Here is a 55,867-nt window from a genome sequence, read left to right as displayed (position 1 = left end):
GCAGGCCCTGCTCTCCGGCACGCTGCCGCGCGCTCTCGCGCCGCACCGGATCTTCCTGGCCGGCCGTCTTTCCCTCGCCGCTGCTGACCGCCACGCGGACCTCCGGCTTTCTCTCATCCCATGGCCTGATCTGGGGGTTCGTAAAGGGCGACCACGGGTTTCACTTGCACCGTAGGACCGTGACCATGCTCAGTCAACGATCCGGCTCGGCGCGTCGTGAAGCGTAAATGCACTGAAATACCTACCCCGCCCTGCCGAAGTCCTCGGGAGTGATCGTGTCAAGGAACTCCCTGAACTTCTCCACCTCGTCCTCCTGGTCGTCAGGGATGATCACACCGGCCTCCTGGACCACCTCTTCGCTGGCGAAGATGCGCGCGCCGGTGCGCAGCGCCAGGGCGATCGAGTCGGAGGGCCGGGCGCTGACCTCCACGCCGTTGGAGAACACCAGGTCGGCGAAGAAGATGCCGTCACGCAGGGCCACGATGTTGACCGCGCGCAGCCCGACGCCGAGCGCGCTCAGCACGTCCCTGAACAAGTCGTGGGTGAGCGGCCGGGGCGGCGGCTCCTCGGCCTGCGCCAGGGCGATCGCGGTCGCCTCGGTCATGCCGATCCAGATCGGAAGGAACCGTTCCCCGTGTGCCTCCTTGAGCAAGACGATCGGCTGATTTGTGGGCATCTCAACTCGAACGCCCACGACCTCCATCTGCAACACGGGCTGCTCCGTATTCGACCGGCCGGTCGCCCGGCACAGCTGTTGACTGGGTCGTTTCTGCTACACGCTTGTGCATTTCAACGTAACACCCGGCAGGCCTGGAATGTGCCCCGGCCTTCCAGCTCTGTGCCCTCAGCGGCCCAGGACAGACCTGACGCCGACGCGGACCAGGGAGGCGTGCAGGTCGAGCAGGAGCGTGGACAACTCCCTGGCAGCCTCGTCGGCCTCGCCGATGGCGCCGGGCGCGCGGCGCTTGAGTATGGGCGCGACGGTCTGCTCGACCAGCCCGCACTCCCGCTCGGCGGCGACCTTGACCGCGCGCAGGTGGCGGGCGTGCAGGCCGAAACGGGCCAGGGCGCCGACGCTGCGCGCGATCTTCAGCGCCTCCTCGTCGTAGCGCCTGGCCACGGGGGTGAGCAGGCCGTAGTCCTCCAGCTCGGCGAGGGTCTCCTCGTCGATGCCGGCCGCCTCCAGCAACTGGGCCCGGTCGTACCGGATCTCCTGGGTCTGCTGCACCGCGCGCGGACGGCCGAAGCTCTCGGCCATCTTGTCCTTGATCACCCGCAGCGGCAGGTAGTGGTCGCGCTGCTCGGTCAGGATGAAGCGCAACTGCTCGACGTGGAGATGGGTGAACTTGCGGTAGCCCGAGGGGCTGCGCTCGGGCTCGATCAGCCCCTCGCCCTCCAAGAAGCGGATCTTGGACACGGTGACGTCGGGGAACTCGCCCTGCAGCAGGGCGAGCACCTCCCCGATGCTCATGTGCGAGCGTGCCGCCTGTGAGCTCATGCGCCGGCGTTGACCCTCATCAGGAAGACGAGGCGGAACTTGCCGATCTGCACCTCGTCTCCGGAGTGCAGGGGGACCTCCTCGATGCGCTCCCGGTTGACGTAGGTGCCGTTGAGGCTGCCCACGTCGCGTACGGAGAACTGGCCACCGCGGTGGCGGTAGAACTCGACGTGGCGGCGGGAGACGGTGATGTCGTCGAGGAAGATGTCGCTCTCCGGGTGGCGCCCGGTCGTGGTGAGGTCTTTGTCCAGCCGGAACCGGCTGCCCTGGTTGGGCCCTCTGGTCACCGTGAGCAACGCCGTGCCGGGCGGGAGCTGTTCGACCAGCGCCCGTTCGGCCAGGAGCATGTCGCCTGTCTCAGCCTCGTACGCCTCGATTCCCGCGACCGAGATCGTCGACGTGGTGTCCCCGGAGACCTCGGGTCTGGTCAGCGGTGACCCACAGCGGGAACAGAAACGGGCATCCTCGGGGTTGGCGTGCCCGCACTGCGTGCAGTAGACGCTCGGCATCGATCGGCTCGGCCTCCTACCGCGAAGACGCGGCGACGGTGCTGGGGACGCGCCTGCCTTCGCTCTTCAAGTTTGCGAATGCCGCAACTTACGCTGATCAGCGGCAAAGGTCAAGGCGGGGCGCTGGACTGCGGTTCGGACGCTGACAAAGTTACCGCCGCCCCCACCCCGTGGTCCATGCCGCCGCGCGTTTCTACATTACGATCTTGCGGCACTCCGCGCGCACATCTCGGGCGACGGCTTTTCCGCTACTCTACGTGATCAGACGGCTGCCCGCTCGACCACGCGGGCCCACCGTTCGAGCAGCGCCTGTGCGCCGTCCATGTCGGGGGCCTCGGCCCACAGGTCGGTGACCGGCTCGGCGGCGGCGGGCAGGATCAGCACCCACGACCCGTCGTCGCGGGCGACCCGCACGCCGTCGGTGGTGTCCACGCGCCAGCCGTCGGGCTCGGCCTCGGCGGCCTCGATGACCGAGCGCATGACCGCGCCCTTGGCCGCCCACTGGGTCGGCACGCTCCGTCGCAGCAGCTTGACCTCGGGGATCCTGGCGTCGATCTGGCTGAGCGACAGCCGGGTGCGGGCCACCAGCCCCAGCAGGCGCATGAACGCGGCCAGGCCGTCGATGGCCGGGCTGAACTCCGGCACGACGAACCCGCCGCGCCCGTCGGCCGCGAAGATCATGTCGGGGCCCTGGGCGGCGGAGGTCAGGGCGTCGAGCGCGGTCGAGGTCCACTGCACCTGCACGCCGTGGAAGCGGCAGACCTGCTCGGCGACCCGCGTGGTGGTGACCGGCAGGGCCACCCGGCCGCCCCGGCGCTCGGCCGCCACCAGGTCCAGCACGACCAGCAGGGCGCGTTCCTCGCTGATGAGCTGGCCGGTCTCGTCCACCAGCGCGATGCGTTCGCCGACCGGGTCGAAGCGCACGCCGAACGCCGCCCGCGAGGAGCTGACCAGCTCCGACAGGCGTTGCAGGTCGCGGCGGCGCTCGGCCAGCGTCTCGGTGGGCGAGACGTCGTCCAGCCGGGCGTTGACGGTGAGCACCTCGACGCCGGCGCGGCTGAGCAGCGTGGGCATCACCAGGGAGGAGGTGCCGCCGGCGCAGTCGACCACGACCTTCATGTCCTTGACGCCGGTGACGCCGATGGCCCGCATCAGCTCGTGCGTGTAACCCTCGACGGCCCTGGCCGGGTAGTGCAGCTCGGCGATCTCGCCGGGGAAGGCGCGCCGGTACTCCTGGCGGGAGAAGACGCGCTCCAGCTTGCGCTGGGCGGCCGGGGGCAGGTCGGCGCCACGGTCGTCCATGATGACGATGTCGACGCTCTGCGGGTCGCCGGGCGTGGTGCGCAGGGCGATGCCGCCGGCGGCCGACTCGCGGGCGGTGTGGAAGCGGGCCACGGGCAGCGGCGCCGCCTCCAGGTCCAGGACGTTGATCGCGGCGGCGGTCAGGGCGCCGATGACGGCCCGCTTGAGCGCCCTGGCGGCCAGGGAGCAGTCGCGGGAGGTGACGACGTAGGCGCCCTTGCGCAGGGTGGTGGCGTACGCGCCGGCCAGGCGGACGCACAGCTCGGCGGTGATCTCGACGTTGACCAGGCCGCTGACCCCGCGCGGGCCGAACAGGTTGCGCTGTCCGCGCGACTCCCAGATGACGCTGGTGTTGACGACCGCGCCGGCCTCGATGGTCTTGAACGGGTAGACCTTGACGCCGCTGGAGACGTACGCCTCGGCCTCGATGACGCATTCGTCGCCGATGACGGCGTTCTCCTCGACGCGGGCGCCGCCCATGACGTCGGTGCTCTTGCCGATCACGCAGCCGCGCAGGTGGGCGCCGGGACCGAGGTAGACGTTGTCGTGGACGACCGCGCGGTGCAGGAAGGCGCCCTCGCGCACGACCGCGTTGTTGCCGAGCACCGTGTACTCGCGCAGTTCGGCGCCCGCCTCCACCTTGGCGTAGTCGCCGATCAGCAGCGGGCCCTTCAGGACGGCGTCGGGGTCGACCGTGGCCGAGTCGGCCACCCAGACGCCCGGGGAGAGCTCGAAGCCGCCGATGTCGAGACGGACCCGGCCGGACAGCGCGTCGGCCTGGGCCTTGAGGTAGCTGGCGTGGGTGCCGACGTCCTCCCAATAGCCGGCGGCGACGTAGCCGTAGATGGGGGCGCCGCGTTCCAGGAGGGCGGGGAAGACGTCTGAGGACCAGTCGACCGGTTCGCCGTCGGCCACGGCGTCGAGTATCTCGGGTTCCATGACGTAGATGCCGGTGTTGACGGTGTCGGAGAAGACCTGGCCCCAGGTGGGCTTCTCCAGGAAGCGCTGAACGCGTCCGCTCTCGTCGAGGATGATGATCCCGAATTCGAGCGGGTTGGGAACGCGTTTCAGACCGATGGTGACAAGAGCCGAATTTTCGCGATGAAAACGGATCATGTCGGATAAGTCGATATCCGTGAGGGCGTCGCCGGAGATGACCAGGAAGCGGTCGTCGCGCAGGCGGGCGGCGGCGTTCTTGACGCTGCCCGCGGTGCCGAGCGGCAGGTCCTCGGTGGCGTACTGGAGGTTCATGCCCAGCTCGTCGCCGTCGCCGAAGTAGTTGCGCACGAGGGCGGCCAGGAACTGCAGGGTGACGACCGTCTCGGTGATGCCGTGCCGTTTGAGCAGGCGCAGGACGTGTTCCATGATCGGGCGGTTGGCCACCGGGAGCAGAGGTTTGGGCTGGTTGGCGGTCATCGGACGCAGCCGAGTCCCCTCCCCGCCCGCCATGACGACCGCCTTCACCCGATCACTCCTTCGTGGTCGCGGTTACGAGTTGGCGCACCTGCACCACATACAGGATCCCTGCCCACCAATACAGGCCCGTGCCCCAGATCGCGAAGGCCCACCCGGCAATTCGCGCTATATCGGCATACCACCCGGTGTGGGAGGCGAGGAAGAGCAGCGGGAAGGCGTACATGAGGTTGAACATGGCGGCCTTGCCCAGAAAATGCACCTGAAGTGCCTTATATCCGTGTTTGCGAAGTACGGGGAACGAACAGGCGACGAAGAGCTCCCGCGCCACGATGACGGCCACCAGCCACCACGGGATGACCTCGCGCAGCAGCAGCGCCAGGATCGTGGCGAAGACGTACAGCTTGTCGGCGGCCGGGTCGATCACCCGGCCGAGCTTGCTGGTCTGGTTGAACGCGCGAGCGATCTTGCCGTCGAGCCAGTCGGTGAACCCGGCCACGATGAGGATGGCGATGGCCCACCCGTCCGCCCTGGGGCCCAGAACCAACCAGAGGAACACGGGCACGCCGAGCAGGCGCAGGAAGCTCAGCAGGTTGGGAACCGTCCAGATCCGGTCCTCGGCGGAAGTTTCGCTCACGCAGAGACCCTACTGCGTGGAACTCCGGCACAGACGCCCCACCAGCGACCATTCCCCGCTCGCACTCCCCCGGCTGGACGCGGGGCCGATGGGGGTTGGTGGCGTTTCGCGGCATGTGGGGGCGGGAAAGGGCTGGATGATCGATCCCCCCGCGCTGCCTGCCTGCCTTGGGGGGATCGGATGTGGCCCTGGGAGTCCGGCGTGCTGCGGGACGCGCCGGAGATCGCCTTGTTCCTCTGCCTGGCCCTCGGGTTCGCCCTGGGCCGGCTCAGGTTCCGCGGGGTGGCCCTCGGCGGCGCGGCCGGGACGCTGGCCGCCGCCCTCGCCGTCGGGCTGCTGACCGGCGGCGTCGAGGTCCACCAGCAGGTGCGCGTGATCGCCTTCTCGATCTTCGCCTTCACCCTCGGCTACACCCTCGGGCCCGCCTTCTTCGCCGCGTTCTCCGGGCGCAACCTGCGGTTCCTGTGGTTCACGGTCGTCGAGGTCGTCGGGGCGCTGGCGGTCGCGGCGCTGGTGGCGGACGCGCTCGGGCTGGACCCGGGCACCACGGCCGGGCTGGTCGCCGGGGCGGCGGCCGGGCCGGTGGCCCTGGGCACGGCGGCCGACGCCCTGCAGGCCGCCGGGATCGCGCAACAGTCGCTCGGGCCCGCGTACGTCCTGTCCTATCTCCTCGCCCTGGTCACCATCGCGCTGCTGACCGTCAGGGCCGCGCCCGCGGCGCTCCGGTTCGACCCCGGGGAGGAGGCCGCGGCGCTGTGGCGGCGGCTGGACGGCGCGGAGGAGACGCCGCCGCCGGCCGTGCTGGGCCGGGCCCACCAGGTCACCACCGGCGAGGGCAGGACGGTCGGGCAGGCGGAGATCGCGATGGGCACCCGGGTCTCGGTGGAGCGGCTGCGCAGGAACGGCCGGCCGATCCCGTTCGGCCCCGGCACGCTGCTGCAGCGGGACGACGAGGTCGTGGTGGTCGGCGTGCGGCAGGACGTCGTCAACGCCGCCGCGGTGGTCGGGCCCGAGGTGCCCGGCGGGCGGGAGCTCGACCTGAACCTGGAGGTGGCCGACGTCATGCTCGGGGGCCGGCCGCCGGCGACCGTGCGCGACCTGCGCGCCGGGCTGCCCGGCCAGGGGGTGCAGGACCTGCACGTGTGCGAGGTGACGCGGGTGGGGTGCCGGTTGCCGGTCAGGCCCGGGACGGAGCTGTGCGCCGGTGACGTGGTGCGGGTGACCGGGATGAAGCGGGACGTGGACCGGGCGGCGTCCTGGCTCGGGGCGCGGGCGGACGCCGGGCGGCGGGCCGACGTCGTCTACCTGGCCGCCGGGCTCGTGGCGGGGCTGGTGGCGGGCCTGGCGGGCGGCCTGACGGCGTCGCTCGGGTGCCTGGCGGCCGGGCTGGTGTTCGGCCGGGCACGGGCGGGACGGGCCGGCTTCGGGCAGTACGACGCGGGCGCCGCCCGGGTGGTGGGCGAGGTGGCGCTCGGCGTGTTCGTGGCGGCGCTCGGGCTGTCGGCCGGGCCGGCGGCGGTGGAGCTGGTGGGGCGGCACGCCTGGCAGGTGACCCTGGGCGCGGTCGCCACGGCCGCCGTGCCGGTGGTGATCTCGCTGGCCATGGGGGCCAAGCTGATGATGTTGCCGCCGCCGCTGGTGCTGGGCGCGGTGACCGGGCAGCACGGCCTGACGACCGTCCTCGGCGGGGTGCGCGGCATGTCGGGGAACGGGACGCCGCTGCTGGCCTACACGGTGGTGCACGCGTTGTCGGGAGCCGTGCTGGCCCTGCTGGGCCCCGCCGCGGTGGCCCTGGCCCGGTGGCTGGGCGCCTGAGCGCCACCGGCTCCTCGGGGCGGTCAGGTGCGCAGGAAGGCGTGGGTGTGGCCCACCGGCTCGAAGCCGAGGCGGGCGTAGAACTCGCGCGGCCAGTCGGCGGCGTCGGCGACCAGGAACGTCAGCTCGCTGCCGGCCGTGGCGGCCAGCAGCGCGGTCAGCAGGGCGCGGGCGAAGCCCTGGCCGCGGTGGCGCTCCAGGGTGTAGACGTTCTCGATCTGGGCGACGCCTTCGTGCACGTAGAGGTCGGCGTGGGCGGCGATCTGTCCGCCGGGGGCGCGTACGGCGTGGAACTCGACCCGGTCCGCGCCGGACGCGCGGGCCACGGCGCGGGCGGCGAGCCCGTCGACCACGCCCTGCGACGCCTGCGGCAGCGAGGCGCGCCACTCCTCGCGCAGCACGGGCAGCAGCTCCTCCAGCGTGAGCCGCTCGGTGGCGGCGGCCGCTGAGGGGCGGGCGCCGCGGAAGGCCATGACGACGTTCGTCTCGTGGCCGTAGCCGGCGGCGGCGAAGGCGGGCCGGAACTCCTGGCCCAGCCGGTCGTCGTCGACGCACACCAGCCGGTGGCCGAGCCCGGCGAGCCGTTCCTCGGCCGCCGCGAGCACCGGCCCCGGGCCGCCGCTCCAGACGACGAGCTTGTTGTCGTCGTGCGACATCGGGTAGCGCTCGTCGAGCACCGCGAACCCGCCGGGGACCGGCGCCACGACGGGCGCCTTGCGACGGGCGAAGGCGTGCACGAAGGAAAGGGCCCGGGCCAGCTCGTCAGCCACCGCGCGCGGCTCGCAGGAAGGCCCTGATCAGGGCGGAGTCCTTGACGCCCGGCGCGGTCTCGACGCCGCTGGACACGTCGACCCCCCACGGGCCGGCGGCCTCGACGGCCTCGGCCACGTTGGCCGGGTCGAGCCCGCCGGCCAGCATCCACCGGCCGGACGGGCGGCCGCGCACCGCCGCCCAGTCCCAGGGCTCCCCCGAGCCGGGACGCGGGGCGTCGACGATGAGCAGGTCTTCGTCGTAGGCGCCGCACCGCAGGTCGGCGGCGGCGTCGACGGCCCGCACGAGCGGCCGGCCGAGGTCTTTCAGCGCGGTGAAGTCGGCGTGGGGGTGGTGGCCGTGCAGCTGCACGGCGCGCACGCCCGAGGCCAGCGCGGCGGCCCTGACCTCCTCGGGGGTCTCGCCCCGGAAGACGCCCACGGTGAGCACGTGGGGCGGGATCGGCGCGGCCAGCTCGGCCGCCCGCTCGGGCGTGACCCTGCGCGGGCTCCGGGTGAGCACGAACCCGATGGCGTCGGCACCTGCCTCGACGGCGGCCTCGACGTGCTCGGGCTCGCTCAACCCGCAGATCTTCACATACACATCTCTGACCTTAGCGGCGCCGCGACGCCGACGGCGACCACGACCAGATCAGCAGCGCGCCGATGAGGCCGAACAGCAGCACCCCGTTGGGCAGGTGGGCGCCCAGCCAGAGCCAGGTGACGTGCTGGAGGCCGCCGACGACGAACAGCGCGACGCTGGCCCACACCGGCCAGCCGGCGCCGCGGCCGGGCCGCCAGACCAGGATCGCCAGCACGATCTGCACGAGCGCCACCAGGTGGACGACCATGCCCGCCATGACGTGCGTCTCGGCCACCGGCCCGCCGCCCGCCGAGACGGCCTGCCCGGCGAACGAGGCGGCCACGAGCAGCGCGGCGGCCTGGGCGATGATGGCGACGCGCAGGCTGTAGAGCAGCCCCGCCGACACCTGCCGCGTCGTGCCGGGACGCGGCATGACCTGTGTCTCCCCCATGATGTGGATCCTTTCTGCGAACGAAGGACCCATATCGTGTCGAGGACGGCCGCATACGGTCGTCAGCCTGCGGGATGACCTCCCGATCCCCCACGTGGCGGACGGACCGGGCGGAAGGCGGCGTCCACGAGACCGGAGCGGTGGGCGACCACGGCGGCCTGGATGCGGTTGCGCAGGCCGAGCTTGTCCATGGCGGCGGCGATGTGCGTCTTGACGGTGGTGACGCCGACGTGCAGTTCCTCGGCGATCTCGGCGTTGGACAGGCCGGTGCCGACCAGCGCCAGCACCTCCAGCTCGCGCTCGGTCAGCCCGGACGGCGGCGGCGTGGCGGCCTGCTCCTCGGCGGCCAGGAACCGTTCCACGACCCGGCGCAGCACCGAGGGGGCCAGCAGCTGCTCCCCCGCGGCGGCCCTGCGCACGGCGTCGACCATGCGTTCCGGCTCGTCGTCCTTGACCAGGAAGCCGACGGCGCCGGCGCGCAGGGCGGCGTGCACGTCGGCGTCCTCGGCGAACGTGGTGAGCACGACCACGCGGGCTCCGGGGCGGGCCGCCAGCACCCGCCTGGTCGCCTCCAGGCCGTCGACGCGGGGCATGCGCAGGTCCATGAGGATGACGTCGGGCACGTGGCGTTCGGCCAGGCGGACGGCCTCGGCGCCGTCCTCGGCCTCGCCCACGACCTCCATGTCCCCCGCGGCCTGCAGCAACATGCGCACGCCCGCGCGGACCAGCGCCTGGTCGTCGGCCACCAGCACGCGGATCACGCGGCGCTCCTGGCGGGCAGGCTGGCCAGCAGCAGCCAGCCGCCGTCGCCGTCGGGGCCGGCGCTGAGGGTGCCCCCGAGGGCGCGCACCCGCTCGCGCATGCCGGCCAGGCCACGGCCGGAGGAGGGCAGCCGCTCGATGACGGTGGGCGGGCGGCCGTTGCGGATCTCGATGGACAACCCTTCCTCTGCGGGGGCCACGGTGACGCGGACCCGGGTGCCGGGTCCGGCGTGTTTGAGCACGTTGGTGAGGCCTTCCTGGACGATGCGCGCGGCGGAGGCGCGGGCGATGAGCGGGGCGCGGTCGCTGGCCGGGTCGAGGTCGAGGTGGACGACGAGGCCGGCGGCGGCCATGCGTTCGGCGGACTCGCGGACCACGTCGGCCGGGTTGGCCAGCAGGTCGGGGCCGCGGTCGGGGTCGCGCAGCAGGTCGAGCAGGTCGCGCAGGTCCTGCAGCACCTGGTGGCCGGTCTCGCGGATGTCGGACAGCGCGTCGGCGACCGGCCCGTCGGGCGCGGTGTAGCGGGCGGCGCTGGCGCGCAGCACCATGGCGCCGACGTGGTGGGCCACGATGTCGTGCACGTCGCGGGCGATGCGCTCGCGCTCGGCGAGCTGGTCGGCGCGTACCTGGGCGACCGCGAGCCGGGCCGACTCCTCGGCGCGCAGGCGTTCGGCGGCGGCGGCGGCCCGGCGCATGCCGAGGTAGCGGCCGATCGCGATGGGCGTGGCCACCAGCGTCATCAGCACGCCGACGCGGAGCGGGGTGATCTCGGTGCCGTCGCCGACGACGGCGATGGCGGCCAGCAGGCAGCCGGTGAGGTACGCGGCCCCCGTCCAGGCCCAGGAGGCGACGCGCATGGAGAACACGCCGATCGCGATGAGCGTGAGGATCAGGCAGGTGTTGACGGAGTCGTTGAGGTAGGTGTCGGCGGCGATCAGCAGCACGCCCTGCAGCAGCAGGACCAGGCCGGGCAGGCGCCGGGCGACGCCGAGCGACAGCCCGCCGACCACGGCCAGCAGGCCGATCACCCACACCGGCAGCGCGCCGCTGTGCCAGGAGGTCCAGGTGCTGAGCACGGTGATGGCCACGCCGCCGGCGGCCAGCAGCGCGTCCGGCGTGACGTCGCGCTCCTCCAGCCGCTCGGCCGAGCTGCGCAGGTAGGCCCCCAGGACGGTGGGGAAGACGGGCAGCAGCACCGAGTACATCCAGGTGTTGCCGGTCATCGCGATGCCGGGGTCGGCGATGTTGACCGCCGTGGCCAGCACGGTGGCGCCCACGCCGACCAGGGCGGCCCGCCCCGGGACGCGGAAGCCGACCACGCCGAGCGCGACGCAGATGAGGATCTGCGCGGTGTTGGAGGTGTAGGAGCCGAGCTGGTCGCTGAGCACGAGGAAGGCGGCCAGGTAGAGGGTGACGACCAGCGGCCGCCGCCGGACGAACCCCATGGGCAGGCCCACCAGAAGGGCCATGGGGATGTTCATCGACGCCGGCAGGTACGCGGTGTCGCCCGCGTGGGCCGTCGTCAACAGGTCCAGCCCCACGCCAGATGCCGCGAGCAGGACATCGAGCGGCACACCACGCCAACGCATGGGCTCACGCTATCCACCCTCGACCGATACCTGATCCTCCGCGCGGAGGACCCCGTCTCCTCCTACTGGCCGCAGGTTCGTCCAGAGGAGGGAGCGCAGAGGGTGATCTTCCCGATACGTTCGGGGCCATGTCCAACGACACCGCAATGTTCCTCGGCCAGTTCCTGCGCGCCCCCGCCGTGATCGGCGCCGTCGCCCCGAGTTCGCGCCGGCTGGCCGCGGCCGTCTGCGCGCCGGTCCCGGAGCGCGGCGAGCCGACCGTGGTGGAGCTCGGGCCGGGCACGGGCCCGTTCACGGCGGAGATCCAGCAGCGGCTGGCCGGGCGCGGCCACCATCTGGCCGTCGAGGTGAACGAGCGGCTCGCGGTGCTGCTCGCCGCGCGGTTCCCCGCCGTGGACGTGGCGCACGCGGACGCGGCGCGCCTGGGCGAGCTGCTGGCCGGGCGCGGGCTGAGCCACGCCGACGTCGTGGTGAGCGGCCTGCCGTGGGCGGCCTTCCCCACGGGGCTGCAGCACGAGCTGCTGGACGCGGTGACGCAGGTGATGAGCCCCGGCGCGGCCTTCACCACCTTCTCCTACATCCACGCCATCCCGCTCAGCTCGGCCCGGCGGTTCCGGGCGCTGCTGGCCGAGCGGTTCGAGGAGGTCGTGCCCGGACGTACGGTGTGGCGCAACACGCCTCCGGCGTTCGTCTTCCACGCCCGCAGACCTCGACCCTGAACAGAACGAGATTCTACGATGGCGTGATGGATTTCACCCTTCCCGAGAGCGCCCAGGCCGTCCAGCGCGGCGTCGCCGAGATCTGCGCCCGCTACGACCTCGACTACTGGCAGCGGTGCGAGAGCGACAAGCGCTGGCCGGAGGAGGTCTGGGCCGACCTGGCCAAGGGCGGCTGGCTGGGCCTGGCCGTGCCGGAGGAGTACGGCGGGGGCGGGCAGGGGCTGCTGGAGCTGGCCGTGGCCACCGAGACGCTGGCGAGCTCGGGCGCGGCGGGCGGCTCGGCCTTCACGTACGTGCTCACCCCCGGCTTCGGCGCGCTCACCCTGGCCCGGCACGGCACCGCCGAGCAGCGGGCCGAGCTGCTGCCCAGGCTGGCCACGGGCGAGGTCGAGACGTGCTTCGCCCTGACCGAGCCGGACGCCGGCTCCAACTCGCTGGCGATCACCACCTCGGCCCGCCGCGACGGCGGCGACTACGTGCTCAACGGCCAGAAGATCTGGATCACCGGCGTGCAGCGCGCCACCTGGATGCTGCTGGTGACCAGGACGGTCCCGGCGGCCGAGGCCAGGCCGCGCACCCATGGGCTGACCGTGTTCCTGGTGAACGTGCCCGAGGCGGTCGCCGCCGGGCAGCTGTCCTTCCGGCCGATCCCCAAGATGGGCGCCAACACCACGCCGTCCAACATGGTGTTCGTCGACGACCTGCGGGTGCCCGCCACCAGTGTGGTCGGCGAGGTGGACGGCGGCGCGGCCGTGCTGTGGGACATCCTCAACCCCGAGCGGGTGCTGCTGGCCGCCTCCGCGCTGGGCGGCGCCGAGGTGGCGCTGCGGGTGGCGGTCGGCTACGCCAAGGAGCGCGAGGTGTTCGGCCGCCCGATCGGCGCCAACCAGGCCATCGCGTTCCCGCTGGCGCAGGTCAAGGCCAAGATCGAGCTGGCGCGGCTGATGCTCTACAAGGCGGCCTGGTCCTTCGACCGGCAGCTGCCGTGCGGCACCGAGGCCAACATCGCCAAGCTGACCGCCTCCCAGGCCGCGTGGGAGGCGGCCGACGCCGCGTTCCAGACGCACGGCGGTATGGCGTACTCGCTGGAGTACCCGGTGGCCAGGTTGCTGGCCGACGCCCGTATCGGAAGGGTGGCACCCGTGACCGAGGAGCTTCTGCTCAACTACCTCGCGACCCAGGTGCTCGGGTTGCCCCGGAGTTTCTGACGGCCCTCAGGCCCTGCCCGTCGCCTTGCGGATCACGTCACGGGCCCTGTCCATGATCGCGGCGGGCGGGCCCGCCAGCAGGTTCTTCGGCGCGGTCTCGACGCCGGCGTGCGGATGCGTGGGCGCGATCGCCTCGGCGGCCTTGACCCCGATCGCCATCGCGTGCAGCTCCTTGTCGCCGGCGGCCTGCCTCAGTCTGGGGAACTCCTCGCGTTCCTCGGCCTCGGCGTGCTCGACGACGGCCTTGCGCAGCGTGGCCAGGTTGGCCGCGAACTGCGGGTCGTCGACGCCCGCCCGCTCCATCAGGGTGAGCATGTCCTTGGCCGCGTTCTCCTCGGCCAGTCGCTCGTCCACCAGGTCGTCACCGTTGTCGACATGGCGGCGCGCGTACGGGTGGACGATCTCCTCCTCTGCTGTCTCGTGGACGGCCAGCAGGCGCACCAGCTTCTGGAAAGCCGCTGCTTTGTCCTCGGGGGCAGCGTTCTCGACCTCCGTGAACTGGCTCTTGATCTGCTCGTGCTGGCGCACCAGCAGGTCGACCACATCGTTGTCCGTCATGAGGGTGCGCCTACCCCGGGCCTGGACAAGCACACGCGCCCGGCTCAACCGAAAGCGGGGGGCCGCTTCTCGCGCACCGCGCGCACGCCCTCGACCACGTCGGGGCCGGTGAAGCCGAGGAACTCCATCGCCAGCGAGGCGTCGAAGGACGGGCCGGCCAGGCGCAGCCAGTTGTTGAGCGAGTACTTGGTCAGCCGGATCGCCTCCTGGGAGCCCTGGGCGAGCCGGACCGCGATCTCCATCGCCTTGTCGTGCACCTGGTCGTCGTCGACGCACAGGCTGACCAGGCCCATGCGCTCGGCCTGCTCGCCGGTGACGGGCTCGCACAGCAGCAGGTGGTACTTGGCCTTGGCCATGCCGCACAGCAGCGGCCAGATGATCGCGGCGTGGTCGCCGGCGGCGACGCCGAGCCGGGTGTGGCCGTCGATGATGCGCGCGGTGCGGCCGGCGACCGAGATGTCGGCCAGCAGCGCCACCGCGAGCCCGGCGCCCACGGCCGGGCCCTGGACGGCCGAGACGATCGGCTTGGAGCAGTTGAGCACGTTGTAGACGATGTCGCGGGCCTCGGCGAACACCCGCATCCGGGTGGCGTGGTCGCGGGTCATCTCCTCGATCATCGACAGGTCGCCGCCGGCCGAGAACGCCGTGCCCTCGCCCCTGACCACGATCGCCCGGACGGAGTCGTCGCGGTCGGCCTCGCGCCAGATCTCGCTCAGCTCGCGGTGGCCGGTCATGTCGACGGCGTTGAGCCTGCCGGGCTCGCTGATCGTGACCCGCAGCACCCCCTCGGCCGGGGTGTCGAGCTTGAGCTTGGTGTAGGTCACAGGTGCTCCCGCAGGCGGTCGGCGATGTACTGCCTGGCCTCGGCCGCCTGGTCGAACAGGCCGGGCAGGCCGAAGAAGCCGTGGATCGCGCCGTCGAACCTGCGCGCCTCCACCGGCACGCCTGCGTCGGCCAGGCGGCGGGCGTAGTGTTCGCCCTCGTCCCTGAGCACGTCGCACTCGGCGGTGAGGACGGTGGCCGGCGGCAGGCCGGTCAGGTCGGCGATGCGCAGCGGGCTCAGCAGCGGGTCGGCAGGGTCGGCGCCGGGCGCGTAACGCTCGGCGAACCAGGCCATCTCGGCGGCGTCGAGCCCGAAGCCCTTGGCGTAGGCGTGGTAGCTGGGGGTGTCCATGGCGGTGTCGAGCACCGGGTAGACCAGCGCCTGGTGGGCCAGCCGGATGCCGGACCCGGCGGCCCGCCAGGCGGCGACGGCGGCCAGGTTGCCGCCCGCGCTGTCGCCGACGACGGCCACGCTGCCGTTGCTCTGGTAGAAGGCGGGCCTGGCGAAGACGTCGCGCACGACGGTCCAGGCGTCGTCGGCGGCGGCCGGGAAGGGGTGTTCCGGGGCCAGCCGGTAGTCGGCCGAGACGACCACGGCGCCGGTGCGCAGGGCCAGGTCGCGGCCGAGCGCGTCGTTGCGCCTGACGCTGCCGAAGACCCAGCCGCCGCCGTGGAAGTAGACCACGACGGGCAGCAGGCCGTCGCCGGGGTCGGCGCGGTAGATGCGGATCGGCACGTCGCCGGCGACCTCGTCGCGGACGAACGGGAGTTTGGTCAGCGGCCCCCGCTGGGCCGCGAAGCCGTCGTGCGCGCGCATCTCCTGGATCGTGGCCAGGTCGAGCGTGGCCAGGTCGGCGTTGAGGTCCGACGGGTAGAGGGCGACGTAGTCCCGCGCCTGGGGGTGCAGCGGCATGAGCGCAGCCTAGCGGGCCGCCTCGACGAACGCATCGAAGAGCCGATTGTCCCCGCCGCGTTCCGGATGCCACTGGACGCCGACGCAGAACCGGTGGCCCTGGAGCTCGACGCCCTCGACGATCTGGTCGTCGGCCCAGGCCACCGCGAGCAGGCCGCTGCCCAGGCGGCGCACGGACTGGTGGTGCGGCGCGACCGCCTCGACGTGGTCGCCGACGGCCTTGCCGAGCCTGCTCGACACGCTCACCTGGATGTCGTGCACCGCGCCCGGCTCGCCGTGCCGCTCGTGGCCGAGCACCTCGGGCAGCCACGGGATCAGCGTGCCGCCCTGGGCGACGTTGAGGACGTGCAGGCCGCGGGCGATCGCCAGGATCGGCAGGCCGGCCCGGACGGCGGCCCTGGCCAGGGCCAGCTCGTACCGGTCGCGGTGGGCCTGCGGCTCGGGCGCGCGCTCGTCGTGCTCGCCGCCGTAGGCCGCGGCGCCGAGACCGACGCCGCCGGCCAGCAGGACGCCGGACAGGCCGCCGACGTGGTCGCCGGCGACGTGGGGGTCGAGCGGCGGCAGCAGCACCGGCGCGCCGCCGGCCCGCTCGATCGCCTTGGCGTAGGACGGCGGTGACAGCACGGCCTCGCGCACCCAGTCGCCCCAGCGGGCGGCCTCCAGGTAGGCGGTGATGCCGATGAGCGGTCGGGACATGCGGATCTCCTGGGGCGGGTCAGGGCAGGCGGGAGGCCGTCCCGGTGGTCGGCCGGGTCTCGCCGGGCCGGCACCGGTACGTGGTCCCGAGCCGGCGGCCGGGCCACCGGCAGGCGTCCGTGGTCGCGGCCGACACGAAGGTGCGCGCGCCTTCCCAGGCCACCCGCCCGGGGTGGAGGACTGCCATGGCGGGATGCTACGCCTCAGCCGCCCCGCGGGAAACACCGGAAACCGAAAGACGAAAATCACTTTTATTCGTTTTCTCCGCCGGAAAACCCCATATCGCAATTGGGGTGAATCGGTTGTGACGCATCAGAGGTGGTGTAAGACTCATTTCCGAGCGCGCCGGATGTGCCGGGGCACGCAGCGCGTTCACGACCCGGAGCCGTCAGGAGGTGGCCGACGCGGCCGGAATCGATTTTCCGGTCCAATGGGGTGGGGTTGAGTTCATGTCGTTGAATCCGCGACTGGTGAAGGAGAGCTTCTCACTCGTCGAGCCCGTGGCCGACAAGGCGACCGCGTACTTCTACGGGCGGCTGTTCGCCGCGAGCCCGCACCTGCGGGGCATGTTCCCGCCCGCGATGGACGTCCAGCGCGACCGGCTGTTCGGCGCGCTGACCCGGATCGTGTGGAGCCTGGACAGCCCTGACGGCCTGGCCGCCTACCTCGGCCAGCTCGGCAGGGACCATCGCAAGTACGGGGTGCTCGCCGAGCACTACACGGCCGTCGGCACCGCCCTGCTGGCCACGATCCGGCGCTTCGCCGCCGAGGTGTGGAACGACGAGATCGAGGCGGCGTGGGTGTCGGCGTACACGGCGGCGGCCAACATGATGATCGAGTCGGCCGAGTCGCAGGCGGGCGTCTCGCCGGCCTGGTGGCCGGCCGAGGTCGTCGACCACGAGCTGCGCCGTCCCGACATCGCGGTGGTCACGCTGCGGCCCGCGCGGCGGCTGCCGTACACGGCGGGCCAGTACGTCACCGTCCAGACCGCGCGCTGGCCGCGGGTGTGGCGCGCGTTCTCCATCGCCAACGCGCCGCGCCCGGACGACACGGTCAGGCTGCACGTGCGCTCGGTGCCGGGCGGCTGGGTGTCCACCGCCCTGACCAGGCACACCAGGATCGGCGACACGGTCATGCTCGGCCCGCCGATGGGCACGATGACGCCGCGCGAGCACAGCGCCCGCGACCTGCTGTGCGTGGCCGGCGGCACGGGGCTGGCCCCGCTGAAGGCGATCGTCGAGCACGTCATCGCCTCGGGCCGCCGGCCGCGGATCCACCTGCTGCACGGCGCGCGCACCGCGGACGAGCTGTACGACCTGCCCGACCTGCTGGCGATGCAGGCGTCCTTCCCCTGGCTGCAGGTGCTGCCGGTGGTCTCCGGCGACCCGTCCTACGCCGGGATGCGCGGCCACCTGCCCGAGGTGACCGGGCGCTTCCACTCCTGGTGCGAGCACGACGTGTACGTCTGCGGCCCGAGCGGCATGGTGGACGGCACCGTGCGCCGCCTGCAGGCCGACGGCGTGCCGCTGTCGCGCATCCACCGCGACGTCGTCCCCGGGGAACGCTAGGACGCCGGCCCAGGTGGACGTCCCCGGTGAACGTCCCCGGTGAACGTCCCCGGTGGACGTCAGGAGGCCGCCGGGGCGCGGCGGAAGGCCGCGGCGGTCTCCTCGTCGGCCGGCCAGAACGTCTCGATGGCCAGCTCCGAGACGGTCACGTCCATCGGCGTGCCGAAGGTGGCGATGGTGGTGAACATCGACAACACGCGGTCGCCGTCGGCGATGCGCAGCGGCAGCAGGATGTCGCCCGGTCCCGGCACGTGGGCCACGTTCAGGTTGACGCCGGGGTAGGTGTAGGCGGCCAGCTCGTCGTGCAGCTCGGCCAGGCGGCCGTCGGCCGACGCCTCGGCCTGCCTGCGGAGCTGGTGCAGCAGGTAGGCGCGGACCTCGGCCAGGTTCAGCAGCCTGCCGCCCATCGCGTCGGGGTGCAGCGACAGCCGCATCACATTGACCGGCTCGGCCAGCAGCTCGGCGGGCACGCCGGCCATGAACATGGCGGCCGCCGAGTTGGCCGCCACCAGGTTCCACGCCGCGTCCACGACCAGCGCCGGGTACGGCTCGTGCCCGGCCAGGATCTTGTCCAGCGCCTGGCGGACGACGGCCATCTCCGGGGCGCGCACCTCGCGCTCGGGGAAGACCGGCGCGAACCCGGCGGCGACCAGCAGCCGGTTGCGGTGGCGCAGCGGCACGTCGAGCTCCTCGGCCAGCCGCATCACCATCTCGCGGCTGGGCCGGGCGCGGCCGGTCTCCAGGAAGCTGACGTGCCGGGAGGAGACGTCGGCCTCGATGGCCAGGTCGAGCTGGCTCACCCGGCGCCGCTGCCGCCACGAACGCAACAAATCACCAAAAGTCTCTTCTTGTATCGCTAGTGCTCCCATGTCAGGAAATCTAGCGGGGAGAGGGAAGCATCACGACTACCTGCCGGGTAATGGCGGTCCCGTCCGGGCTGTCCACGGGCGGCCGTGCGGCCGGGGTGCGGACGGCGTGCGGCAAATCTCCCAGTCCTCGGCACCGCCGCCGCCCGCGTGGCACGATGGCGGGAAGCGAACATGGGAGCGATGCTATGAGTGACGCAGTCCTCGCGATCGGCACCCGCAAGGGCCTGTTCCTCGCCCGTTCGGCGGGCGGCGGCCCGTTCGAGATCGAGCCGATCCGGTTCTCCACGGTCGCGGTGCCCTCGGTGGCCATCGACACCCGGGGAGGCACCCCCCGCTTGCTGGCCGGCATCGAGTACGGCCATTTCGGTCCGTCCGTGATGTACTCCGATGATCTCGGCGAGTCCTGGGGCGAGGCGCCCCAACCGCCCATCGCCTTCCCCGACAAGACCGACGCGACGCTGGCCCGGGTGTGGCAGCTCACGCCCTCGCCGTCGGAGCCGGGCGTGGTGTGGGCCGGCGTGGAGCCGGCCGCGCTGTTCCGCTCGGAGGACAACGGCGTCACCTACCGGCTGGTCGAGGGCCTGTGGGACCATCCCCACCGGCCGCGCTGGCAGCCGGGCGGCGGCGGGCTGTGCCTGCACACGATCGTCCCCCACCCCACCGACCCCGAGGTCATGGGCATCGCGGTCTCGGCGGCCGGCTTCTACCGCACCCGCGACGGCGGCATGTCGTGGGAGGCCGCCAACCAGGGCATCCGGGCGCCGTTCCTGCCCGAAGGGCAGCAGTATCCCGAGTTCGGGCAGTGCGTGCACAAGGTCTGCCTCGACCCCGCCCGTCCCGACCGGCTCTACCTGCAGCACCACTTCGGCGTCTACCGCAGCGACGACTTCGGCGGCAGCTGGCACGACATCGGCTCCGCGCTGCCCTCCGACTTCGGCTTCCCCATCGTGGTCCACCCCACCCGCCCCGACACGATCTTCGTGCTGCCACTGACGGCCGACGTCGACCGCACCCCGGTCGGCCACCGCTACCGGGTCTGCCGCAGCCAGGACGCCGGCGCGACGTGGCAGGAGCTGGGCGAGGGCCTGCCCGAGGGGCCGGTGCACGCCACCGTGCTGCGCGACGCGATGACCGCCTCCCCCGCCGGACTGTTCTTCGGCACCCGCGACGGCGAGGTCCACTGCTCCCGCGACGACGGCGAGAGCTGGTCGCAGGTCGCCCGCCACCTGCCCGACGTGCTGAGCGTGCGCGCGGCGGTGCTCTGACCGATGGCCAGGTCATTCACCAAGCCCGTGACGATGGTCGTGTTCGTGCTGCCCAGCTCGCTGCGGCGGTGGGTGAGCGGGCGCACCGAGGTCAAGGTGTTCGCGGTCGGCGCCGACCGCGACTCCCCGCCCACGCTCGGCTCGGCGCTCGACATGCTGCGGCGCACCCATCCGCTGCTGGAGGAGCGGCTGCGCGACGACTACGGCCGCATCCGCCGGCACATCAGCATGATCGTGTGCGGGGAGAACGCCCGCGGGCTCGGCGACCTCGACTGCGCCCTGCCACCGGGCGCCGAGGTCTACGTGCTGCCCGCGCTCGCCTGACGCCTCAGACCTTGCGCCAGCCCGGTACCCAGGCCCCGTCCTCGACGACGTAGTCGCCGAACAGGGCGGGCGCCTCCTTGCGCATGAGCTCGCCGATGCGCTGGAACAGCAGGCGGATCTCCTCCTCCGCGCCGACGGCGGTGCGGGCCTCGATCGTGTGCCGCAGCGTGCGCACGTTGGCCGTCCAGACCAGGCCGGTGGCCAGGCCCTCGGGGGCGAACCTGCGCATGAACGACGTGCGGTGCTTCTTCTCCGAGAACGGCACGCCCTCCTCGTCGAGCCCGAAGTGCCCGGCCATCCAGAGCTGGAACTGCTCCAGCTGCTCCAGCACGGCCGTGGCCCGCTTCATCAGCTCGGGGTCCTGCTGGGCCCACTCGGGGAACCAGAACGGCAGCTCGTCGAGCCGGACGAAGCGCAGCGACTCCTGGGAGATGGCCACGCCGGGCCGGTGGCGCACCAGCTCGTGCGTCAGGACGCGGCTGACGTTGTGCAGCACGAAGCTGAAGCTGACGTGCTCGAGGACCGAGCCGTGCGCGCTGGCCAGGATGTTGCGCAGGTAGTCGTCCTGGTTCTCCCTGATGCGCACCACGTTGGGGTTGAGGCCCGGCTCGAAGGAGCGGTAGCAGAGGCGGCCGGCGAACTCGGCGAGGTTCTGGGCGTCGAGGTCGCCGCGGTCGAGCCGCTCCAGCCAGCTCTCGCCGCCGACCTCGCCCAGATAACGGGCGAGCTCGTCGTAGTCAAGCTCAGGACGGGCGACGATGAAGACCTCGGGTTCGACACTGCGCATAAGGGAGCCCCCCGCTCGGGTTCTGTGGTTTGTGACGGGCTCAAGCAAACCAGCTCGCGGGGCTGCGCGCGACTCGGCGCCCGCCGTCCCCCTCCGGAGGGTACGGCGGGCGCCGGGCGGACGCCCTTGGCAGGTCAGCAGCGGTGCGCGGGCCTGTCGCGGGTCACGAGGTCGGTGTCGCCGGCGGTCCCGTCCACCCACAGGACGCGGCCCGCCGCGCCGGCGGCGAACAGCGCCTGCTCCCCGCGGTTGCAGGAGTAGCGCTCAAGGGCCCCGCCGGCGACCGGAACCTGGTAGATCTTGGTCAGGTTCGCGTTCTCCAGCGTGGTCCCGTCCGGCTGCACGCCGACCGTCACCCGCGACTCGCTCGCGTCGAGCCAGGTGGCGTACGGCGCCTGCGGCCCGTCCGGCACGACCGGCGTCTGGCCGGTGCCGTCCAGCGCGGCCCGCATGACGCCCATCCGGCCGTCGCGGTCGGCGTCGTAGAGCCAGACGACGTGCCCGGCGGTCAGCGCCGGCTGGATCGACATCGACGGGATCGCGCCGGCCGGCGGCACCTCGGGCAGCACGACCTCCTTGCCGGTGGCCAGGTCGTGCACGACGGGCGTGCTGTGACCGGCGCCGGAGACGAAACTCACCCGGACGTAGACGAGCCGGCCGCCGGTGACCGAGGGCATGTACCCGGCCACGCCCTTGTCGGCGGTCAGGTTGACCGGCGCGGCGTTCCCGCGCTTGAGCCACAGCTCGACCTCACCGGTCGCGGGGTCCTCGCCGGACCAGGCCACGGCGTCGCCCGAGACGGCGACGGCGTAGACGTAGCCGGTGGTCTCGTGCAGCACGGTGGACGGCGCCGAGGCGTCGAGCGGCCGGGAGCGGACCTGGAGGCGGCCCGCCTCGGCGTCGAGGGAGACCCACACCGCGCGCCTGCCGTCGGTGGCGGGCGTCCAGTCCCAGCGCCCGTCGTCGGACACGGTGGTCGCGGGGCCGCCGCTCACGCGTCCGGTCCGGATGACGGTGGGACCGTTCGCGTCGGGGGTGCTGTCGGTGACCGCGTACCGGTCGCCGGCCAGGGCGGGCGGGTCGATGGCGTCGGTGAGGCCGTCCAGGACGACGCGGCTGTCGGTGCGGATCAGCCGCTCCCAGCCGGGCCTGATGCCGTGCCGCTCGAAGGCCAGCGTGATCGCCAGCCGGTCGCGCGGGGACAGCCGGGCGGCGCGGGCGGCCGACTCGACGGCGCGGCGGCCGTCGGCGAAGTCGTCGAGCGGGGTCATGTACTCCGTCAGCGCCTTGTAGACGACCTTGTCGAAGCCGGCGCCGAGCTTCTCCCTGACGTCCCACAGGGCGCCGGAGAAGATCGTGGAGTTGAGGTGCACGCCGCCGGAGTCGAGGGCGGCGGTGACGCCGAGGTAGTCCTTGGCGGCGTTGCGGTCGTCGTCGAGGTCGCGGGTGGCGCACTGGGCGGGCGACCCGCTCTTGCACAGGTCCTCGCCGAGCAGGCTGGCGTCGGGGTCGCTCATCGGGATGCCGAGCGCGCCGGTCTGGATCGCGTTGCCGAAGTAGTCGGCCAAGCCCTCGTTCATCGCGCCCGACTGGCCCTGGTAGACCAGGTCGGCGCTGTGGGTGATGACGCCGTGGGTCATCTCGTGGCCGACGACGTCGAGGCTGGCGGCGAAGGAGTGCAGGTCGGCGCCGCCGCCGCCGTAGACCATCTTGGTGCCGTCCCAGAAGGCGTTCTCGAACGGGCTGCCGTAGTAGGTGACGTTGACGACCGAGTACATCGTGCCGCCCTTGCCGTCGAGCCCGTCGCGGCCGAGCCCCTTGTAGTACTCGTAGACCTTGCCCGCGCCCCACTGGGCGTCCACGGCGCCGCTCTCGGTGTGCTCGGGGCCGAAGGCGGGCGTGGCCGACTTGCCGAGCTCGGTGCCCGCCGGCACGCCGGGCTCGAGGAACTGCTGCACGTCGGCGCCGGCGGCGTCGTAGGTGAGGATCTCGCCGGTGGTGCCGTTCCACATCGGGCGGGCGCGGTCGCGCAGCTCGTACGCGCCGTCGGCCCGCTGGTAGACGTTGAGCGGGACGGTCTTGCCGTGCGCGGTCTGCCCGCTGCCGGTCGCCGGGCCCTCCATGCGCAGCCGGTCCAGGGCGAACAGCGGCCGGCCGGAGTGGGCGTCCACGTAGGCGTCCAGCAGGACGGGCCGCTTCCTGACCGCGTCGGCGCCGGCCAGGGTGACGTGCCAGGCCAGCACGCCCTTGCCGCGCGGCAGCACGACGAGCTCGCCGGGCGTGGCCTTGACCGTGGCGCGGATCTGGTCGTCCCGGACGAGCCGGGCGCGGGCCAGCCGGGCCGCCAGCGCGGGGGTGACCGTGGGCGTGGTGTTCACGTCGAGCCCGGTGAGGAAGCGGCCGCCCGCGCCGGTCACCTCGCGGCCTGCGCCGTCCTTACGGAAGCGCACCAGGTACTGGGCGCCGAAGACGGGCAGGTTCCGATAGCGCTGGGCGAACCTGACGGTCTCGTCCTGGCCGTTCACGACCGTGCGCAGCGGCACCAGGTCGGCGGGGTCGAGGTGGTAACGCGGGTCGGCCAGGTGGGCCTTGGCCGCGGCGACGGGGTCCGCCGCGGCGGCGGGCTCGGCCAGCCCGCTCACCTCGGCGGGGGCCCGGGTGCCGGCCCGGGACTCCACCTGCGGCTGCGGCGGGTCGTCGGCCGCCGCGACACCGGGAACGGCCAGCGCGAGTGACAGGGCTGCGGCCGTGAGGACGAAGGGACGCCAGGACACGACACCTCCAGGTGTGGCGTAGGGGTTCTGGCGTCCACGATCATCACAGCAATATTGACAAAGAGACAAATCACAATTTGATTACCGGAAATGTAAATTTCCGATTAGTGAAGGAAATGTCGTGAATTAATGGCATTCCGTTACGGCGACAACGCGCACCGCCGCCACCGTCGGCGCACCGGCGCCACCGTAAACGCGCGCCCGGCGCGACCACCGGCACCGCCATCGGGCGGCGCCGGCGGCGTGCGGGTCAGAGGCGGTACACCCGGCGGGCGTTGCCCGAGCCGATCATGTGGGCGATCCTGGCCGCGTCGGCCGGGCTCCACTCCCCCGCCTCCAGCCTGGCCAGCAGGGCCGCGCCCAGCGCCTGGCGGTGGTACAGGGCGCCGAGGTAGCCGGTCTCGGCCACCCCCCGGCAGCCGGAGCTGAACAACTGCTTGTGGAACGGCGCCAGCTCCAGCAGCTCGTCCATGACGCGGGCCGAGGCGGCGGCGGTGTGCGGCAGGGCCGGGCCGACGTCGACGTAGACGTGCGGGTAGACGCCCGCCAGGTAGGCGGCGGTGCGGTGGTAGGGGTAGCAGTGGAGCAGGATGACCGGCACGCCGAGGGGCTGCAGCGCGTCCATGAGGGCGCTGAGCCTGGCCGGGTCCGTACGGTGCAGGTCGGGGCCGCGCCCGCCGAACCCGGCCTGGAACTGCACCGGCAGCCCCCGCTCGCGGGCCACGTCGATCGCGCTCCACAGCAGGTGGCGCAGCAGCACCGGGTCGGTCAGCGGCCGTTTGGGGTCGGCCAGGCGGCGGTTGGCGGCGGCGATGACCGAGCCGGTGCTCGGCCTGGCCGGGTCGAAGTCGAGCCCGCAGCGGCCCGCGATCACCGTCTTGAGCCCGACCGCCCTGGCGGCCCTGGCCGACAGCTCGTCGGCCAGGCCGTCGAGGTAGTCGACGGCGATCTGCGCCGACTCGGCGACGTCCTGCTCGATCTGCTCGATCCGGACGATCTCGTCGGCGGCGGCTCCGCCGTGGCGGCCCATCTCGGCCGCCGACAGCAGGTCGATGTCCTCGTCCCCGGTGTCCACCAGGAACGCCACCACCCCCGCCCCTGCCAGCAGGCGCCGGTTGACCTCGACGGCGCCCAGCTCGGCCCGCCGGGCGAGGTAGACGGCCGGCGGCGCGTGCGGCTCGAGGTCGAGCAGCGGGGCGCACCAGCGGCGCAGGCTCATGCCGAACGGCGAGTCGAAATGCGTGGTGCCGGGCGGGGCCGGGGCGCCGCCGGCGTTGATCAGCGGCTCGAACTGGGCCCGGGTCAGGTCGTCCCGGCGAACCCCGTGACAGTGGTGGTCGACGAGCGGGGCGAGCAGCGCGTCACGCACCGTGTCGGGCAGGGCTACGGGGAGCATGCGGAGACTCTAGGGGAGCCCCGCACGCCCCCGCGGACGTTTTGCCCTACGCCAGGAACACCCTGCCCCTTCCCAGACGAACCGGCCCGGGTCAGCGCCGGGTGAGGCGCAGCACGTTCGCGATGATCTTCGCGCCCGCGCCGCCCTCCTGGGTGAGGATCGACTCGGGGTGGAACTGCACGGCGAAGCGCCGCCGCTCGACGTCCTCGATGGCCATGACGTTGCCGTCGGGCGTGAGCGCGGTCGGGGTGAAGCCGACCACGCCGGACCGCTTGGCGTGCAGCGAGTGGTAGCGGGCCGCGGTGAACTCCTCGGGCAGCCCCTCCAGCAGCGCGCTGTCGCCGAGCCGGCCGACCTGGCCGCGCTTGCCGTGCTCGGGGTAGCCGAGCAGCTCCAGCGAGCCGCCGGCGTGCTCGACCATGGCCTGCAGACCCAGGCACACGCCGAAGACGGGCAGGTCGCGGGCGTAGATCTCGTCGATGAGCGCCGCCATGCCGAAGTCGGACGGCCAGCCGGGGCCGGGCGAGAGCACGACCAGGTCGGGCGCGACGTCGTCGATGGTGTGGGCCGGGAAGCCGTGGCGCAGCGTCACCACGTCGGCCCCCTCCTGGCGGAAGTAGTCGGCCAGCGTGTTGACGAAGGAGTCCTCGTGGTCGACGAGCAGCACCTTCATGCCGGCCCCCGGCTGCTCCCTGACCACGGCGGGCGGGACGGCGTCGGGCTGGTTGACCGCGGCCAGGGCGCCGAGCAGGGCGCTGGCCTTGAGCTCGGTCTCGCGCTCCTCGGCCTCGGGGTCGGAGTCGAACAGCAGGGTCGCCCCGGCCCGGACGGTGGCCACGCCGTTCTTGATCTGGGCGGTGCGCAGGGTCAGGCCGGTGTTCATGGAGCCGTCGAAGCCGATGAAGCCGATCGCGCCGCCGTACCAGCGGCGGGTGGTGGCCTCGTGGTCCTCGATGAACTGCATGGCCCACGTCTTGGGGGCGCCGGTGACGGTGACGGCCCACATGTGGGTGAGGAAGGCGTCGAGGGCGTCGAACTCGGGACGCAGGCGGCCCTCGATGTGGTCGACGGTGTGGATCAGGCGCGAGTAGAGCTCGATCTGGCGGCGGCCGATGACCTTGACCGTGCCGGGGACGCAGATGCGCGACTTGTCGTTGCGGTCGACGTCGGTGCACATGGTCAGCTCCGACTCCTCCTTGACGCTGCTCAGGAGGGTGCGGATGGCCTCGGCGTCCTCGACCGGGTTGCTGCCGCGGGCGATGGTGCCGGAGATGGGGCAGGTCTCGACGCGGTCGCCGTTGACCCGGACGTACATCTCGGGCGAGGCGCCCACGAGGTGCTCGCCGTCGCCGAGGCTGATGATGAACTCGTACGGCGCCGGGTTGCTGTTGCGCAGGCCGCGGTAGAAGGCCGACGGGTCGGTGCAGACGGCGTGGAAGACCTGGCCGGGCACGACCTCGAACAGGTCGCCGCGCTTGAACCGCTCCTTGGCGGCGGCCACGACCTTGGCGTACTCGCCGCGCACGGGGTCCTTCGGCAGCTCGCCGGGGACGACCTGCGGCACGGAGGAGCCGGTGCGCTCCAGGCCGCGGGTGGTGGCGCCGTCGACGGTGAACTCGTAGCGGTACTCGACGCTGGTCTCGCGCTGGCGGTCGATGACGACGATGCGGTCGGGCAGGTGGAGCACCAGGTCGCGCTGGTCGTCGGGACGGGCCAGCTCCTGCCTGATGGGCTCGAACTGGAAGGCCAGGTCGTAGCCGAAGGAGCCGTAGAGGCCGAGGTGGGGGTCGTCGCCCGCGAAGGCGGCGATGACCTCGCGGATCGCGGTGAACACGGTGGGCCGGCGGCTGCGCATCTCCTCCGGCAGCAGGTCCTCGGACTCCGGGACGTGCACCTCGACGCGGTCGGGCGTCGGCTCGCTGACCGGCTTGCCCGCGGCGAGCAGGCAGGAGGCCACGGCGGGCAGCACGACCCTGCCGCGCTCGTTGAGCGCGGTCGCCGAGATGACCCGCCCCTTGGCGACCAGCTCCAGGCAGGGGTCGACGTAGCCGAAGGCCCATCGGCTGTAGCGGCCCGGGTAGTCCATGCCCGACGAGAAGGCGCCGCCGCGCCGCTCGCCGAGCGCGGTCACGATCTCTTCGAGCGCCTCTTCGGACACGTCGCGTGCCTCGCGCTCGACGCCGACGCCCCCGGCGGTGGTATATCCGCTGCTCTCCACTTGCTGCCCCTTACCACGTCACATCATGAGGCCCCGGGGGCGGACACGAGAAAGGCCGCCATCCGGGGCGGCCGTCCTTTGAGAGGAATGCGAAAACGCGCCGCCTAGGAGCGGCGCCACCACTGGATCTGAGGGCGATTTCGCATGCCTCCCAGGTTAACCGCCGGACCAAGATCGCGCAACGCGACACCCGCTCCGGCAGTGACAAACGGCGGGGAAAGGATCTAGCCTCGACGTTCATGGAACGGCCCTGGGCGTGGCGTCCGGTGACGGTGACCGCGGTCCTGACCGCCGGCGTGGCCCTCGCACTGAGCCCCTGGTACGGCTACCACCGCGACGAGTTGTACTTCCGGGTCCTGGCCGGCCACCCGGCCTGGGGGTACGTCGACCAGCCGCCGCTGACGCCGATGCTGGGCAAGGCGGCGCTCGGGCTGTTCGGCGACACGGTGACGGCGCTGCGGGTGTTCCCCGCGCTGGCCGCGGCGGCCGTGGTCGTGCTGGTGGCGCTGGTGGCGCGGGAGCTGGGCGGCGACCGGCTCGCCCAGACGATGGCCGCCGTGGGGGCGGCGACCGGGGCGTACACGCTGATCGCGGCGCACACGCTGCTGACGGTCAGCTTCGACCTGCCGCTGTGGACGGCGGCGATCCTGTTCGCGCTCAGGGCGCTGCTGCGCGAGCAGCCGCGCTGGTGGCTCGCGGCGGGCGCGGTGATCGGGCTGGCCACCTACAACAAGCACCTCATCGCGCTGCTGGTGCTGGGCCTGGCGGCGGGCCTGCTGATCGCCGGGCCGCGGCGGGCGCTGGGCAGCCCGTGGCTGTGGGGCGGCGCGCTGGTGGCCGCCGTGCTGGCCGTGCCGAACCTGGTCTACCAGGCCACGCACGGCTGGCCGCAGCTCACGATGGCCGCCGCGCTCAGCGCGGACAAGGGCGCCGAGATGCGGGCGATGTTCGTGCCGATGCAGCTCACGCTGTTCGGGCCGGTGGTGTCGGTGGTCGCGGTGCTGGGGTTCGTCCGGTTGTGGCGCGACCGGCGGGTGCGGGCGCTGGCGGTGGCCTATCCGGTGACGGCGGTGCTGACGCTGGTCAGCGGCGGCCGTTTCGACTACACCGCCGGGTTGATCGTGGCGCTGTTCGCGGCCGGGTGCGTGAGCGTGTCGCGGGCGCGGGCCGGGCGGGTGCGCGCGGCGTGGGCGTTCCTCGCGGTCAACGCGGTGGCCTGCGCGGTGCTCGCGCTGCCGCTCGTGCCGGTCGGCGCGCTGGCCGGCACGCCGGTGCCGGCGATCAACGAGGTGGCCCGCGAGTCGGTCGGCTGGCCGCGCTTCGCCGCCGCCGTCGGCGGCGTGCTGCGGGCGCTGCCGCCGGACGAGCGGGCCCGCGCGGTGGTCGTGACGGGCAACTACGGCGAGTACGGCGCCCTCGACCGGGCGGGCCTGACCCGCGTGTACTCCGGCCACAACCAGCTCTGGGAGTACGGCCCGCCGCCGGACGACGCGACCGTGGCGATCCTGGTGAACGCGGGCGGCCGGGCCCGCGCGCTGTTCGGCTCCTGCGAGGAGAAGGCCCGCGTGGACAACGGCGTGGACGTCGGGAACGAGGAGCAGGGCATGCCGGTGTGGCTCTGCCGGGATCCCGTGCGGCCGTGGTCCGCCACCTGGCCGATGTGGCGACATTTCAGCTGACCACATTACATTTCGGGATTTATCCGAGCTTGTTAGGATCAGCGCCCTTGCTTTCCCGACAGGATCTCTTCACCCTTCTCGACAGAGGCGGAAAGATCACCTCTTCCTCACCGTCGTGAACGTCGTGAAGGAGAGCACGTGCGCAACACCCTCACCTGGCGTGCGATCCTGACCGGGATCGTCACCGCCGCCGCCCTGGCCGTCCCCCAGGCCCCGGCGCACGCGGCGCCCGATCCCGGCAAGATCTCCCAGACCGTCCAGGCCGAGCTGGACAAGGACGGCAAGGCCACCTTCTGGGTCCGGATGAAGGGCACCGCCGACCTCGGCGCCGCCCGCCGGGCCGCCACCAAACGGGCCAGGACGCAGCTGGTCTACCAGGCCAAGACCGAGCGGGCCAGGACCTCGCAGGCCGGGCTGGTCAAGCTGCTGGACGCCCAGAAGGCCGACTACACCTCGTACTGGATCGTCGACGCCGTACGGGTGACCGCGGACGCCAAGCTGGCGTCGGCGATCAGCGAGCTGCCCGAGGTGGACCGGATCGACCCGGTCACCGTCGTGGCGCTGCCCAAGCCCGTGACCGGCCGGGCCGAGCCCAGGGCCGGTGCGGTCGAGTGGAACGTCGACCGGATCGGCGCCCCGCGGGTGTGGAGCGAGCTGGGCGACCGGGGCGAGGGCATCGTGGTCGCCTCGATCGACTCCGGCGTCCAGTACGACCACCCGGACCTGGCCGCGAGCTACCGGGGCCGGAACCCCGACGGCTCCTACACCCACGACTACAACTGGTTCGACCCGGCGCGCATCTGCCCGTCGGCGGCGCCGTGCGACAACAACGGCCACGGCACGCACGTCATGGGCACGATGGCGGGCGCGAACGGCATCGGCGTGGCGCCCGGCGTGCGCTGGATCGCCGCCAAGGGCTGCGAGGTCAACACCTGCACGGACGCCTCGCTGCTGGCCGCCGGCCAGTGGGTGCTGGCACCGACCGACCTGAACGGCCGCAACCCGCGTCCCGACCTCGCGCCGGACATCGTCAACAACTCCTGGGGCGGCAACGGGTTCGACCCCTGGTACGTCGAGACCGTCCAGGCGTGGGTGGCCGCCGGCATCTTCCCCGCCTTCGCCAACGGCAACGAGGGCCCGGCCTGCCGCACCAGCGGCTCGCCCGGCCAGTACGCGATCAGCTACAGCGCGGGCGGCTTCGACGTCAACAACGTGCTGTACAGCAGGTCGAGCAAGGGCGAGGGCCAGGACGGCGAGATCAAGCCGAACATCGCGGCCCCCGCGGTGAACGTGCGCTCCTCCGTCCCGGACGACGACTACGACTCCTACACCGGCACCTCGATGGCCTCGCCGCACGTGGCCGCCACGGTGGCGCTGATCTGGTCGGCCGCGCCCCGGCTGCAGGGCGACGTGGCCGCGACGCGGCCGCTGCTGGACCGCACGGCGATCGACGTGGCCGACACGAGCTGCGGCGGCACCGCGGCCGACAACAACGTCTGGGGCGAGGGCCGTCTGGACGCCTACGCCGCCGTCCAGGCCGCGCCGGACGAGGGGCTGGGCGAGCTGCGCGGCACGGTCACGGCGGCGGGCGAGCCGGTGCCGGGCGTGGCGGTCAAGGTGACCGGGCCGCTGGCCCGCGCGGTCGTCACCGGCCAGGACGGCACGTACTCGATCCCGCGCCTGCTGCCCGGCGAGTACGCGCTGACGGCGGAGAAGTTCGGCTACGACCGCGGGAGCGCCACGGCCACGGTGACCGCCGAGCAGGTCACGACCGGCGACGTGACGCTCACCCGGCAACCGTCCGGCACGTTGTCGGGCACGGTCAGCACGGCCGGCGTGCCCGAGCCCGGCGCGACCGTGGCCGCCGGCGGCACGCCGGTGAGCGCCGTCACCGACGCCTCCGGCAGGTACACGATGACGCTGCCGCGCGGGACGTACACGCTGACGGTCACCCCGGTCTCGCGCTGCTCCAGCGGCGCGAGCGCGCAGGTCTCGGTGGACGGGGACACGGTCAAGGACGTGGAGCTGCCGCTGCGCGGCGACGGCTTCGGCTACACCTGCCGGGCGGCGGCGCAGCCGTACGTAGCCGGGACCGAGAAGCTGGCGCTGACCGGCGACGACGAGGCCGTGCAGGTGACGCTGCCGTTCGCGGTCCCGTTCTACGGCACGGGGCAGTCCAGGGCGTGGATCAGCACGAACGGGTTCGTCACCTTCGCCGCCGACCGGGTCACCACGGGCAGCAACAGCCGCCTGCCGGGCACGGGCACGCCGAACAACGCGGTCTACCCGTACTGGGACGACCTGAAGGTGGACGCGGAGTCCGGCGTCTACACCGGCGTGGTGGGCACGGCCCCGCACCGCCAGTACGTCGTGGAGTGGCGCAACGTCACCTTCTACAGCGAGACCGGCGAGCGGGTGTCGTTCGCGGCGCTGCTGGGCGAGGACGGCTCGGTCTCCTTCCGGTACAAGGACGTCGAGAGCGAGCGCGACCAGGGCTCCAGCGCCACGGTCGGCATCGAGAACGCGGCCGGCACGGACGCGCTGCTGTACTCCTACGAGGAGGCCGCGCTGGCCACCGGCCGCGGCGTGACGTTCACCGCGAGCCGGCACGGCCTGGTGACCGGCGTGGTCACCGACGCCAACGACGGCGAGCCGCTGGCCGGGGCTTCGGTGAAGCTGGGCGACGCGGCGTCGTTCACGACCGGCGCGGACGGGTCGTTCTTCGGGCAGGTCCCGGCGGGCGACCACGACGTGGTGGTGGCCAAGGAGAACTACGGCACCTTCACCAAGCCGGTCACGGTCACGCCCGGCACGCTGACCAGGATCGACACCGCCCTGGTCACCGGCCGGGTGAGCGCCTCGGCCGCCGAGCTGACCGCGGTGCTGCCCGCCGGGGCGACCAGGACGCGCACGCTGGAGCTGACGAACCTGGGCTCCCCCACCGCCTACACGGTGACTGGTGACGCCGACTGGGCGTCGGTCACGCCGCAGGCGGGCGAGCTGGCCAAGGGCCAGAAGGCGACGCTGCGGGTGACGCTCTCCGGCGCCGGGGTGACGCCCGGCGGGATGCGTACCGGCAAGCTGGTCGTCAAGTCGGCCAGCGGGCGGCAGCCGGCCATCGAGATCAAGGTGACCGTGGTGGTGCCCAAGTTCCAGGTGGCCGTCGACGCCGGCGGGTCGAAGGCGCTGACCGACGCCGACGGCGACGCCTGGGCGCCCGACCGCCGCTGGACGCAGGGCGGGTACGGCTACGTGGCGACCTCGACGAAGACGGCGAGCACGTCCAGGACCATCGCGGGCACCGCCGACCAGGCGCTGTTCCGGACGGCCAGAGAGGGCATGCTGGAGTACCGGTTCGACGGCGTGCCCGCCGGGACGTACACGGTGGAGCTGGACTTCGCCGAAGTCAAGAGCACCCAGATGGGCAAGCGGGTCTTCGACGTGCTCGTCGAGGGTCAGCTCGCGATCCCGGCGCTGGACCTGGCGCTGGAGGCGGGCACGTACACGGCGGTGGCCAGGCAGTACACGGTGAAGGTGACCGACGGTCAGCTCAACGTGCGCTTCGCCACCCGGCAGGGGGCCACGCTGGTCAACGGCGTGCGCGTCTCCGAGCGCCCGGACAAGGCGCTGCCCTGACCGCCCGGGGTCCCGCCGTCCCTGGTGCGGCGGGCCCCCGGGCCAAGCGGCCGGGTCGGGGCCAGGTCGGAGCCGGGGTCAGCGGCCGGTGGTCGGCAGCGGGGCGAGGTCGGGGCGCTTGGGCGCGACCCCGTCGCCCGAGGAGCGCCGGTTGATGCGCCTGCCGATCCACGGGCCGAGGTAGGTCCTGGCCCAGCGCAGGTCCTCGCGACGGGCGGCCGTCCAGACCGGCGGCCGCCTGACCGGGTACGCCTCGCGCCAGTCCTCGTCCACCGGCACGCCGAGCACCTCGGCGGCCCGCAGCGCCACCCGGCGGTGGCCGTCGGGGCTGAGGTGCAGGCGGTCGGCGTTCCAGGCGCGCGGGTCGCGCAGGACCGGCATCGGCCACAGGTCCACCAGCAGCGCGTCGTAGCGGCGGGCTATGTCGTGGATGTGCAGGTTGTAGACCTCGATCTTGGAGTGGGCCAGCCGCATCACCGGCACGTGCCGCAGGTCGAAGCCGGTGAACATGAGCACCCGGCTGCCCGCCTCGGTGAGCGTCCTGACGCCCTCCTCCAGCCGCTCTGCCACGGACGCCGGTCCGCTGCCCGGCCGCAGGATGTCGTTGCCCCCGGCGCACAGCGAGACCAGGTCGGCGCCGAGCGCGACCGCCTTCGGCACCTGCTCCGACACGATCTGGTCGATCAGCCGGCCGTGGACGGCCAGGTTGGCGTACCGCAGTCCGGGCTCCCCGGCCAGGAGGCGGTCGGCCTCGATGTGCTCGGCCAGCCGGTCGGCCCAGCCGCGGAACCCGTGGTCGGCCGGGTCCTCAAGTCCTTCGGTGAAACTGTCCCCTAGGGCGACATATGAAGTGATTCGTCCCATGACCGGATAGTTTGCCAAGGACCTTTCTCCCTACGCGACCGTAACCCCCGGCTACCACCCGTCCCGCCACATCTGTTACTGGTTAGGACATGAGACGCGTGCGGCTCCGGCGGGACATCCCCGTCCCGATGCCCGACGGTGTGACGCTGCTGGCCGACCACTACGCCCCCGCTCATGGGCGGCCGGCCCCGGCGGTGCTGATCCGTTCGCCGTACGGCCGGCGCGGCCTGTTCGGCTGGATGTACGGCCGTGGCTTCGCCAGGAACGGCTTCCACGTGCTGATCCAGAGCTGCCGGGGCGGCTTCGGCTCCGGCGGCAGCCTCGACCCGCTCGGCGACGAGCACGACGACGGCCTGGCCACCATCGCCTGGCTGCGCGAACAGCCCTGGTACGGCGGCTCGTTCGCCATGTTCGGCCCCTCCTACCTCGGCTACGCCCAGTGGGCCGTGGCCGCCGAGGCCGGGCCCGAGCTCAAGGCCATGGCCACGCAGATCACCGCCTCCCAGTTCAGGGACGCCGCGTACGTGGGCGGCGCGTTCGCGCTGGAGTCGACGCTGAGCTGGACCACGCTGACCGACACCATGACGCGCCGCTTCGTCGGCGGGGCCGCGATGCTGACCGCCCCCAGGCTGACCCGCCGGGCCGTGTTGTCGGGGCGGCCGGTGGCCGAGCTGGACGTGGCCTCGGCGGGCCGGCCGCTGCGGTTCTTCCGCGACCTGCTGGCGCACCACACCGACCCGGCCGTGCCGTACTGGCACAAGCGCGACTTCTCCCTCAAGGTCGGCGAGGTGGAGGCCGCGGTCACCATGCTCGGCGGCTGGTACGACGTCTTCCTGCCCTGGCAGCTCAAGGACTACGCGGCGATGCGGGCGGCCGGGCGGCGGCCGTACCTGACGATCGGGCCCTGGTACCACGTCGACTCCCGGCACGGGCGGCCCTCGATGGCCGAGGCGCTGGCCTGGTTCCGCGCCCACCTCATGGACGACCCGTCCGGCCTGCGGACGGACCCGGTGCGGCTCTACGTCACCGGGGCCGGCGAGTGGCGCGACTACCCCGACTGGCCGGTGCCGGGCGTGCGGGAGCAGCGCTGGCACCTGCGGCCGGGCGGCGGGCTGGACCCGCGGGAGCCGGCGGAGGACGGGTCCGACCGGTTCCGCTACCACCCCGCCCACCCGACGCCGGCGATCGGCGGCCCCGTGCTGCTGGCCGACTCCAGGCCGCGTGATCAGCGGCGCCTGGAGGCCCGGCGCGACGTGCTGGTCTACAGCTCCGCGGCGCTAGAGGACGACGTGGAGATGATCGGCCCGGTGCACGCCGACGTCTACGTCCGCTCCAGCACGCCGCACGTGGACGTCGTGGTCCGGGTCTGCGACGTGCACCCCGACGGGCGCTCGCTCAACCTGTGCGAGGGGGTGCGCCGGCTGGGCCCGCACACCACCGGCGACGGGAACGGCGACGGCGTGCGCCGGGTACGGGTGGAGTTGTGGCCGATCGGCCACCGGTTCCGCCGCGACCACCGGATCCGGGTGCACGTGGCGGCCGGCGCGTACCCGACGATCGCCCGCAACCCGGGCACCGGCGAGCCGGTGGGCGCGCCCGGCGGCCCGATGGTGCCCGCCGACGTCGAGGTGTTCCACTCCCCCGCCCGCCCCTCGGCCGTGGTGCTGCCGCTGTGCGCGCCGCGCGGCTGATGTCGCTGGTCCTGCTGTTGCAGGCCAGGGGCGGGATGACGGCGGCCGAGCTGGCCAGGGAGCTGGAGGTCTCCGAGCGCACGGTGCACCGCGACGTGCTGGCGCTGTCGGAGGCGGGCGTGCCGGTCTACGCCGACCGCGGGCGCGGCGGCGGCTACCGGCTGCTGGACGGCTACCGCACCCGGCTGACCGGGCTGGACCGGGCCGAGGCGGAGGCGCTGTTCCTGTCGGGGGTGCCCGCGGCGCTGCGCGAGATGGGGTTGCAGGAGGTGGCCGCGACGGCCCGGCTCAAGGCCGCCGCGGCGCTGTCCCCCTCGCTGCGCGACGCGCCCGCCACGGCCGCGCAGCGTTTCCACCTGGACGCGCCCGGCTGGTACGCCGCCGACGCGCCGCCGCCCCCGGCCCTGGCCCCGCTGGCCAGGGCCGTGTGGAACGACCTGCCGGTCACGGTGGTCTACAAGGAGCGCACGCGGGAGCTGGAGCCGTACGGGCTGGTGCTGAAGGCGGGCGCCTGGTACCTGGTGGCCCGCCTGCGCGAACGGTTCCTGATCTTCCGGGTGGACCGCATGGGGGACGTCCGCGCGCGCGAGCCGCGTTTCGAGCGGGACGCGGACTTCGACCTGGCCGCGTTCTGGGCCGGGCAGGCGGCCGAGTTCAGCCGTTCCCTGCTCAGGGACGTGATCACGCTGCGGCTCACCCCGGCCGGCCGGCGCATGCTGCGCTACGTCGCCGACCCGGCCGCCCTGGACGACGCGCTGGCCTCGCTCCAGCCGGACGGGACCGTGCGGCTGGCGGTCGAGTCGGTGCGGGTGGCCTTCACCCAGGTGCTGCGGTTCGGCCCGGAGGCCGAGGTGCTGGCGCCGCAGGAGCTGCGCGACCAGGTCGCCGAGGCCGCCGCCCGCATGGCCGGGCTCTACCGGCGCTGAGGACGTCCGTCCCCCGCGACGGGTGTCAGCGGTAGTCCTCCCAGCCGCCGTCGCCGCCCTTCTCCATGACCTCGGCGATGTAGCGCCACACCTGCGGCCGGCTGCCGTCCACGTCGGTGACGCCGTACGCCTGGGCCAGCTCGCCGCTGGTCACCGAGGACCCCGACCACCTGAGCCGGTCGGGGTCCTGGGCGAGGGCGGCCACGCCGCGACCGGCGTAGGCGGGGGTCTCGGAGACCATCCACGCGCTGTCCGCCTTCGCCTCGCGCCAGTTCTCCTCGGTGACGCCGAAGCCGTCCAGCATCGCCTCCGAGCGCAGGAATCCGGGCGTGACGGCCACCGCCGTCCCGCCGTACGGGCGCAGCTCGTGGGACCAGGCGAAGGCCAGCCGGTTGACCGACAGCTTGGCCAGGTCGAAGTAGACGTTCTCGCGGTAGCGGGTCCGGTGGAACTCCCAGGTGCCGTCGGTGACCTCCACGACCAGGCCGCCCTCGTGCCGGATCAGCAGCGGCAGCAGGTGGCGGGCGCTGATGAGGTGGGTGTCGACGGCCAGGCTGAGCAGGCGCAGCCCGTCGTCCAGGTCCTGCTCCCAGACGGGGGTCTCCCACTTCCACAGGTGGTCGCCGCCCCACACGTCGTTGACCAGCACGTCCAGCCGGCCCTGTTCCCGTTCGACGCGGGCGGCCAGTTCGGCCACCGCCGCCGGGTCCAGGAAGTCGACGGGGACCGCGATGCCCGTCCCGCCCGCCGCGCTCACCAGCTCGGCGGTCTCCTCGATCGTCTCCGGACGGTTCATCTCCGAACGGCGCTCGCGCGTGCTCCGTCCGGCGCAGTAGACCGTCGCCCCGGCCGCCCCGAGGGCGACCGCCATTCCTCGTCCCGTTCCGCGGGTCGCGCCCGCCACCACAACAATCACGGGCACGATCGTGGACCGGATACCCGCCACCTCCTGTCATGTTTTCCGGCAGAACGCTGTGATAAGTAGTTGATTACTATGAACAGCGAATTCGAGCTCCGCGGGGTCAACCACATCGCCCTGGTCTGCTCGGACATGAAGCAGACCGTCGACTTCTACTCCGGCGTGCTGGGCATGCCGCTGATCAAGACGATCGAGCTGCCCCCGGGCTGGGGCCAGCACTTCTTCTTCGACTGCGGCGGCGGCAACGCGCTGGCCTTCTTCTGGTTCCCCGACGCGCCCGAGGGCGTGCCGGGGGTCTCGGCGCCGAAGAACCTGCCGGACCGGGGCGAGCTGCTGTCGGCGGTCGGCTCGATGAACCACATCGCCTTCGACGTGCCGCCCGAGCGCATCGAGGAGTACCGCGACCGGCTGGTGGCCAAGGGCATCGACGTGGGCGTGCTGCTCAACCACGACGACAGCGAGTTCGGCGTGTCGGCCGCGATGCACGAGGGCGTCTTCGTCCGGTCCATCTACTTCAAGGACCCCGACGGGATCCTGGTGGAGTTCGCCGCCTGGACGCGGCCGGTCGGGCAGCCGGGCGACGTCCGGCACGAGCCCAGGACGGCCGCCGAGAGGACCGTCTGATGCCGCGCCTGCGCCGGGTGCCGCGCGAGGAGGTGACCGACCCCGTCGTCCGGTTCTTCCACGACCGGCTGCTGTCCCCCGACGGCACGGGGACGGCGACCGGCTCGCCGGGCGACTGGTGGACGGTCTTCGCCCTCGACCCCAAGATCTTCCGCCACTGCGTCAAGGGCTTCCAGATCTACCGGGAGTCGCAGCTGGACCCGGTGCTGCGCGAGCTGGGGCAGACCAGGGCGGGCTGGGCGCGGCAGAGCCAGTTCGTCTACTCCCAGCACTGCAAGCAGCTCAGGGCGCTCGGCGTGCCCGAGGAGAAGGTGCGGGCGGTGGCCTCCTGGCAGGTCAGCGACCGGTTCGGCGAGCTGGAGCGGGCGGTGCTGGCCTACACCGACGGCCTGGTGCTCGACGGCGGCCGGGTGCACGACGAGGTGTTCGCCGTGCTGCGCGCCCACCTGCCCGACGAGCAGATCCTGGAGCTGACCTACATCGTCTGCCTGTACGAGATGCACGCCACCATGGCGCGGGCGCTGCGGCTGGAGTTCGACGACCGCCCCGACCCGATCACCGAGGTGCCCGCTCCCGAGGGGTACGGGACGCGCGACATCGCCGACGAAGTGACCGTTCGTCGCGAGTAGCCGACCATTCGCCGATCGCCCGGTTCCGTGCGGGGCGGGAGCGACCTAACGTGCCGATGGCGAGGGGTGGCTTTGGTCTCACATATTGAGATTTCATCTCGACATTTAGGCCAAACCGTAATGTTCCGGACATTGGGTTTAATACCCCCGGAAAGCTAATCTCCCTCCATTGACGACATTGTCAGGAGCCGGTCAACACGCCGCTCCTGATCCCCCAATCGGAGGGCCGATGACTACCGGGGAATCCGGGCAGCCGCCGCGTACCGACCGCAGCCCGTGGAACTGGCTGCTGGTCGTGCCGATCGTGCTGCCGCTGCTGACGTTCCTGTTCAACTCCGACGAGCCGCGCCTGCTCGGCTTCCCGCTGTTCTACTGGCTGCAGCTCGCCTTCATCGTGGTCGGCGTCGGCTGCACCACGATCGTCTACAGGATGACCAAATGAGCGGGCACGTGACCGAGCTGGTCGTCTTCGGGCTGCTGTTCATCCTGGTCAGCGGCATGGGCTTCGTGGCGGCCCGCTGGCGGCGGCCCACCGACCTGGCCAGCCTCAACGAGTGGGGCCTCGGCGGCCGCAGCTTCGGCTCCTGGGTCACCTGGTTCCTGGTCGGCGGCGACCTCTACACCGCCTACACGTTCGTGGCCGTGCCCGCGCTGGTGTTCAGCTCCGGCGCGCTCGGCTTCTACGCGCTGCCCTACACCGTGGTGGTCTACCCGCTGGTGTTCCTGGTGCTGGCGCGGATGTGGTCGGTCTCGCACGTGCACGGGTTCGTCACGCCCGCCGACTTCGTCCGGGCCCGCTTCGGGTCGCCGACGCTGGCGCTGCTGATCGCCATCACGGGCCTGGTGGCCACGATGCCGTACATCGCGCTCCAGCTCGTCGGCATCGAGGCCGTGCTGAAGTCGATGGGCATCACCGGCCACCTGCCGATCATCATCGCCTTCGCGATCCTGGCGGCCTACACCTACCAGTCGGGCCTGCGCGCCCCCGCGCTGATCGCCTTCGTCAAGGACGCGCTGATCTACATCGTGATCCTGGCCGCGGTCATCTACATCCCGGCCAAGCTGGGCGGCTGGGGCAACATCTTCGACATGGCGCAGGCCAAGTTCGACAAGACGCCCGCGCCGGGCGACGGCATCCTGCTCAACGGCGCCAACCAGCTCCAGTACGTCACGCTGGCCTTCGGCTCGGCCCTGGCGCTGTTCCTCTACCCGCACAGCCTCACCGGCGTGCTGGCCTCCAAGAACCGCAACGTCATCAAGCGCAACATGTCGGCGCTGCCCGCCTACAGCTTCGTGCTCGGCCTGATCGCGCTGCTGGGCTTCATGGCCATCGCGGCCGGCACCAAGCCGGTCGACGGCGACCCGAACACGATCGTGCCGAACCTGTTCGACCAGCTCTTCCCCGACTGGTTCGCCGGCGTGGCGTTCGCGGCCATCGGCATCGGCGCGCTGGTGCCGGCGGCGATCATGTCGATCGCGGCGGCGAACCTGTTCACCCGCAACATCTACCGCGAGTACATCAACAAGCAGGCCACCGACGCCCAGGAGGCCAACGTCTCCAAGGTCGTCTCGCTGGTGGTCAAGGTGGGCGCGGTGCTGTGCATCCTGCTGCTCGACCCGCAGTTCTCGATCGACCTGCAGCTCATCGGCGGCGTGATCATCCTGCAGACGCTGCCGTCGGTGGCGCTCGGCCTGTACACGCGCTGGTTCCACAAGGGCGGCCTGATGGCCGGCTGGGCCGCGGGCCTGGCGGCGGGCATGTGGATGCTCTACCTCATCCCCAACCCGGCCAAGGGCAAGGAGCACTTCGGCGGCTCGGCCTTCAGCCTGTCGAACCTGGGCCTGGACACCAAGATGACCGTCTACGCGGGCTTCCTCGCGCTGATCGTCAACCTGGTCGTGGCCGCGGTCGCCACGCTGATCTTCCGGGCGGCCAAGGTGGCCGACGGCGCGGACGCCACCCGGCGCGGCGACTACTTCGCCGACGAGGGTGACCCGGACGTCAAGGACCTGGACCTGGCCGGGTCCCACTGACGTTCACGGCCGCTGGAGGTAGCCGGGATCGGCCACCTCCAGCTTGGCCCGGACGGCCTGGACCAGGGCGGCGGTGAGCGCGTCGTCGCCGTCGAAGCGGCCCGCGCGGACGGCGGCGGCCAGCTCGGCGTCGTCGGCCACGCCCAGCTCCGCCAGCCGCGCGGCGTGCTCGGCGGCCTGGTCCTGGCCCAGCTCGATCTCCCGCTCCACCATGGCGAGCACGTTGATCGCCACCCGCGTGTGGAAGCGCACCCGCCCCTCGACCGCGGGCAGCACGTCGTCCCGCAGGAACCCGCGGACGGCCGCGACGAGCTGCGCGGCGGTGGGCACGTCATGGGGCTGCGCCATCGGCGGCACTCCCGTCACCTCGGCTCCGGAGCCGTACGCCCGCGCACGGCCTGTCCTGAGCCCAGACATAAGGATCGCCGCCCTTCCCGTCAAGGCCCCCGGCCCGTGGATGACCTTTCTCCACCCCCGGGACGACAGACCTCCGCCCGCGATCGGCGTGTCTCTACCGGACCGCCCATACCGGCGCTGGCGGGCCCCCGCGCGACGATGGCACGCTTCCCGAGCGGCCCGGCCCTCCGGGGTCACGCGGACGGCCCGGACGGCTGGGAAAGTCGCCCGGCGCAGCTCCCGGCCCCCGGCTCACCGGGCCGCTCAGCCGCAGTCAACCCGAGGGAGCGCAGCATGAACGACGACGTACGCGTCAAGGCCTGCCGCATCAACGACCACGTGGAGCTCATCCACGAATCCTCCCCGGACGTGGTCCTGGAGATCCCGCGCCGCGACTGGCAGCGCTTCCTGGAGGCGGTCAGGTCGGGGGCGTTCGAGCTGGAGGTCCTGCCCCGCAAGGCCGAGGAGAACGCGGCCTGACCCCGTCCCCTCCAAAGGGCCCGGCGGCCGCGGACGTCCTGCGGCCGCCGGGCCCTTTCCCATGCCGCGGCGGGTCTGCGCGGTACGGACGGCCGCGGGCGGCACGATGGGGAGCCGGTTCTGTCGGTGGGCACGCGTACGGTCGTTCCAACCGGACGGTGGGTGATATGTCGGTGACCGAGGAGCAGGCCGCGGTGCTCGCCCTGACCAGGGCCACCGCCGGGCCGTGGCACCACACCGCGCGGGTCGTCGAGGCCCGGGGCAGCGCGCTGCGGCTGGCCCGCGGCGACCTCGGCGGGCTCGGCGAGCACGACAGGGCGCACGCGGCGCGGGTCGTCGCGCGGCTGCGGCCGGGCGACCTCGGCCGGGCCGAGGCGCTCATCGCCTCCTGCCCCGCCGCGCTGGTGACCGTGCTCGACGACGACTATCCGGGCAACCTGGCCTACGCCTACAACCTCCAGCCGTTCCTGTGGCTGCGCGGGCGGCTGGGGGCCGGCGACCACCGGTCGGTGGCGGTCACCGGCGACGCCCCCGGCGCCTGCGCCGCGGCCCGTGCCCTGGCCGCGGCCGGTCTGACCGTCGTGTGCGACGGGCCGCGCACCGCCGGTGCGGCGGTGGCGGCCGGCGGCCGCGCGATCGTGGTCGGCCCGGACGGCGGGCGGCCGCTCGCCGGAGGGCCGGGGGCCGTCGTGGGGGTGTCGCCGTTCTGGCCGGGCACGGCCGCCACGGCCCGGACGCGGGCGGTGACCGGGCTCGTGACCAGCGGTCTGGCCGCCGCGCTCTACGCCACCGGCGCCGGCGACGGCGAGCGGGCGGCGATGGCGCTGTCCCAGGGCAAGCACGTCTTCGCCGCGCCCGGCCTGCCCTGGACGCCCCGGCTGGCCTACCGGGGAGGAGTCACTGTCGTAGCGGGCATTGACGAGCTGGCGCGCCAGGCGGTCAATCTTGTAGATGTGACCCGGCTGACGACCGTCTTCTGACCGTGGGCGACGCCCGCGCGGTGACCGAGGCGTACCTGCAGATCTTCCGCAACGTCCCGGCCGCCGGCCCCGGCGTCTGCCGGATCTGCCACACCGGCGCCGGCGGGCCGTCCGGGCTCTGCGCCACCTGCGGGGTCACCACCCAGGGCCTGTACCGCCACACCGAGCACGTCGTGCCCGTCTCGCTGTGCGTGCGCGACGGCGACGGCGCCCAGCTGCACGCGATCGTGACCCGCCGCAGGGACCCGCCGGGCAGCGTGCGGCGGGTGCCCCTCCTGGCCGCCACCGTGGCCCGATTCCACCGCGCCCACTCCGCCTGCCTGACCCGGCTGGCCGGCGGCCCCTTCACGATGGTCACGACGCTGCCCAGCACCCGGCTCGACCGGCCCATCGAGGTCTTCCACCCGATGCCGCGGATCGTCGACATGGTCGGCGACCTGCGGGGGCTCCACCGTCCCGTGCTGATGGCCGGGTCGGCGCAGGCGGCCGAGAACCTCGCGCGGCGGCGGTCGGACGAGCGGGCCTTCCAGGTGCTGGGCCGCGTCGACGGCGCGCGGGTGCTGCTGGTGGACGACCTGTTCGTCTCCGGCGCGCACGTCCAGAGCGCGGCCTCGGCGCTCTACCTGGCCGGGGCGCGGGCGGTGGTCGCGCTGGTGATCGCGCGGCTGGTCTTCCCGCGCGCCGGCGGCGACACCGCCCGTCTGTGGGAGCGGGCCTGCGCCGAGCGGTTCGACTTCGGGCGTTGCTGCTGCGCGGGCGCGCCGACCGTTGACCGCGCAACGGATTTCGGTTGAGATCACCCCATGAGCTTCGCCGTACCCGAGCACGTCCGGCCGATCCGCGACGCCGTGCGCGCGTTCATGACCGAGCGCGTCGAACCGGCCGAGGAGGTGCTGCACGAGGGCGGGCCGCGGGCCGCCGCCACCATGGCCGGGCTGCGGGACGAGGCCAGGAAGGAGGGCCTGTGGGCCCTCGGCCACCCGCGCGAGCTGGGCGGCGGCGGGCTGCCGTTCCTCGACTACGTCTACGTCAACGAGATCCAGGGCCGCAGCGAGTACGGGCAGCTCGCCCTCGGCACGTTCACGCTGCAGGACTCGCTCATGCTGCACGAGCACGCCTCCCCCGAGCAGCGCGAGCGCTACCTGGAGCCGCTGGTGCGCGGCGACATCTCGCCCAGCTTCGCGATGACCGAACCGGCGGTCTCCAGCAGCGACCCCACCCAGCTCACCACCTCCGCCGTGCTCGACGGCGACGAATGGGTGATCAACGGGCACAAGTGGTTCACGACGGGCGCGTCGGTGGCGGCGTACACGACCGTGATGTGCCGGACCGAGCCGGACGCGCCGCCCCACCGGGCCTTCTCCATGATCCTCGTGCCGACGGACACGCCCGGCTACACGATCGTGCGCGAGACCCCGGTGCTCGGCCTCGACGGCGCGCACTGCGAGGTGCGCTACGACGACGTACGGGTGCCGACCGCGAACCTGCTGGGCGAGCGCGGGCACGGCTTCGTCATCGCCCAGCGGCGTCTCGGGCCCGGCCGGATATTCCACTGCATGCGCTGGCTCGGGCAGGCGCAGCGGGCCTTCGACCTGATGTGCCGGCGGCTGCACGCGCGCACCGCCTTCGGCGAGCCGCTGGCGGCCAAGCAGCTCATGCGCCGGCACGTGTTCGACTCCTACACCGAGATCCAGGCCGCCCGCCTGCTCACGCTGCAGGCCGCCGAGGCCGTGGACGCCGGCTCCCAGGCCCGCGTCGAGATCGGCGCGATCAAGGTGGTGGGGGCGCGCATGCTGCACAACGTCATCGACCGGGCCGTCCAGGTGTACGGCGCGGCGGGCCTGACCCCTGACACGCCGCTGGAGCGCATGTACCGGCACGCCCGCGCCGCGCGCGTCTACGACGGCCCCGACGAGGTGCACATCGACGCGGTCGGCCGCCGCCTCTTGGGCGCGTACGCGGCCGGCGGCGCCTGGGAGTTCGGCCCGCGATGAACCGCGTCGAGGCGATCGTCGGTGAGGTGTACGGCCCGGACGCGACCGTCCCGTACGCGGTCAGGCTGCCCGGCGGGGCCTCCAGGGAGAGCTGGGCCCTGGACGTGGTCGTCCCCGGCGGCGACCGGCACGAGCTGGTGCTCCGGCTCGACGGGCCGGGGGCCGCCCTGGAGGCGGGGACGGGACTGGCCCAAGAGGCGCGGCTGATGCGGGCGGCGGCCGGCGCCGGAGTGCCCGTGCCGCACGTGGTGGCGGCTGCGGGGCCGCCCGCCCGCCCACCGGCCGAACCGCCCGCCGGGCCGCCCGCCGGGCCGTACGTGCTGATGAGCCGGATTCCCGGCGAGACGATCCCGCGCCGGATCCTGCGGGACGAGGCGTACCGGGAGGCCAGGCCGAGGCTGGCCGCCCAGTGCGGGCGGGCGCTGGCGGCCATCCACCGCATGCCGCTGTCGTGCCTGCCCGCGACCGCCCCCGCGACCGAGCCCACGACCGAGCCCACGACCGGGCACGCGGCCGGGACCGGGCCCGAGACCGCGATCGAGACCGCGCCCGTGGCCGCGCCCGTGGCCGCGCCCGTGGCCGCCGACCCGCTGCGGCGCTGGCGTGACGTGCTCGATCTCACCGGCGAGCCGCATCCGGTGTTCGAGCTGGCCCTGCGCAGGCTGGAAGCCGGCCGGCCGCCCGCCGTCGCGGCGAGCGTCGTGCACGGCGACTTCCGCAACGGCAACCTGATCGTCGGCCCGGAGGGCGTCAGGGCCGTGCTCGACTGGGAGCTGGCCCACGCCGGCGACCCGCTGGAGGACCTGGGCTGGCTGTGCGTCAAGGCGTGGCGGTTCGGCTCGCCGCTGCCCGTGGGCGGGTTCGGCGGCTACGCCGAGCTGACCGCCGCCTACGAGGAGGCCGGCGGCCGTCCCGTCGACCTGGACGCGCTGCGCTGGTGGGAGACGTTCGGGGTGCTGAAGTGGGGGATCATCTGCGTCATGCAGACCATGCGGCACCTGCGCGGCGGCGCCTCCTCGGTGGAGCTGGCCGCCCTCGGCCGCCGCGCCTGCCAGAACGAGTGGGACCTGCTCGGCCTGCTGACCTGACCAGGCCGCCCGTCGCCGGCCCTCAACCCCCGGCGACGGCCGCCGCGATCACGTCGACCAGCCCCTCCACCACCTGCGAGCGGTCGACCTCCGGATGCTCCAGCCACCAGTCGCCCGTCGTCTGCACCATGCCGACGAACGCGTGGCCGAGCACCTGCGCCCGCACCGGGTCGGCCACCACCCGCTCGTCGGCCAGCACCCGGCCCAGCTCCTCGCCCAGGCCGCGCACGAGCGAGGTCATGTGGGAGCGGATGCGGGTGTCCTCGGCGCTGGCCCGGTGGAACAGGAAGCGGTAGAGGTCGAGGTTGGCCGAGATCAGGTCGAGATAGACGCCGATGGCGGCGCGGGCACGGGCCCGCAGGTCGGTGCCGGGCCCGGCGAACTGCGGGCGGAGCTGGGCGATCACCGTGCGCACGTGGCGGTCGGCCAGCGCCTGGTACAGGCCGCTCTTGTCGCCGAAGTGGCGGTAGAGGACGGGTTTGGTGATGCCGGCCTCGGCGGCGATGGCCGCCATCGACACCTCGGGGCCCTCGGCCAGGATGGCCCGGTCGGCGGCGTCGAGCAGCGCCCTGCGCCGGTCGGGGTCCCGTCTGCTCATCTGCTCAGGATAGATCGCAGACGACGCGGCAACAGCGCCGAGAAGACCAGTAACGCGCCGGTGTAGGCGTACAGGCCGGTCGCCCCGGCGAGGGTGCCGGGCGGCTCGGCCCACGGCGGCTCCCACAGGCCGGGCAGCGCGCCCGCCAGGCCGATCGCGGCCCGCAGGTCGAGGGCGAACAGCACGCCCGCCACGGCCAGCGGCAGCCCGCAGGCCAGCGCTGCGGCGGGCCAGGCGGCCAGCACCGCGACGATCAGGGCCGCCGCCGCCAGTAAGCCCAGCCCGGCGGGGGCCGGGGCGAAGGCCGCCTGTCCGGCCCGCAACGCTCTGGCGCCCGCCTCGGTCAGGTAGTAGACGGGGGGAACGGCGGCCAGACCCACGCCGACGCCGATCAGAACTCGTACCTCACCGGTCACAGAGGCCATCGTCCCCCGCTCACGGACGGCTCACGCGGCGGTTAGGTTTTTGGTCATGAAGAACACCGGCACAGGCCCAGGCGCCATCACCCCCGACGGATCCCCTGTGGACTTCTACACCCTCCTCCAGCCCGGCCGCGACGCCGACGTCGTCATCCAGGAGACCCCGCCGGGCGGGTCCGTCCTGGAGCTCGGCGCGGGCGTCGGCAGGGTCACCCACGCGCTCGTCGAGGCCGGGTTACAGGTCGTGGCCGTGGACGAGTCCACCGAGATGCTGGCCCACGTGCGCGGAGCCGAGACCGTGCACGCGCGGCTCCAGGACCTGCGGCTCGACCGGCGCTTCGACACCGTCACGCTGGCCTCCCAGCTCGTCAACGTGGTCGACGAGGAGGTCAGGCGGGCCTTCCTGGCGGCGTGCGCGCGGCACGTCAAGCCGGGCGGGGCGGTGCTCGTCCAGTGGATGACGGCCGAGCGGCACGACACCTGGCGGCCCGGCTCGGGCCGGACGGACGGCGACGTCACGATCACCCTGGCGGAGGTCGAGGAGATCTCCCCCGGCGTGTTCGCGGCGACCATGCGCTACGAGCACGGCGACCGGGTCTGGACGCAGTCGTTCACCTCGCGCCGCATGACGGACGACGACCTGGCCGCCGCCCTGGCCGTCGAAGGGCTGCGGCTGGAGCGGTTCCTCACCGAGGACCGCATGTGGTTCCTGGCCCGGCCCTTTACAAAGTAGATTTCGGTGTAAATACTGGGAAATACTGGAACTGTTGATACCCTCGCGCCATGAGTGACCCGCTGGACGAGCTGGAGCGGCGGATCGACGGGCTCCGGGCCGACGTGCGCAAAGCCATGCGCGTCAGGGACGGCGCGACGGCCCGCGTCCTGCGCGCAGAGCTGCGCGCCGCCGAGCGCGCCTGGGACGCCCTGGTGAGCGGCGAGCAGCCGCCCGCCAGGGCCCAGGGGCCCCGGCTGGTCACCGTCCGCGAGCAGGTGCACCAGGCGCTCGCGCTGCTCGGGGCCGCCGCGCAGCCGCGCCTGGTGGTGGCGGTCAGCGGCGCGTTCTTCGCCGGCACCATCCGCAGCGCCCAGCTCACCAGCCTGCGCCGCGACGAGGAGCGCTCGTTCCGGTCCACGCCGCACGGCAGGCCGTACTACCTGTGCGCGGCGCTGACCGACCGCCTCTCCCCCGCCCGCGGCCTGCTGACGCTCAGCACCTGGCCGCTGGAGCGGCGGGTGGTCGGCCCGCTAAGCCCCCGCGTCGACTTCCTGACCTGCGCCATCGCGGTGGCCTCGCACGACTGCGCGGACGAAGGGGCCCTGCGCTTACTGGCGCGGATGGCCAGGAACGTGCCCGGCGCCACGGTCGCCGACCTCGGCCCGCCCGACCGCCGGCGGATCGCCGAGGCGGCCAGGGCCGAGCTGGCGGTGCACGCAGAACGCGACACGCGCGACCGCGCCGAGCTGGCACGACGCGCCACATCCCAGCTCGGTGACGTGGCCAGGCTCTTCGGCGCCGCTACGCTGGGCACGATCAAGGAGGAGACAGCGACGTGAGCGGCTTGAGACGCGAGGACGGCCCGGCCCACCGGCTCGACGCGCTGCGCGGCACGACGCCGCCCAAGCCGCACGACGCCAGAGCGATCGCGGCCCTGGCCGCCAATCCCGGCTGCACCCGCCGGGCCCTCATGGACGGCGCCGGCGTCGACAAGGACGCCGCCGCCCGCCACCTGGGCTTCCCCGCGCCGTTCGGCCAGTCGCCGTTCGCGATCACCCGCGGGAACGCGTTCGAGGCGCTGGTCAAGGCCGACGGCTGCGCCGAGTTGCTGCGCATGCTGCGCGAGGTGCTGGACCTGCCGGTCGCCGAGGTGGCCTACCACGACGTGGAGAACGTCGGCGCCCACCTGCGCCACACCCACACCCGCGCCCTGTTCGACCGGGCGGCGCGCGGCGACCAGGACGCCGGCACGCTGTTCGACCACCCGCTGCTCAGCCTGGAGATCGCCGGCCACACCGCGTTCCTCGAACCCGACGTGGTCGCCTTCCAGCTCGGCGGGCGCTTCCACGTGGTGGAGATCAAGTCGTTCGCGGTGGTCGACGGGCAGGCCGAGCCGGCCGCGGTGGCCGCCGCCGCCCGCCAGGCCGCGGTCTACGTGCTGGCGCTGCGCACGATGCTGGCGGAGCTGGGGCACGACCCGCTCACCGTCTCCCACGACGTGGTGCTGGTGTGTCCCGAGAACTTCGCCAACCGGCCGGTGGCGACCCTGGTCGACGTGCGCAGGCAGCTCGCCGTGCTGCGCCGCCAGCTCACCCGGATGACCGGCCTCGACCGGCTGCTCGCGGCGCTGCCCGACGACCTCAGCTTCGACCTGCGGCCCGGCGAGGACGGCCGGCCCACCCGCCCGGTCGCCGAGCTGGCCGACGCGCTGCGCAGGACCACCGCCCGCTACGCGCCCGACTGCCTGTCCGCGTGCGACCTGTGCTTCTTCTGCCGCGACGAGGCCCGCCAGGAGGGCGCCTCCGACCTGCTCGGCCGCCAGGTGCGCGACGAGCTGGGCGGGGTCGCCTCGGTGGCCGAGGCGCTGGGCCTGGCCGACGGCCTGCGCGACCCGGCCGACGGCCAGGAGGAGATCGCCGGCCTGCTCCGCAACGCCGAACGCCTGCGCAGGGAGTGCCTCAGTTGAGCCTGCTCACCTCGCTCGCCCGGCTGCGCGCCCTGCGGGAGGGCATCGCCCAGCCCGTCGCCACGGTCCGCCACTGCCACGTGGGCGCGCGGCCGATGGTGTTCATCCCGCTCAAGCTGTCGGGCGAGGCCGCCGCGCCGCTGGCCGCCATGCTCGGCACCGACCGCGACCGGCCGCGCCTGCTCGTCGTCACCCAGCCGCGCAACCGCGACCTGCGCTTCGCCTGGGCCGCCGAGCTGGCCGGGGTGCTGCTGCCGTACGTCGAGGGGTTCACCGCCGACACCGAGACGGTGGAGCGCAAGAACGCGGACCCCTACGAGCGGGCGCTCGACGCGCCGCAGCTCGTCCTGCCGAACCAGGCGGGCGTCGGCTTCGCCAGGCTGCTCGGCCGCTCCACGCGCTTCCGCAGGCCCGACGGGCCCTACCCGGTGCCGCCGGAGGTGCCGCTGCTGGGGCGGTGGCTGACGTACTTCGCGGAGCGGGCCGCCTACCCGGGCTCGTCGCTGACGCTGGCCGCGACCGAGGAGCTGGGCCGCCACTGGGCCAGCGGGCAGAGCGCGCTGGAGGACGCCAACCTGGCCGCGCTGCTGTCCTGGATCACCCAGGGGCCTTCCGACGACGCCGAGGACCCGCTGATCTGGCCGCCCGCCGGGCCCGCGACCGATCCCGGCTTCGACGCCGAGGTGCTCGCGCCGGCCATCGAGAGCGAGTCGCCCGAACGGGTCGCCGAGGCGCTGCGCACCCAGCTCGAACCCACCTGGCGGCTGATGTGGCAGGCGCTCGACCTGCTGGCCGGGCTGGAGCCGGGCGCGAGCGTGGCGCAGCGCTGGGAGCAGGACCGCGGCTCGTTCAGCGCCATGGCCGCCCACATCGCCGAGGGCGCGCCGCCGCAGGCCAGGCGCGACGGCGCGGTGGCCGCCGCGGCCAAGCTGGCCCGCATGGAACGTGCCCAGGCCGCCTACGACGTGCAGCGCGCCTACGACGACCCGCTGGTGATGGCCGAGTACCGGCTGACCGGCGAGGCGTTCGCCGGCGAGGTGGTCGAGACCGTCCCCGACAACGTCGAGGGCGAGGGCCGTTCGCGCAAGCTGCGCCCGCTGGTGGTGCTCAAGACCGACGACCCGGTACGCCTGCCGCCCGGCGCCTCGCTCGGCACCCCGCAGCGCCGCGGCCAGGGCGCCGAGCTGGTGGAGGCGCACGGCGGGCTGATCACCCTGAAGATCACCAAGGGCATGGGCCGGGGGAAGACTCCCGCCCCCGGCGCCGTGCCGGAGATCGGCGAGCGGGTCTGCTACACCTCGCTGACCGACGACTTCCAGGGCTCGCCGGCGCTGCCCGAGGCCGAGGCCACGCCGTGGACGCACGGCGGGCCGCCGCAGGAGTACATCCCCGCCGACGAGGACGCCCAGGAGGAATGGTCGTGAGCGAGAGCCCGGAGCAGGTGATCGCGAACGTCCTGGCCGACCTGCCCAGGAACCGCGGCGTCGTGGTCGACTCCCCGCCCGGCGCCGGGAAGTCCACGCTGGTCGTGCGCGCCGCCGCGCACATCGCCGCCACCGGCGAGCCGCTGATGATCGTCGCCCAGACGAACGAGCAGGTCGACGACCTGGTGGCCCGCATCTCCGACAAGCATCCGCACCTGAAGGTCGGTCGGCTGTCGGCCGGCGGGTACGTGCCCCACCCGCGCATGCTGGAGCTGCCCGGCGTCACCGTCGGCACCAGGATCCAGGACCTCGGCGACCCCGACATCGTCATCGCCACGGCCGACAAGTGGGCGTGGATCTCCGGCCGGGTGTGGCCGTGGGCGATCGTGGACGAGGCGTACCAGATGCGCTCGGACAAGCTGTTGCGCATCGCGGGGCTGTTCGAGCGGGCGCTGTTCGTCGGCGACCCCGGACAGCTCGACCCGTTCTCGATCGTCGACGGCGACCGCTGGTCGGGGTTGTCGTGGGACCCGCTGCAGAGCGCGGTGGCGGTGCTGCTGCGGCACAACCCGGAGTTGCCGGTCCACCGGTTGCCGGTGTCCTGGCGGCTGCCGGCCTCGGCCGCGCCGGTGGTGTCGAAGGCGTTCTACCCGTTCACCGGGTTCCGGTCGGGCACCTCGGCGGGCGACCGGCGGCTGGAGCTGACCGCCGGCGGCATGGGCACCGTGCACGACCGCGCGCTGGAGGAGGCCGCCCGGTCGGGGTGGGCGCTGCTGGAGCTGCCCGAGCGGCACACCGTGCGTACCGACGGCGAGGCCGTGCAGGCGGTGGCGCTGCTGGCGGCGCGGCTGCTGCAGCGCGGGGCCGTGGCCGCCTCGGAGCAGGGCGAGCGGCCGGTGACCGCCGACCGGATCGCGGTCGGCGCGGCCCACCGCGACCAGGTGGCCGCGATCAGGAACGCCGGGCTGCCGCCGGAGATCACCGTGGACACCGCCAACCGCCTCCAGGGCCGCGAGTACGACGTGACGATCGTGCTGCACCCGCTGTCGGGCCGCCGCGACGCCACCGCCTTCCATCTGGAGTCGGGGCGGCTGTGCGTGCTGGCCTCGCGCCACCGGCACGCCTGCGTGATGGTGGCGCGGGCGGGCATCGCCGAGCTGCTGGACGCCCACCCGTCGGCCGAGCCGGTGCAGCTCGGGGTGCCGGTGAAGTTCCCCGACGGCTGGGAGGCCAACCAGTCGGTGCTGGAGCACCTGGCCCGCCACCGGGTCTAGCGGCGGGCCCGCCACCGGGTAGGGCGGGACGGCGTCAGAGGCGGCGCCGCCAGACGTCGATGGCCAGCACGCGGCGCATGCCCGCCGACTCGTACAGGCCCAGGGCGGGGGTGGTGTTGTTGCTGTCCACGTGCAGGATCGTGCCCTTGCGGCCTCTGGCGGCGTCGGCGGCGAAGGCGTGCCGGAGCAGGAAGCGGCCCAGACCCCGGCCGCGGAAACCCGGGTGCACGGCGAGCGTGGCGACGTAGCCGCAGTCTTCGTCGGGGACGAACTGGTTGCTGCCGATCAGCACGCCGGCGGGCTCCCCGTCGATCCTGGCCAGGGTGAGCTGGCTCCAGTCGGTGACGCTCTGGGCCTGGCGGCGCTCGTACCAGTGGTCGTAGTCGACCGGGACGAAGCCGAAGTGCTCGGCGAAGCCGATCTGGTGCACCTCGTGCGCGGCGCGGCGGGTCTCTTCGTCCTCGCCCGTGTGCAGGGTGAGGCCGGGCGGCGGCGTGGGCGCCTCGACGGGGGACGCGTGGTCGGCGCGCATGCGGTGGAAGCTGGTGCCGGGCTCGAAGCCCTGCTCCTTGGCGTAGGACTGCTTGTCCTGGTCGGCGCGGTAGATGCCGATGTCGAGGGTGACGCCGTCGTGGCCGCGTTCGGCGCCGAGCTCGCGGGCGCGGGCGGTGACCGTGTGCCACAGCTCCTGCCGCAGGTCGTCCAGGCCGGAGCGGGTGATGACCTCGATGTTGACCAGGTCGCTGTCGCCCACCCGGCAGGCCCAGGCCCAACCGGCCAGGCGGCCGGTCTCGTCGTGGGCCAGCCAGCCGTCCCTGTCGAGGTCGAAGCCCGGCTCGGCCAGCTCGTCGGCGATGTCGTCGAGCGTCATGTCGGGCGACCCGATGACCTCGGTGTCGTAGGCCGCGACCAGCTCGTGGATGGCCGCGGCGTCGTCGACCCGGGGGCGGCGCAAGATGTGCATGGACAGGATTGTGCACACTACGCCCACCCCGGCGCCTCCCATTTTTCCCGGGGTGGCTAGGCTGGGCGGGTGGTCGACAGGAAGCCGCTGCACATCGAGGTCGCCACCCCCGACGCGACGACCGTCGCGCTCGCCCTCAGCGGCGACCTCGACTACGAGTCCGTCAGCCGGCTGGGCGAATTCCCCGTCCCCGCCGGCTGCACCGCGATCGACGTCGACCTGTCCCGGCTGACCTTCGTCGACTCCTCCGGCCTGGCCGGGCTCGTCCGCCTCCAGCTGAGGGCCGCGGACGCCGGCGCCGTGGTGCGGGTGGTGGCGCTGACGCCCTATCTGCGCAGCCTGTTCCAGCTGACGGCGATCGACCGGCTGTTCAGCCTGCCGCCGGGCTGACCGCCTCCTGCGGAGCCGCCTCCGCGGGCGCGCCGCCGCGCAGCGGGATCTCCTTGATGAAGGCCGCCAGCAGCGGCACCACGACGGCGAAGGCGATGGCCCACCAGAACACGTCGGAGATCGAGATCGCCAGCGACTCCAGGATCCCGGTGCGCATCTGCGGGACCCGTTCGAGCTGTTTGGGGTCCATCCGGGCGCCGCCGGAGGTCATGCGCTCGGCCGCCTGGGCGCCGAAGCGGCCGGTCAGCTCCGACAGGTAGTGGTTGTTGAAGATCGCGCCGAACAGCGAGACGCCGAACGAGCCGCCGATCGACCGGAAGAACGTGGTGGCGCTGCTGGAGACGCCGAGGTCCTTCTGCTCGACGCTGTTCTGCGCGATGAGCATGGTGGTCTGCATGAGGAAGCCCATGCCGAGGCCGAGCACGGCGATGTAGAGGCCGGTCTGCCAGGAGGCCGTGTCGACCCCCATCGTGGACAGCAGCCACATGCCGGCGGCCATGCCGACGCCGCCGATGATCGGGTAGATCTTGTACTTGCCGGTGCTGGTGATGGCCTTGCCGACGAACAGCGACACGACCATGGCCGAGGCCATCATGGGCAGCAGCAGCAGACCGGAGTTCGTGGCCGTGGCGCCCTGGACGGTCTGCTGGAACAGCGGCAGGAAATTGATCGCGCCGAACATGGCGAAGCCGAGCAGGAAGCCGATGCCCGAGATCAGGGTGAAGTTGCGGTTGCGGAACAGCTGCAGCGGCATGATGGGCTCGGCCACGCGGCGCTCGACCACGATGAATCCGGCCAGGAAGACCACGGCGACCGCGATCAGGGTGAGGATCTGCCAGGAGCCCCAGGTGTACTCGTTGCCGCCCCAGGTGGTGATGAGCACCATCGCGGTGATGCTGACCGACAGCAGGACCGCGCCCGCCCAGTCGATGCGCACCTTGTTGTGCGTCCGCGGCAGGTGGAGGTTGAGCGCGAGCAGGACCAGCGCGACCGCGCCGACCGGCAGGTTCACGTAGAAGGCCCAGCGCCAGTCGAGGTGGTCGGTGATGAAGCCGCCGACCAGCGGGCCGGCGATCATCGCCAGCGACATGACGCCGGCCATGATGCCCTGGTACTGGCCGCGCTCGCGGGGCGGCACCAGGTCGCCGATGATGGCCATGACGTTGACCATGAGGCCGCCGGCGCCGAGGCCCTGGATCGCGCGGAAGGCGATCAGCTCGGTCATGCCGTCGGCGGGGCCGCCGAGCATGGAGGAGCCGGCCATGCCGCACAGAACTGAGCCGATCATGAAGATGACGATCGAGGTGATGAAGATGGTCTTGCGGCCGTACAGGTCGCCGATCTTGCCCCAGATCGGGGTCGAGACGGTCGTGCCCAGGACGTAGGCGGTCACCACCCACGACAGATGCGTCAGGCCCCCTAACTCGCCCACGATGCGTGGCATGGCCGTGCCCACGATCATGTTGTCCAGCATGGCCAGCACCATGGCCAGCATCAGGCCCGGCAGGACGACCATGACCTCGCGGCGCCGTCCGACTGCCTCCGCCACTGCACACCCCCAGATTTGATCTTGCTTACTTGCCGACCGGCAAGCTTAGAATAAGCTAGATACTTACTTGCCGACCGTCAAGTCGAAACAGGTGCAAAGTGCGGGAAGACACGCGGGCGCGGATCCAGGAGATCGCGCTGAAACTCTTCACGGAACAGGGTTACGAGGCGACCTCGCTCCGCGAGATCGCGGAAGAGCTGGGCGTGACCAAGGCCGCGCTGTACTACCACTTCAAGACCAAGGACGACATCATCGGCAGCCTGGTCGACCTCCGGGTGGCCGAGCTGCAGGAGCTGCTGGAGTGGGCCAGGAACGCGCCGAAGACCCCCGAGACCCGCCGCGAGCTGCTCGCGCGCTACGCCGAACGGCTGCGCCAGCCCCGCTATCTGGCCGTCGCCCGCTTCCTGGAGAGCAACCAGACGGCGATGCGCAACCATCCCCAGCTGGCCAAGATGCGCGACACGATGATGGAGCTCACCGCCGAGATGAGCGACGCCGGCGCCACGCCCACCGAGCGCATCAGCCGCTCGCTGGCGCTGTTCGCGCTGCACGCGGGCAAGTGGCTGTCGATGGCCGGCGAGGGGCTGACCGAGGAGGAGATCGACAAGGCGTGCATGGAGGTGGCGCTGCGGCTCGTGGAGCAGTAGCGGCCCCTGTGGCCCTCTGACGGCGGAACGGACGATTGGCGCGCCGGATCCGGGGCAGAAGGCTCGCACGCATCCAGACGGGAGGAGACGCAGTGGAGGCGACGATAGCGCTCCGACTGCCCAGGGATGCGGCGAGCGTCCCGCTGATCAGGCAGATGCTGGACGGCACGCTGCGGTCGCTCGGCGTCGAGGCCCAGATTCGCGACGACATCGAGTTGATGCTGACCGAGGCGTGCGCGAACGTGATCAAGCACGCCACGCCCAGCGACGACTACACCGTCAGCGCCTGCGTGCGCGACGACCTGTGCGTCATCAAGGTCATCGACACGGGGGGCGGTTTCGACCCGGACAAGGTGATCGAACCCGGCCCGGGGGCCGAGCACGGACGGGGTCTGCAGATCATGCGCGCGCTCGCCGACGACATCCGGTTCACCAACGTGCGTGAGAACGGGGCGATGGTCTGCCTGGAGAAGAAGCTGCGCTTCGCCCCCGGGGCGGCTGGACAGCATCTCATCGCCAGGTGACCCGCACACCGGGGGCCGGGCCGCCGCGTCAGC

At 72.8% G+C, this 55,867-nt stretch carries 55 protein-coding genes (1 of these 55 cut by a window edge); 27 read left to right on the top strand and 28 right to left on the bottom strand.

All coding sequences use genetic code 11. The features are described 5' to 3' along the window. From ABZ459_RS27050 to ABZ459_RS27025, 6 genes are all read right to left on the bottom strand, one after another. Positions 1–94: the 5' end (the start) of a MerR family transcriptional regulator gene (locus ABZ459_RS27050; protein WP_357975614.1), read on the bottom strand. Its footprint begins 527 nt before the window's first position; 94 of the gene's 621 nt are visible here — the first part of the coding sequence; its start codon is at positions 92–94; its stop codon lies off the left edge, out of view. Between the two features lie 147 nt (positions 95–241). Then, the gene (locus ABZ459_RS27045) at positions 242–712 is read right to left on the bottom strand and encodes a bifunctional nuclease family protein (RefSeq protein WP_090771501.1); all 471 of its coding nucleotides are present in this window, start codon (positions 710–712) and stop codon (positions 242–244) included. Between the two features lie 132 nt (positions 713–844). Continuing rightward, on the bottom strand, positions 845–1,471 hold the full coding sequence (locus tag ABZ459_RS27040; RefSeq protein WP_357975611.1) for a MerR family transcriptional regulator: 627 nt from the start codon (positions 1,469–1,471) through the stop codon (positions 845–847). A 23-nt stretch (positions 1,472–1,494) separates the two neighbouring features. Beyond that, a complete protein-coding gene (locus tag ABZ459_RS27035; RefSeq protein ID WP_352325615.1) occupies positions 1,495–2,007 on the bottom strand; it encodes an FHA domain-containing protein in 513 nt (170 codons plus the stop codon). A gap of 261 nt (positions 2,008–2,268) precedes the next feature. After that, positions 2,269–4,773, bottom strand: coding sequence for a mannose-1-phosphate guanyltransferase (locus ABZ459_RS27030; RefSeq protein WP_357975607.1), 2,505 nt, complete (start codon positions 4,771–4,773; stop codon positions 2,269–2,271). A gap of 4 nt (positions 4,774–4,777) precedes the next feature. After that, entirely contained in the window at positions 4,778–5,359 is a 582-nt protein-coding gene (locus ABZ459_RS27025; protein ID WP_352350843.1) for a CDP-alcohol phosphatidyltransferase family protein, read from the bottom strand. A gap of 180 nt (positions 5,360–5,539) precedes the next feature. Between ABZ459_RS27025 and ABZ459_RS27020 the strand changes: the two genes are divergently transcribed. Beyond that, positions 5,540–7,174 (top strand): hypothetical protein, encoded by a 1,635-nt coding sequence (locus tag ABZ459_RS27020; RefSeq protein ID WP_357975604.1) that lies wholly within the window; start codon positions 5,540–5,542, stop codon positions 7,172–7,174. 23 nt (positions 7,175–7,197) lie between these two features. Here the strand turns inward: ABZ459_RS27020 and ABZ459_RS27015 are convergent, their stop codons facing one another. The 5 genes from ABZ459_RS27015 to ABZ459_RS26995 all read right to left on the bottom strand — a co-directional run bounded on the left by ABZ459_RS27015 (position 7,198) and on the right by ABZ459_RS26995 (position 11,307). Then, complete coding sequence (locus ABZ459_RS27015) at positions 7,198–7,944, bottom strand: GNAT family N-acetyltransferase (RefSeq protein WP_357975602.1); 747 nt, start codon at positions 7,942–7,944, stop codon at positions 7,198–7,200. Continuing rightward, the gene (locus ABZ459_RS27010; RefSeq protein ID WP_357975599.1) at positions 7,937–8,527 is read right to left on the bottom strand and encodes a phosphoribosylanthranilate isomerase; all 591 of its coding nucleotides are present in this window, start codon (positions 8,525–8,527) and stop codon (positions 7,937–7,939) included. The genes ABZ459_RS27015 and ABZ459_RS27010 overlap by 8 nt, the downstream gene beginning before the upstream one ends. 10 nt (positions 8,528–8,537) lie before the next feature. Further along, on the bottom strand, positions 8,538–8,957 hold the full coding sequence (locus tag ABZ459_RS27005; RefSeq protein WP_357975597.1) for a hypothetical protein: 420 nt from the start codon (positions 8,955–8,957) through the stop codon (positions 8,538–8,540). Between the two features lie 62 nt (positions 8,958–9,019). After that, positions 9,020–9,718: a response regulator transcription factor gene (locus tag ABZ459_RS27000; RefSeq protein WP_357975594.1), complete on the bottom strand. Its 699-nt coding sequence runs from the start codon at positions 9,716–9,718 to the stop codon at positions 9,020–9,022. After that, positions 9,715–11,307, bottom strand: coding sequence for a histidine kinase (locus ABZ459_RS26995; RefSeq protein ID WP_357975591.1), 1,593 nt, complete (start codon positions 11,305–11,307; stop codon positions 9,715–9,717). Before ABZ459_RS26995 ends, ABZ459_RS27000 begins: the two co-directional genes overlap by 4 nt. 128 nt (positions 11,308–11,435) lie before the next feature. Here ABZ459_RS26995 and ABZ459_RS26990 point away from each other — a divergent pair, with 128 nt between their 5' ends. Next, positions 11,436–12,026, top strand: a complete 591-nt coding sequence (locus tag ABZ459_RS26990; RefSeq protein WP_357975588.1) for an SAM-dependent methyltransferase — start codon at positions 11,436–11,438, stop codon at positions 12,024–12,026. Between the two features lie 26 nt (positions 12,027–12,052). Further along, on the top strand, positions 12,053–13,234 hold the full coding sequence (locus ABZ459_RS26985; protein ID WP_357975585.1) for an acyl-CoA dehydrogenase family protein: 1,182 nt from the start codon (positions 12,053–12,055) through the stop codon (positions 13,232–13,234). Between the two features lie 6 nt (positions 13,235–13,240). On the opposite strand, the gene ABZ459_RS26980 is transcribed toward ABZ459_RS26985, so the two are convergent. From ABZ459_RS26980 to ABZ459_RS26960, 5 genes are read right to left on the bottom strand one after another with little or no spacing between them, the layout of a single operon-like run. Further along, positions 13,241–13,792, bottom strand: a complete 552-nt coding sequence (locus tag ABZ459_RS26980) for a hemerythrin domain-containing protein (protein WP_357975582.1) — start codon at positions 13,790–13,792, stop codon at positions 13,241–13,243. Positions 13,793–13,836: 44 nt separating this feature from the next. After that, positions 13,837–14,616: an enoyl-CoA hydratase/isomerase family protein gene (locus tag ABZ459_RS26975; protein ID WP_357975579.1), complete on the bottom strand. Its 780-nt coding sequence runs from the start codon at positions 14,614–14,616 to the stop codon at positions 13,837–13,839. Beyond that, a complete protein-coding gene (locus ABZ459_RS26970) occupies positions 14,613–15,527 on the bottom strand; it encodes an alpha/beta hydrolase (RefSeq protein WP_357975576.1) in 915 nt (304 codons plus the stop codon). The genes ABZ459_RS26975 and ABZ459_RS26970 overlap by 4 nt, the downstream gene beginning before the upstream one ends. 9 nt (positions 15,528–15,536) lie before the next feature. Then, entirely contained in the window at positions 15,537–16,223 is a 687-nt protein-coding gene (locus ABZ459_RS26965) for a gamma-glutamyl-gamma-aminobutyrate hydrolase family protein (protein WP_357975573.1), read from the bottom strand. Positions 16,224–16,242: 19 nt separating this feature from the next. Then, on the bottom strand, positions 16,243–16,410 hold the full coding sequence (locus ABZ459_RS26960; protein ID WP_357975570.1) for a hypothetical protein: 168 nt from the start codon (positions 16,408–16,410) through the stop codon (positions 16,243–16,245). 262 nt (positions 16,411–16,672) lie between these two features. Here ABZ459_RS26960 and ABZ459_RS26955 point away from each other — a divergent pair, with 262 nt between their 5' ends. Next, positions 16,673–17,791: a globin domain-containing protein gene (locus ABZ459_RS26955; RefSeq protein WP_357975567.1), complete on the top strand. Its 1,119-nt coding sequence runs from the start codon at positions 16,673–16,675 to the stop codon at positions 17,789–17,791. Between the two features lie 59 nt (positions 17,792–17,850). On the opposite strand, the gene ABZ459_RS26950 is transcribed toward ABZ459_RS26955, so the two are convergent. Beyond that, complete coding sequence (locus ABZ459_RS26950; RefSeq protein WP_357975564.1) at positions 17,851–18,621, bottom strand: helix-turn-helix transcriptional regulator; 771 nt, start codon at positions 18,619–18,621, stop codon at positions 17,851–17,853. A 224-nt stretch (positions 18,622–18,845) separates the two neighbouring features. Between ABZ459_RS26950 and ABZ459_RS26945 the strand changes: the two genes are divergently transcribed. Both ABZ459_RS26945 and ABZ459_RS26940 read left to right on the top strand, forming a co-directional pair. Further along, positions 18,846–19,925, top strand: coding sequence for an exo-alpha-sialidase (locus ABZ459_RS26945; protein ID WP_357975561.1), 1,080 nt, complete (start codon positions 18,846–18,848; stop codon positions 19,923–19,925). A gap of 3 nt (positions 19,926–19,928) precedes the next feature. After that, complete coding sequence (locus tag ABZ459_RS26940; protein WP_357975558.1) at positions 19,929–20,249, top strand: hypothetical protein; 321 nt, start codon at positions 19,929–19,931, stop codon at positions 20,247–20,249. Between the two features lie 4 nt (positions 20,250–20,253). On the opposite strand, the gene thyX is transcribed toward ABZ459_RS26940, so the two are convergent. The 4 genes from thyX to ABZ459_RS26920 all read right to left on the bottom strand — a co-directional run bounded on the left by thyX (position 20,254) and on the right by ABZ459_RS26920 (position 27,424). Then, complete coding sequence (gene thyX, locus ABZ459_RS26935) at positions 20,254–21,036, bottom strand: FAD-dependent thymidylate synthase (protein ID WP_352350875.1); 783 nt, start codon at positions 21,034–21,036, stop codon at positions 20,254–20,256. A 134-nt stretch (positions 21,037–21,170) separates the two neighbouring features. Then, positions 21,171–23,810 carry a M4 family metallopeptidase gene (locus ABZ459_RS26930; protein WP_357975555.1) on the bottom strand — a complete coding sequence of 880 codons (2,640 nt, stop codon included), beginning with the start codon at positions 23,808–23,810 and terminating at the stop codon, positions 21,171–21,173. 250 nt (positions 23,811–24,060) lie between these two features. Further along, positions 24,061–25,206 carry an amidohydrolase family protein gene (locus tag ABZ459_RS26925; protein ID WP_357975552.1) on the bottom strand — a complete coding sequence of 382 codons (1,146 nt, stop codon included), beginning with the start codon at positions 25,204–25,206 and terminating at the stop codon, positions 24,061–24,063. A gap of 91 nt (positions 25,207–25,297) precedes the next feature. Continuing rightward, a complete protein-coding gene (locus ABZ459_RS26920) occupies positions 25,298–27,424 on the bottom strand; it encodes an anthranilate synthase component I (protein ID WP_357975549.1) in 2,127 nt (708 codons plus the stop codon). A 239-nt stretch (positions 27,425–27,663) separates the two neighbouring features. Here ABZ459_RS26920 and ABZ459_RS26915 point away from each other — a divergent pair, with 239 nt between their 5' ends. Together ABZ459_RS26915 and ABZ459_RS26910 are read left to right on the top strand one after the other, a co-directional pair. After that, entirely contained in the window at positions 27,664–29,103 is a 1,440-nt protein-coding gene (locus ABZ459_RS26915) for a glycosyltransferase family 39 protein (RefSeq protein WP_357975546.1), read from the top strand. Positions 29,104–29,241: 138 nt separating this feature from the next. After that, positions 29,242–32,739: a S8 family serine peptidase gene (locus ABZ459_RS26910; protein WP_357975543.1), complete on the top strand. Its 3,498-nt coding sequence runs from the start codon at positions 29,242–29,244 to the stop codon at positions 32,737–32,739. A 78-nt stretch (positions 32,740–32,817) separates the two neighbouring features. Here ABZ459_RS26910 and ABZ459_RS26905 read toward each other — a convergent pair whose 3' ends face one another. After that, positions 32,818–33,603: an SGNH/GDSL hydrolase family protein gene (locus ABZ459_RS26905; protein WP_357975540.1), complete on the bottom strand. Its 786-nt coding sequence runs from the start codon at positions 33,601–33,603 to the stop codon at positions 32,818–32,820. 89 nt (positions 33,604–33,692) lie between these two features. Here ABZ459_RS26905 and ABZ459_RS26900 point away from each other — a divergent pair, with 89 nt between their 5' ends. Further along, a complete protein-coding gene (locus ABZ459_RS26900) occupies positions 33,693–35,294 on the top strand; it encodes a CocE/NonD family hydrolase (RefSeq protein ID WP_357975537.1) in 1,602 nt (533 codons plus the stop codon). Next, positions 35,276–36,220, top strand: coding sequence for a WYL domain-containing protein (locus ABZ459_RS26895; protein WP_357975534.1), 945 nt, complete (start codon positions 35,276–35,278; stop codon positions 36,218–36,220). Before ABZ459_RS26900 ends, ABZ459_RS26895 begins: the two co-directional genes overlap by 19 nt. Positions 36,221–36,245: 25 nt before the next feature. On the opposite strand, the gene ABZ459_RS26890 is transcribed toward ABZ459_RS26895, so the two are convergent. Beyond that, positions 36,246–37,136, bottom strand: coding sequence for an SDR family oxidoreductase (locus ABZ459_RS26890; RefSeq protein WP_357975531.1), 891 nt, complete (start codon positions 37,134–37,136; stop codon positions 36,246–36,248). 78 nt (positions 37,137–37,214) lie between these two features. On the opposite strand from ABZ459_RS26890, the gene ABZ459_RS26885 reads away from it, so the two are divergent. The 4 genes from ABZ459_RS26885 to mctP all read left to right on the top strand — a co-directional run bounded on the left by ABZ459_RS26885 (position 37,215) and on the right by mctP (position 40,426). Then, positions 37,215–37,763, top strand: coding sequence for a VOC family protein (locus ABZ459_RS26885; RefSeq protein WP_357975528.1), 549 nt, complete (start codon positions 37,215–37,217; stop codon positions 37,761–37,763). After that, positions 37,763–38,392, top strand: a complete 630-nt coding sequence (locus ABZ459_RS26880; RefSeq protein ID WP_357975525.1) for a carboxymuconolactone decarboxylase family protein — start codon at positions 37,763–37,765, stop codon at positions 38,390–38,392. The genes ABZ459_RS26885 and ABZ459_RS26880 overlap by 1 nt, the downstream gene beginning before the upstream one ends. A gap of 229 nt (positions 38,393–38,621) precedes the next feature. After that, positions 38,622–38,834 carry a DUF3311 domain-containing protein gene (locus ABZ459_RS26875; RefSeq protein ID WP_352329975.1) on the top strand — a complete coding sequence of 71 codons (213 nt, stop codon included), beginning with the start codon at positions 38,622–38,624 and terminating at the stop codon, positions 38,832–38,834. Next, positions 38,831–40,426 carry a monocarboxylate uptake permease MctP gene (gene mctP, locus ABZ459_RS26870; RefSeq protein WP_357975522.1) on the top strand — a complete coding sequence of 532 codons (1,596 nt, stop codon included), beginning with the start codon at positions 38,831–38,833 and terminating at the stop codon, positions 40,424–40,426. Before ABZ459_RS26875 ends, mctP begins: the two co-directional genes overlap by 4 nt. A gap of 3 nt (positions 40,427–40,429) precedes the next feature. Here the strand turns inward: mctP and ABZ459_RS26865 are convergent, their stop codons facing one another. Continuing rightward, entirely contained in the window at positions 40,430–40,774 is a 345-nt protein-coding gene (locus tag ABZ459_RS26865; RefSeq protein ID WP_357975519.1) for a DUF6285 domain-containing protein, read from the bottom strand. Between the two features lie 342 nt (positions 40,775–41,116). Here ABZ459_RS26865 and ABZ459_RS26860 point away from each other — a divergent pair, with 342 nt between their 5' ends. The 5 genes from ABZ459_RS26860 to ABZ459_RS26840 all read left to right on the top strand — a co-directional run bounded on the left by ABZ459_RS26860 (position 41,117) and on the right by ABZ459_RS26840 (position 45,364). After that, a complete protein-coding gene (locus ABZ459_RS26860) occupies positions 41,117–41,302 on the top strand; it encodes a hypothetical protein (RefSeq protein ID WP_357975516.1) in 186 nt (61 codons plus the stop codon). Between the two features lie 167 nt (positions 41,303–41,469). After that, positions 41,470–42,282, top strand: coding sequence for a hypothetical protein (locus ABZ459_RS26855; protein WP_357975513.1), 813 nt, complete (start codon positions 41,470–41,472; stop codon positions 42,280–42,282). A gap of 2 nt (positions 42,283–42,284) precedes the next feature. Further along, positions 42,285–43,076: a hypothetical protein gene (locus ABZ459_RS26850; protein WP_357975510.1), complete on the top strand. Its 792-nt coding sequence runs from the start codon at positions 42,285–42,287 to the stop codon at positions 43,074–43,076. A 9-nt stretch (positions 43,077–43,085) separates the two neighbouring features. Beyond that, positions 43,086–44,276 (top strand): acyl-CoA dehydrogenase family protein, encoded by a 1,191-nt coding sequence (locus ABZ459_RS26845; protein WP_357975507.1) that lies wholly within the window; start codon positions 43,086–43,088, stop codon positions 44,274–44,276. Further along, on the top strand, positions 44,273–45,364 hold the full coding sequence (locus ABZ459_RS26840; protein WP_357975504.1) for a phosphotransferase family protein: 1,092 nt from the start codon (positions 44,273–44,275) through the stop codon (positions 45,362–45,364). The genes ABZ459_RS26845 and ABZ459_RS26840 overlap by 4 nt, the downstream gene beginning before the upstream one ends. Before the next feature lie 22 nt (positions 45,365–45,386). Here the strand turns inward: ABZ459_RS26840 and ABZ459_RS26835 are convergent, their stop codons facing one another. Then, positions 45,387–45,962, bottom strand: coding sequence for a TetR/AcrR family transcriptional regulator (locus tag ABZ459_RS26835; RefSeq protein WP_357975501.1), 576 nt, complete (start codon positions 45,960–45,962; stop codon positions 45,387–45,389). After that, positions 45,959–46,378 (bottom strand): hypothetical protein, encoded by a 420-nt coding sequence (locus tag ABZ459_RS26830; RefSeq protein WP_357975498.1) that lies wholly within the window; start codon positions 46,376–46,378, stop codon positions 45,959–45,961. Before ABZ459_RS26830 ends, ABZ459_RS26835 begins: the two co-directional genes overlap by 4 nt. 55 nt (positions 46,379–46,433) lie before the next feature. Here ABZ459_RS26830 and ABZ459_RS26825 point away from each other — a divergent pair, with 55 nt between their 5' ends. The 5 genes from ABZ459_RS26825 to ABZ459_RS26805 are packed head-to-tail and all read left to right on the top strand — an operon-like array spanning position 46,434 to position 51,760. Beyond that, a complete protein-coding gene (locus tag ABZ459_RS26825) occupies positions 46,434–47,114 on the top strand; it encodes a class I SAM-dependent methyltransferase (protein ID WP_357975495.1) in 681 nt (226 codons plus the stop codon). A gap of 50 nt (positions 47,115–47,164) precedes the next feature. Then, the gene (locus tag ABZ459_RS26820; RefSeq protein WP_357975492.1) at positions 47,165–47,935 is read left to right on the top strand and encodes a hypothetical protein; all 771 of its coding nucleotides are present in this window, start codon (positions 47,165–47,167) and stop codon (positions 47,933–47,935) included. Then, positions 47,932–49,062 carry a hypothetical protein gene (locus ABZ459_RS26815; RefSeq protein WP_357975489.1) on the top strand — a complete coding sequence of 377 codons (1,131 nt, stop codon included), beginning with the start codon at positions 47,932–47,934 and terminating at the stop codon, positions 49,060–49,062. Before ABZ459_RS26820 ends, ABZ459_RS26815 begins: the two co-directional genes overlap by 4 nt. Then, entirely contained in the window at positions 49,059–50,486 is a 1,428-nt protein-coding gene (locus tag ABZ459_RS26810) for a hypothetical protein (protein WP_357975486.1), read from the top strand. The genes ABZ459_RS26815 and ABZ459_RS26810 overlap by 4 nt, the downstream gene beginning before the upstream one ends. Beyond that, on the top strand, positions 50,477–51,760 hold the full coding sequence (locus ABZ459_RS26805; protein WP_357975484.1) for an AAA family ATPase: 1,284 nt from the start codon (positions 50,477–50,479) through the stop codon (positions 51,758–51,760). Before ABZ459_RS26810 ends, ABZ459_RS26805 begins: the two co-directional genes overlap by 10 nt. Before the next feature lie 34 nt (positions 51,761–51,794). On the opposite strand, the gene ABZ459_RS26800 is transcribed toward ABZ459_RS26805, so the two are convergent. After that, positions 51,795–52,724: a GNAT family N-acetyltransferase gene (locus tag ABZ459_RS26800; RefSeq protein ID WP_357975481.1), complete on the bottom strand. Its 930-nt coding sequence runs from the start codon at positions 52,722–52,724 to the stop codon at positions 51,795–51,797. Between the two features lie 69 nt (positions 52,725–52,793). Here ABZ459_RS26800 and ABZ459_RS26795 point away from each other — a divergent pair, with 69 nt between their 5' ends. Continuing rightward, on the top strand, positions 52,794–53,114 hold the full coding sequence (locus tag ABZ459_RS26795) for an STAS domain-containing protein (protein ID WP_357975478.1): 321 nt from the start codon (positions 52,794–52,796) through the stop codon (positions 53,112–53,114). Here ABZ459_RS26795 and ABZ459_RS26790 read toward each other — a convergent pair. Then, positions 53,095–54,663, bottom strand: coding sequence for an MDR family MFS transporter (locus ABZ459_RS26790; protein ID WP_357975475.1), 1,569 nt, complete (start codon positions 54,661–54,663; stop codon positions 53,095–53,097). The genes ABZ459_RS26795 and ABZ459_RS26790 overlap by 20 nt on opposite strands. A gap of 98 nt (positions 54,664–54,761) precedes the next feature. Here ABZ459_RS26790 and ABZ459_RS26785 point away from each other — a divergent pair, with 98 nt between their 5' ends. After that, positions 54,762–55,310: a helix-turn-helix domain-containing protein gene (locus ABZ459_RS26785; RefSeq protein ID WP_357975472.1), complete on the top strand. Its 549-nt coding sequence runs from the start codon at positions 54,762–54,764 to the stop codon at positions 55,308–55,310. Between the two features lie 92 nt (positions 55,311–55,402). Next, a complete protein-coding gene (locus ABZ459_RS26780) occupies positions 55,403–55,834 on the top strand; it encodes an ATP-binding protein (protein WP_357975469.1) in 432 nt (143 codons plus the stop codon). Positions 55,835–55,867 lie beyond the last annotated feature (33 nt).

The sequence above is a fragment of the Nonomuraea sp. NPDC005692 genome (assembly GCF_040631115.1).
In the GTDB taxonomy this organism is placed as follows: Bacteria; Actinomycetota; Actinomycetes; order Streptosporangiales; family Streptosporangiaceae; genus Nonomuraea.
Note: the sequence above shows the minus strand (reverse complement) of the source record. Positions and strands in the feature narration are given on the sequence as shown.

Excerpts from the sequence above, each read along its gene's own strand:
- ABZ459_RS26990 (WP_357975588.1), top strand. The coding sequence starts at position 11,436 with ATGTCCAACGACACCGCAATGTTCCTCGGCCAGTTCCTGCGCGCCCCC.
- ABZ459_RS26845 (WP_357975507.1), top strand. The coding sequence starts at position 43,086 with ATGAGCTTCGCCGTACCCGAGCACGTCCGGCCGATCCGCGACGCCGTG.
- ABZ459_RS26905 (WP_357975540.1), bottom strand. The coding sequence starts at position 33,603 with ATGGGACGAATCACTTCATATGTCGCCCTAGGGGACAGTTTCACCGAA.
- ABZ459_RS27035 (WP_352325615.1), bottom strand. The coding sequence starts at position 2,007 with ATGCCGAGCGTCTACTGCACGCAGTGCGGGCACGCCAACCCCGAGGAT.
- ABZ459_RS26980 (WP_357975582.1), bottom strand. The coding sequence starts at position 13,792 with ATGACGGACAACGATGTGGTCGACCTGCTGGTGCGCCAGCACGAGCAG.
- ABZ459_RS26875 (WP_352329975.1), top strand. The coding sequence starts at position 38,622 with ATGACTACCGGGGAATCCGGGCAGCCGCCGCGTACCGACCGCAGCCCG.
- ABZ459_RS26855 (WP_357975513.1), top strand. The coding sequence starts at position 41,470 with ATGTCGGTGACCGAGGAGCAGGCCGCGGTGCTCGCCCTGACCAGGGCC.
- ABZ459_RS27020 (WP_357975604.1), top strand. The coding sequence starts at position 5,540 with ATGTGGCCCTGGGAGTCCGGCGTGCTGCGGGACGCGCCGGAGATCGCC.
- ABZ459_RS26800 (WP_357975481.1), bottom strand. The coding sequence starts at position 52,724 with ATGCACATCTTGCGCCGCCCCCGGGTCGACGACGCCGCGGCCATCCAC.
- ABZ459_RS26965 (WP_357975573.1), bottom strand. The coding sequence starts at position 16,223 with ATGTCCCGACCGCTCATCGGCATCACCGCCTACCTGGAGGCCGCCCGC.
- mctP (WP_357975522.1), top strand. The coding sequence starts at position 38,831 with ATGAGCGGGCACGTGACCGAGCTGGTCGTCTTCGGGCTGCTGTTCATC.
- ABZ459_RS26960 (WP_357975570.1), bottom strand. The coding sequence starts at position 16,410 with ATGGCAGTCCTCCACCCCGGGCGGGTGGCCTGGGAAGGCGCGCGCACC.
- ABZ459_RS26840 (WP_357975504.1), top strand. The coding sequence starts at position 44,273 with ATGAACCGCGTCGAGGCGATCGTCGGTGAGGTGTACGGCCCGGACGCG.
- ABZ459_RS26835 (WP_357975501.1), bottom strand. The coding sequence starts at position 45,962 with ATGAGCAGACGGGACCCCGACCGGCGCAGGGCGCTGCTCGACGCCGCC.
- ABZ459_RS27040 (WP_357975611.1), bottom strand. The coding sequence starts at position 1,471 with ATGAGCATCGGGGAGGTGCTCGCCCTGCTGCAGGGCGAGTTCCCCGAC.
- thyX (WP_352350875.1), bottom strand. The coding sequence starts at position 21,036 with ATGCGCAGTGTCGAACCCGAGGTCTTCATCGTCGCCCGTCCTGAGCTT.
- ABZ459_RS26880 (WP_357975525.1), top strand. The coding sequence starts at position 37,763 with ATGCCGCGCCTGCGCCGGGTGCCGCGCGAGGAGGTGACCGACCCCGTC.
- ABZ459_RS26995 (WP_357975591.1), bottom strand. The coding sequence starts at position 11,307 with ATGCGTTGGCGTGGTGTGCCGCTCGATGTCCTGCTCGCGGCATCTGGC.
- ABZ459_RS26985 (WP_357975585.1), top strand. The coding sequence starts at position 12,053 with ATGGATTTCACCCTTCCCGAGAGCGCCCAGGCCGTCCAGCGCGGCGTC.
- ABZ459_RS26915 (WP_357975546.1), top strand. The coding sequence starts at position 27,664 with ATGGAACGGCCCTGGGCGTGGCGTCCGGTGACGGTGACCGCGGTCCTG.
- ABZ459_RS26860 (WP_357975516.1), top strand. The coding sequence starts at position 41,117 with ATGAACGACGACGTACGCGTCAAGGCCTGCCGCATCAACGACCACGTG.
- ABZ459_RS26885 (WP_357975528.1), top strand. The coding sequence starts at position 37,215 with ATGAACAGCGAATTCGAGCTCCGCGGGGTCAACCACATCGCCCTGGTC.
- ABZ459_RS26945 (WP_357975561.1), top strand. The coding sequence starts at position 18,846 with ATGAGTGACGCAGTCCTCGCGATCGGCACCCGCAAGGGCCTGTTCCTC.
- ABZ459_RS26925 (WP_357975552.1), bottom strand. The coding sequence starts at position 25,206 with ATGCTCCCCGTAGCCCTGCCCGACACGGTGCGTGACGCGCTGCTCGCC.
- ABZ459_RS26820 (WP_357975492.1), top strand. The coding sequence starts at position 47,165 with ATGAGTGACCCGCTGGACGAGCTGGAGCGGCGGATCGACGGGCTCCGG.
- ABZ459_RS26940 (WP_357975558.1), top strand. The coding sequence starts at position 19,929 with ATGGCCAGGTCATTCACCAAGCCCGTGACGATGGTCGTGTTCGTGCTG.
- ABZ459_RS26825 (WP_357975495.1), top strand. The coding sequence starts at position 46,434 with ATGAAGAACACCGGCACAGGCCCAGGCGCCATCACCCCCGACGGATCC.
- ABZ459_RS26970 (WP_357975576.1), bottom strand. The coding sequence starts at position 15,527 with ATGCCGCTGCACCCCCAGGCGCGGGACTACGTCGCCCTCTACCCGTCG.
- ABZ459_RS27005 (WP_357975597.1), bottom strand. The coding sequence starts at position 8,957 with ATGGGGGAGACACAGGTCATGCCGCGTCCCGGCACGACGCGGCAGGTG.
- ABZ459_RS26865 (WP_357975519.1), bottom strand. The coding sequence starts at position 40,774 with ATGGCGCAGCCCCATGACGTGCCCACCGCCGCGCAGCTCGTCGCGGCC.
- ABZ459_RS26805 (WP_357975484.1), top strand. The coding sequence starts at position 50,477 with ATGGTCGTGAGCGAGAGCCCGGAGCAGGTGATCGCGAACGTCCTGGCC.
- ABZ459_RS26955 (WP_357975567.1), top strand. The coding sequence starts at position 16,673 with ATGTCGTTGAATCCGCGACTGGTGAAGGAGAGCTTCTCACTCGTCGAG.
- ABZ459_RS26900 (WP_357975537.1), top strand. The coding sequence starts at position 33,693 with ATGAGACGCGTGCGGCTCCGGCGGGACATCCCCGTCCCGATGCCCGAC.